Below are 57671 nucleotides of genomic sequence, written 5' to 3'. Positions count from 1 at the left end.
GACGCGGTCGAACGACGCCTGCGAGTCGAGCGCCTCGAACGGCTGGACCTCGAGCAGGCTCTCGGACGCGCGGTCTTCTTTGTTGGCCTCGGCCACCATCGCGTCTTCGGGGTTGTACATGCCGTCGTCGGCGTCCTTCGGACGGTCGAGGGCGTGGTCGCGTTCGAGCTCGAGCGTCGCCGCCAGTGCCATCAGTCCGGGCACGCTCGGCAGGAACACCGAGGCGGTCTCGCCACGGCGCCGAGCACGCACGAAGCGGCCGATCACCTGGGCGAAGAACAGCGGGGTGCTCGCGCTCGTGGCGTACACGCCGACGCAGAGCCGCGGGACGTCGACGCCCTCGGACACCATGCGCACGGCGACCATCCACCGCGAGGTGTCGTCGGCGAACGCGCTGATCCGGCTGGACCCGGCGGCTTCGTCGGACAGGACGACCGTCGGCCGCTCCCCCGTGATCTGCTGCAGGATCCGGGCGTAGGCGCGGGCCGTGGTGGTGTCCGTCGCGATGACCAGACCGCCGGCGTCGGGCACGCCACGGCGCACCTCGGTCAGGCGCTTGTCGGCGGCGGACAGCACGGCCGGCATCCACTCGCCCTCGGGCGACAGCGCGGTGCGCCAGGCCTGCGCGGTGATGTCCTTCGTGACCTGTTCGCCCAGGGAAGCCGACATCTCGTCGCCCATCCGGGTCTTCCAGCGCATCTGCCCGGCGTAGGCCATGAACAGCACCGGCCGGACGACGCCGTCCTTGAGCGCCCGGCCGTAGCCGTAGTTGTAGTCGGAGATCGAGGTCCGGATGCCCTGCTCGTCGGGCGCGTACTGGACGAACGGGATCGGCGCGGTGTCGGACCGGAACGGCGTGCCGGACAGCGAGAGCCGTCGGGTGGCACCGGAGAAGGCTTCCCTGATGCCGTCGCCCCAGGTGAGCGCGTCGCCGCCGTGGTGGACCTCGTCGAGGACGACCAGGGTGCGCCCGCCCTCGGTGATCTTCTTGTGCACCTCGGGGTTCATGCCGACCTGGGCGTACGTGATCGCGACGCCCTGGTAGTGCCGGCCGAACATGCCGTCGCCGTTCTTGAACATCGGGTCGATGCGGATGCCCACGCGGTCGGCGGAGTCCGCCCACTGCCGCTTCAGGTGCTCGGTGGGGGCGACGACCACGATGCGGTCGACCGTGCCGCGCGCCAGCAGCTCGGTGGCCAGTCGGAGCGCGAACGTCGTCTTGCCGGCGCCGGGTGTCGCGGCCGTCAGGAAGTCACGCGGCTCGGACTCGAAGTACTTCGTGAGGGCTTCGACCTGCCACGCGCGGAGCTTCGACGCGGTGCCCCACGCGGCTCGGTCCGGGAACGCCGGCGACAGGTGCTGGACGGCCGAGTTGCCGGCTGCCTCGGCCAGGGCGGCCGCGTCGGCTTCGTCCCGTGCCACGGCGTCGGCGTCCGCCGATGACTGCGCGGACACCGCCGACGAAGACGTCGACGACGTGTGGTCGTCCCCCGACTCGGCCCACAGCGTGGCGGGCTGCTGCTGTTCGTACTCCGCTGCGCTCACTGGACCTGATTCTACCGCCACCGTCAGTCCTGCCTGGCGTGCGGGACGTGGCCGTCGGGGGTCCGGCGGACCAGGGATGCCGGTCGCAGCACGCCTGCGCCGAAGCGCGCGGCGACCGCGTCGACCGTGGTCTCGGTCTCGCGCCACGGCGCGTCGTCGTCCCAGAGCGCGTTGCTCGCGGCGGCCGGCACGAGGTTCTCGCCGCGGACCCCGATGAGCCGGATCCGGTTGCCCGGTCGGTGCAGCACGTCGTACAGCTCGACGGCTTCGCGGTGCAGCCGCTTGGCGACGTCGGTGGGCTCGGCGAGGGTGCGCGACCGGGTGAGCGTGGTGAAGTCGGTGTAGCGGACCTTGAGCGCGACGGTGCGGGCCTGCACGTCGGCGTGGCGCAGGCGGACGGCGACCTTGTCGGCGAGGCGCAGGAGCTCGCGCGCGACGTCGTCCCGCTCGGTCAGGTCGTGGCCGAACGTGACCTCGTGCCCGATGGACTTCTCGCCCACGCCGGTGTCGACGACGCGTGGGTCGCGCCCCCAGGACAGGTCGTGCAGGCGCTGGCCACCGGCCGGCCCGAGCGCGGACACGAGTGACCCGAGGGGCGTGTTCGCCAGGTCGCCGACGGTGCGGATGCCGCGGCGCTCGAGGGTCTCCTGCGTCTTGCCGCCCACGCCCCACAGCGCCGAGACCGGCTGCGGGTGCAGGAACGCGATGGTGTCGGCCGCGGGCACGACGAGCAGCCCGTCCGGCTTGGACCGGCTCGACGCGAGCTTCGCCACGAACTTGGTCGACGCGGCGCCGACCGAGCAGTGCAGGCCCGTCTCGGCGTGGACCGTGCGCCGGATGGCCCGTCCGATCTCCCACGGCGTGCCGTACAGCCGGAGCGCGCCGGCGACGTCCAGGAACGCTTCGTCGATGCCGAGCCGTTCGACCCGCGGCGTGAACCGGTCGAAGACCGCCATCACCGCGGCGGACTGGTCGCGGTACTTCTCGAAGTGCGGCTCGACGATGATCGCGTTCGGGCAGCGGCGCTTCGCGATGGCCATCGGCATGGCGGAGTTCACGCCGTACCGACGGGCTTCGTAGGTGGCAGCGGTGACCACGGAGCGGTCGGAGTCGTGGCCGACGATGACCGGCAGACCCACCAGGTCGGGTCGGTCGAGCAGTTCGACGGAGGCGAAGAAGGCGTCCATGTCGACGTGCAGCACGGTCGCCGAGACGTCGTCCACCGGTGCGTCGGAGACGAGCCGGTTGCTTCCGTCCTGCTTGCTCACACCGAGATGATGCCAGGGACCACCGACATCGCCGGGCTCACCGTGCGCCGGTGGCCGCCGAACGCGTGGCGGTCTCGCCGAGCACGGTCGCCCGGTGCCGGTCGGCCAGCAGCGCGAGCGCCTCGTCGATGCGGCCCAGCGCGTGCGCCGCGACCTCGACGGTCTGCTGGTCCGGACCACCCGCCGCCGCGTCCACCGCCGTGTCGAGCTGGTCGCCGACCCGCGCCCAGACCGGCGCCGGCGCGGCGGACCGGGGCCCGGCCACGATGCCGTCGGCCATGTCCGCGATCGACGCGGCGAGGCGGTGGGCGGCACCGACCAGGGCGGCGGGCGGGTCCTGCGGGGGCGAGCCGAGCCTCCCGGCCGCCTCGCGCGCGAACGTCGCCGCCGCCTGCAGGGACGTCCGGTTCCTGGCGTCCGCGCGGGCGGGTCCGCCCGTCGGGAACCGCACCATCGGGCGCAGGACGGCGTCCAGTTGGTAGGTCGCTGCGTCGACGGCGCGCGATCGTGCGCGCAGGTCGGGTGCGGCGGCGTCGGTGGCCGTGTCGGCCGACCGGGAGGCGCGAATCGCGCCCGCACCGTCGGTCGCGTCCGCCTCGGCGTCCGCGTCGACCCCGACCAGCGCGAGCACGAACGCCCGGACCGCGGTCAGCTGCCGGCGCACGGCCCGTCGGATGACGGCCCGGGTGGCGATCGGGAAGACGACGGCGCTCACGAGCACGGCGACCGCGGCGCCGAGCAGGTTCTCGGCGAGGCGGATCGGGATGAGCGAGTCGGTGAAGCTGCCGGAGAACGCGTACACCTGGCACAGGACGACGACCAGGCACGCGACCCAGACCGAGTAGACGCCGCCGAAGCCGTACGTGCCGACCGCGAGCAGGAGGCAGACGAGCACGAGCGTGAACCAGGGGTGCGCCGTGCCGACGACGTGCACGAGGACGATGCCGACGGCGCCGCCGACGACCGTGCCGACGGCACGGTGCAGGCCCTTGCGGACCCGCTCGTGCGTGGTGTTCGTGCCGGCGAGGACGATCATCACGCCGATCACGCCCCAGTAGAACCGCGGGCCGTCGAGCAGCAGCGCGAGGGGCTCGACGATCGCGACGGCGATCGCGGCGTGCACCGCGGTGCGCAGCGAGACGGAGAGTCGCCAGCGGCGCCAGGGGCCGTCGGCGACGGTGTCGGCGAGCACCGGCACGGCTCCGGCCGGGCGGCCGCCGGCGAGGACGACGGGCGTGACGAAGGGCGCTGCCAACGCGACGCCGTCGCCGTGGTGCGGCAGTTCGTCGCGGAGCTCGCGCCACCGCAGCCCGGCGCCCTGCAGGTCGGTGAACTCGGCGGCCATCCGACGGACGACGGCCGTCGTGCGCGAGTCGGGGTCGCCGGCGGACGCCGTGATGCCGTAGCGGGCGAGCAGTGTCTGCGCGGCGTCCTCGCCGTGCCCGCCGCCGTGGCGCAGGACGATCGTGACGGCACGGAGCGCGGCGTGCCGGACGTCCGACGGCGCGCCGTGCTCGACGAGGGCACCAGCACCGCGCCCGAGCTCGTCGACGGCGAAGTGCGTGTCGAACACGAGCCGGTGGAGTTCCTCGGCCGTGGTGTCGGCGTCCACCCCGCTCGCGGCGAGCATCCCGTCGACCGTCAACGCGATCTCGTGGTAGCGGTCGCGGCTGCGACGGAGGCGGCGCACCGTGCGGCGTCGTGCGGCGGGGTCGTCCGCCGCGGCGAGGACGGCGGCAGCGGCCTCGAGCACGGCCGAGCCACGGGCGACGAAGCCGCGGCGGGTACGCAACAGGGCACGGTGCGCGTCCGGTCGGAGCACCAGGCGGACCAGGATCGTCGCGGCGAGCGAGGCGGCCACGACGAGGCCGAGCGGCACGACGCTCGTCTCGGGCAGCGGGAGGAGCAGCCCGCACAGGTACCCGGCGAACCCGACGATCGCGGCGTCGGCGGCCCACGCGCCCCACGCGGCCGCGGCGAACTGCAGGAACAGCAGCACGACGATGAGCACGAGCTCGAGGAGCCGGAACGGCTGCAGGGCGATGCTGCCGGCGAGGGCGACGACGAACGGCACGAGGACGGCTCCGGTGCGGGCAGCCGTCCGGCCGGTGCTCGGGTCGACGATGACCAGGCAGGTGATGAACGCGGGCATCGCGCCGATCATCACGCCCAGGATCGCGGGCAGGCCGAACGCGGTCGCGACGGCGTACCCCACGGCCATGCCGGCGGGCACCGCGACCAGGGTGCGGAGGGCACCGTCGGTCTTCACGAGCCCGGGGTCGAGCGCGAGGACCGCGTCGGCGAGCCGCCGGGAGCGGGTCCGTCGACGGGGAGGGGTCCGGTTCGTGGTGTCGGTCCTCGGCACGAGTCGGCCGCCTCCTCTGCGCTCGGGAGGCCAATCGTACCGGATGCTAACTATCCGGCTGTGCGGGCGGCAGCCGCACGGTGCGGCCTTCGGCGCTCGGTGCGAGGTTGATCGCTCGGTGCGGCGCTACAGGGCCGCACGAGGCGGGCAACCTCGCACCGGGGCACGCGGCCGGCCGCGCGCGACCGCGTCAGGCGGGCGGGCCGAGCACCGACGCCGCGAGCGCGCGCGCCGCCGAGTCCCGCGACGACGGGTGGTACTGGCCGGCCCGGACGTCGCGCGCCAGGCGGGCGAGTTCGCTCGAGGACCGGAACGCCGAGCCCCCGACCACCCGCATCGCCTCGTCCACCACGTGCTGCGCGGTGTCCACCGCCCGCGCCTTCGTGCCGACGAGCAGCGGGAACCACCGGGCACCGAGGTCGTCCTGTTCGTCCACCGACCGGGCGAGCGCGTCGACCTGCAGGGTGATCGCGTCGACGCCGCCGCGCATGTCCGCGATCGCACGCCGGACGTCCGGGTCCTGCGACCGGAGCGAGCCGTCGGCCGCGACGCGACGTCCGACGCCGGACACCGCCAGCGTGATCGCACGTTCGGCGATCCCGACGTACACCGAGGCGATGAGCAGCTCGAACGCCGCGAAGACCCCGAACACGAGCGGGTCCTGGTTCGGCCCGACCGGCAGCGACCGCACGATGCGGTCGGCGGGGACGTGCACGCCGTGCAGCTTCGTCGTGCGGCTCTGCGTGGCCCGCATGCCGAGGGTGTCCCAGTCGTCCAGGTGCTCGACGTCGCCGTCGGACCGGAGCACGAAGCCGTGCACCAGCCGCGGTTCCGGGCCGGAGGTGTCCTTGCCGAACACGCTCAGGACGTCCCACGCCGGTGCGAGCGAGGTGAAGACCTTGGTGCCGGTGAAGCGGTAGCCGCCGTCGCCGTCCGGCTCCGCCGTCGTCGACGAGTCGAACAGGACGGCGTCGTTGCCGGGTTCGCTCACCCCGAACGCCAGCAGGTGATCGTCCGACGCGTGGTCGGTGACGGCCTGGAGGAACGACGCACCTCGCGCAGTCACGGCGCGCGCCGCCTGCACCCACACCTGGTGCATCCCCAGGCCGAGCGCCGTCGCCGGTGCGGCCTGGGCGAGGGTCCGCTGGACACCGACCGTGGCGCGGAGGCCGAGACCAGAGCCACCCTGCGCCACCGGCACCCCGATGCGCAGGTAGCCCGCGGCGCGGAGTTCCTCGAGGTCCTCGGCGCAGAACGCGTTGGCGGCGTCGTACCCGGGGGCGCGTTCGGCGATGCGGGCGAGCAGGTCGTCCGGCACGGTCCAGGCGGCTGCGCCCGTGTTGGCCTTCGTCATGGCACGAGACTATGGTCCGGAGCGTGTCAGATCGTCATCCGTGGTCCAGGTACGTCGCGATCGGTGACTCGTTCACCGAGGGGATCGGCGACCCCGACCCCACCGTCCCCGGGGGCAACCGGGGCTGGGCGGACCGGGTCGCCGAGGTGCTCGCCCACGGGTCCGACGACTTCGCGTACGCCAACCTGGCGATCCGCGGGCGGCTGCTGCAGCAGATCATCGACGAGCAGGTGGAACCGGCGCTCGCGCTCCGTCCGGACCTGGTCACGGTGTCCGCCGGGGGCAACGACATCATCCGGCCGGGCTCCGATCCCGACGAACTCGCCGAGCGGGTGGACGCCATGGTGTCCAGGCTGCGGAGCGACGGCGCCACCGTGGTGCTGTTCACCGGGCCCGACGTCGGCATGACGCCGGTGCTCGGCATGGTGCGCGGCAAGACGGCGATCTACAACGAGAACCTGCACGCGATCGCCCTGAAGCACGGCGCACTGGTGGCGGACATGTGGGCCCTCCGGGTGCTCCGCGACCCGCGCATGTGGGCACCGGACCGGCTCCACCACTCCCCCACGGGGCACGCCACGATCGCCGCCGCGGTGCTCGACGCCCTCGGCGTGCCGCACGGTCTGGAACCGTTCAACCCAGAACCGCTCGAGGCGCGGCCGTGGCGTGAGGCCCGCGCCGAGGACCTGGGCTGGGCGAAGGAGTACCTGGTGCCGTGGGTCGTCCGGCGCATCAAGCACACCTCGTCGGGCGACGGTGTCTCCGCCAAGCGCCCCGAGCTGCAGGACGTCGTCGAGCACCGGTCCGACACCCCGTAGCGGAACGAGGGCCATCCGAGTCCGCACGCCTCCCCGACCGCGCCCCACCACGGTCATCGCGCCCCGACTCCCCAGGGCGCGATGACGGCACGGGGGCGCGAACCGGGTCGTGCACCGTGTGGTCGGCAGAGGTCAGTCGGCGGGCCGGTGCAGCGTCAGCGCGCCGTCGTGCAGCGGTTCGGTCTCCCACGTCGTCCCGACCGTGCCCGCGTCGAGGTCGACGCGCAGGTGCAGCAGGTGCGGTGTCTCCACGAAACGGAGCGCGACGAGCACGGCGCCGTCCGGCTGGGTCGCGGCGCTCGCTGCGAGGGCACCCTCGACGGCCCACTCCCCCTCGCCGACCGGCACCGACGCCGACGCTCCGTCGGCCGACACGGTCAGCCGGATCCCATGGGCCCCGCGGTCGAAGCCCACGGCGTCGAGCGCCGCACCGGGCAGCACCTGGAGTGCACGACCGGCCACGTGCTCGAGGACCGCGGCGCCACTCACCGCGGGCAGCCCCAGGGAGGCGAGCCGGGCCTCCAGGGCGGTGTCCGAACCCGTGTCGGACGGACGGTCGACGGCGGGCAGCAGGTGTTGCCAGGCCGCGTCGAGGACCGCCTGCATGTCGAGGCTCTGTCCGGTGATCGCGAGGACGACGTCGTGCTCCGGCAGGACGACGCAGAACTGGCCGTAGGCGCCGTCGCCGCGGAAGCCGTGGCGGGCCATCCAGAACTGGAAGCCGTAGCCCTGCGACCAGTCCGGGTTCTCCTCGTCGAGGTTGTCGATCTGCTTGCGCGTGGCGGCCGCGACCCAGTCCTCGTCGAGGATCCGCTCGCCCTCCCAGACGCCGCGCTGCAGGTACAGCTGCCCGAGCGCGGCGACCGCCGACGTCGTGGTGTAGCAGCCGCTGAAGCCGAGCTCGCCGCCGGACTCGTCGCGGCGCCAGGCGAGGTCGTCGATGCCGAGCGGGTCGAGCAGACGGGGACGCAGGTAGTCGACCAGCGAACCGCCGCTGACCCGCCGGACGATCGCGGCGAGCGTGTACGTGCACGGCTGGTTGTAGGTGAAGAGCGAGCCGGGTTCCTCGTCCGGCGGCAGGAGCAGGAAGCCACGCACGACGTCCATGCGGTCGGCCTCACGGGCCCGGTCGATGGCGTCCTCGCGGTGCCCGCTCGCCATCGCGAGCAGGTGCCGGACCCGGATGCGACGGCTGCGTTCGTCCGTGATCTCGTCGTCGAGTTCGGGGAAGTACGACAGCGCGGTCGCGTCGAGGTCGATCAGTCCCTCGCGCACGGCGATGCCGACCGCCGCTGCGGTGAAGCTCTTGCTGAGCGAGTAGAGCAGGTGCACCCGGTCGGCTGCGTACGGCTGCCACCACCCCTCGGCGACGACCTGGCCGTGGCGGAGCAGCATCAGGCTGTGCGGCTCGACACCGGCGGTCGACTCGAGGGCGTCGACGAACGCGAGCACACCGCGGGCGTCGATGTCGAGGGCGGAGGGGGTGGTCCGGGGGAACGTCTTCGTCGTCGTCACCCGTCCGACAGTACGGACTCCGGGTGGTGCGCGTCAGCGCACGAGCACCGTCAGCCCTGGAACGGGTTCGTCCAGCGCCACCAGACGCCGGGGTCGTCGATCGTCCGCTCGAGCACGAGCGGCACCGACACCGGGTCGTGGTTCGTGACCGTGAAGCGGACCTTCCCGACCCGCTCGCCCTTCGTCCCGAGGGTGACCTCGTCGAGGTGCGCCTTCGCCCGGACCTTCGTCTTGCCCCAGACCAGGACCTCGGCCGCCTTCGCGGTGACGGCGTCGGCCTCGTCCTGCCAGGGGGTGGAGAACGTGCCGAAGGTCTGGCCGGCGTGGGTCAGGGGCACGACCTGGAAGTTGTCCGCGACCGACCGGAGCAGCCGTTGCACGTCGACGTCGAGCGAGTCGTGGTCGACACCGCCGAGCATCACGCCGATGACGGTGACGTCGCGGCCGCCGCGCTCGTAGGTCGCCGCGAACAGCAGGCAGGCGCCGGCCTCGTCGAGGGTGCCGGTCTTGATGCCCTCGATGCCGTCCAGGCCGAGCAGCTTGTTCGAGTTCTCGATCTCGCCGACCGTCGGGATCGTGACGTCCTTGGTGCCGACGATCTCCTTGACCACCGGGTTCGCGAGCGCGAGCTGCCCGAGGTCGACCAGGTCGGTCGCGGTCGAGGTGTTCTGCGGGTCGAGACCGGTCGGCTCGTGGATCGTGGTGTCGTCGAGGTCGTGCTCCTCGAGCCACTTCGTCGCCGCCTGCTCGTACTCGGCGATCGACCCGAAGGCCCAGATGGCGAGGGCGCCGGCGTAGTTGTTCGCCGACTTCATGAGCATCACCTGGAACGCCTGGTGCTCGGTGAGCTTCAGGCCGGCGGGCATCGGCGCGACCTCGCCGTTCATCGCCGCGTACTTGGCGTAGAGCGACTCCATCTTCGGCGTGAAGGTGATCGCGGGCCCGGACTCCCCCGCCGCCATCGGCTTCTCGTCGAGGACCACGAGCGCCGTGACGATCTTGGTGATGCTCGCGATCGACCGGGGCTTCGTGTCACCGCTGGTGCGCAGGCTCTCCGGGAAGTCGGTGGCCTCGACCGCGGTGGCGCCGTAGCCCGGGAAGCTCAGCGCCGGCACGCTCGACGTCGGGGCCGAGTACGTGGTGGTCGCGGCGCTCGCCGGACCGAACGGCACGACGGCGGCGGCCACGAGGTACCCGGCGACGAGCACCAGGACTGCGACGACGGAGATCGTCACGGGCCTCCGGACGGCGGAGCGGGGGCGACGGACGACTCGTGACACGGGAACCGAGCGTACCGGTCGGTGCCTAGACCCTGGCTGCGACCGGCTGCTCGACGGCGGGGGTCGTCGTGGGCGTGTCCGTCGTCGCGCCGGGCTGGGTCGGCCGCGCGAACGTCAGCCGCCGGGACAGGTACGCGAACGCCGGACCGAGCGCGTTCATCACGACGACCGACGCCCATGCCGCCCACGCGTTGCCCGGATCGAACCCGAAGCCGCCGAAGCACGTGGCGAAGAAGGACGCGAACCCGAGGAACATGCCGGGCACGAGCCCGAACAGCCGCGTCCGACCCGTGTACATCAGCGCGCAGTTGACGACCAGGATGAGCAGCGCGAGCACGGTGTTCTGCGCGGCCTGCCCCTCGCCGAGCACCGTGCCGAACCGCTGGTCGAGCAGCACGATCACGAGGCCGAAGGCGGACCCGATCGGCATCGCCGCCCAGAGCCGGGTGGCGTTCCGGAGCGTGGGCTTCGCCCCGAGCAGGAACATCCCCGCCCAGCTGATGAAGATCGCCCAGGTGGGCAGGTGCAGCGCGTTGCCGCCGATGAACGCCGTCGTGCCGGCGAGGACCGAGGCGACGATCTCGTGCGGGATCCGTTCACGCATGGGTGAGCTCCTTCGATCGAGTGGTGGACCCGGTGGTGAGTCGGGTGGTCCTGGTGGTCTCCGCGACGACGCGGCCGCGCTTGACCACGAGGTTCCGGTCGGGGCGGTCGAGCAGGACGCCCGCGGGGTCGGTCGTCGACAGGACGACGAGGTCGGCGGCGGCTCCGGGCCGGATGCCGTGGGTGTCGGAGACCCCGACGACGCGGGCCGCGGACGACGTGGCCATCTCGAGCACGCGCCCGAGGTCGGCCGGGCCGGACAGGTGTCCCACCTGCGCGAGCAGCAACCCGATGTCGAGCAGGTCCGCGTTGCCGAACGGCGTGAACGCGTTGCGGACGTTGTTCGACGAGTAGGCGCTCGTGACGCCGGCGTCCCAGAGCTCGCGCACCGGGACGACCCCTCGGCGGACGTCTCGGTCGTCCGAGCGACCGCCGAGGTGCAGGTCCGTGGCGGGCAGCGGCACCACCGCGACACCCGCTGCGGCGAGTTTCGCGAGCACGGCGCTGCGCGAGACCGGGGGCAGACTGGCGAGCGAGGTCACGTGTCCGAGGGCGACCCGGTCCCGCAGCCCGCGAGCGGCGACACGGTCGGCGATGTGCCCGGCGAGGGCGAACCGCGGGTCGGACGTGTCGTCGGCGAAGTCGGCGTGCAGGTCGGCCGGCACGTCGAACTCCTCGGCGAGGTCGAGGACGGTCTCGACGTGCTCGTGGCATGCAGCCAGGGTCGCCTCGTTGTAGGTGCAGCCACCGATCACGTCGGCCCCGGCGGCGAGCGCCTGGCGGAGCAGGGCGAGCGTGCCCGGCGCCTTCGCGATCCCCTCCTGTGGGAACGCGACGATCTGCAGGTCCAGGGCGTCGCGGTACTCGTCGCGCAGGGCGAGGAGCACCTCGACGCCGGTCAGTCCGACGACGGGGTCGACGTCGGGGTGCGCCCGGACGAGTGTCGTGCCGTTGGCGATCGCCTGGTCGAGCAGGGTCCGGGCGCGGTCGCGGACGGAGTCGTGGGTGAAGCCGCGTTTGAGCTCCCCCGTCACCGCGATCGCGCCGGCGAGGGTGCCGTCGGGGTCCGGTCGTTCGCGGTCGAGCAGTGCCTTGTCGACGTGCAGGTGGGACTCGATGAGCCCCGGGATCACGACGCGACCGGCACAGTCCACGACGCGCGCCGCCTCGGTCGGCTCGACCTCCGTGCCCGCTTCGGCGACCTCCGTGCCCGCTTCGGCGACCTCTGTGCCCGCTTCGGCGACCCGGACGATCGTGCCGTCGGCGACGTGGACGTCGACCAGGCGGCCGTCGGTCAGGCGGGCCGTGCGCAGGATCAGGTCCATGGTGGGGTCTTCCTCGGATCGGATGGGTCGGACGTGACCCACCCTTCGCCCGCCGTGTTTCCGACTCGGACGCCACGTGTGACGAGCGTGTAGAAGTTGGTCGTACCAATGAACCAAGCGGACTAATGACCGTAGGCTCCTGTCCATGCAGAGAGGCCGCACCCTGAGCGCCGCGACCGCCGCGCACCTGGCCCGCCTGGTGCTCGAGGACCTGGCACCCGGCGACAAGCTCCCGCCGGAACGGACCCTGGCCGAGGACCTCGCCGTGTCCCGCACCACGGTGCGTGAGGCCATGCAGGAGCTCGAGCGCCGCAGACTCGTCTCCCGGACACCCGGCCGTGGCACCGTCGTGCTGCCGCGCTCCGAGGAGGCGACCGCCCTGCTCGAACAGCAGACGGGCGCAGCGCACGGCGACGACCTGGCACGGCGGGCCGAGCACGTCGCCGAGTTCCGCACGGTGGTCGAACCCCGGGTCGCCGGTCTCGCCGCCGTCCGTGCCGGCGAAGCGGACCTGCTCGCCCTCGAACGCATCCTCGCCGCCACGCACGCGGGACTCAGTCCCGAGGAGTCGCTGGCCCAGGACGTCGCCTTCCACGTGCAGGTCGCGCGCACCTCCGGCAACCCGCTGCTGGTGTCCCTGTGCGAGCTCAGCAGCGGGTGGGTGCAGGACGTCCGTGCCCGGTCGCACAGCACCAGCGAAGGTCGCCGCTCGTCGTTCGTCTGGCACGAACGGATCCTCGACTGCATCCGACGGCACGACGAGGACGGCGCCCGTGACGCGATGACCGCCCACCTCGCCGACGTCGCCCACCTCGTCGAACGGAAGGCCGACCGATGATGACCACACACACCCCCGCGATCCCGACCCTGCAGCCCGGCGCCGGCCCGATCCGGTCCGACCGCTACCTGCCCGTCGACCCGGACACGGTCCTGTGGGGTCGGCTGCCGAACGCCGACGACCGCCCGGTCATCACGATCGCGTCCGGTGAGGACGTCACGATCGACACCGTCAGCCACGAGGGGATCCTGCCCGACCAGGGCAGTGACCCCCGCGCGTACTTCGCGTCGCACGGCGTCGCCGGGGAGCACGTGCTGGACGACGCCGTCGCGATCGCCAGGAGCGGCCACCGGGACCCCGCCACCGACGGCCCGCACGTCGTCTCCGGTCCGATCGCCATCGCGGGCGCCGAGCCGGGCGACGTCCTGACCATGACGGTGCTCGAGACACTGCCACGGGTGCACTACGGCGTCGTGTCGAACCGGCACGGCCGCGGCGCCCTGCACGGCGAGTACCCGGTCGACGGCACCACGGTCAGCGTCTTCGCCGACGTGGTCGAGACGGCCGCGGGTCAGCGGGGCCGCATCCCCCTGACCGGCGCCCGCGACCGCTTCGCGCACTTCCCGCTCGCCCCCTTCCTCGGGATCATGGGCGTCGCCACCCCCGGCGAGCGCCTGCACTCGGTGCCGCCGGGCCGGCACGGCGGCAACGTCGACGTGAACCTGCTGCAGGTCGGCGCGCAGCTGCACCTGCCGGTCCTGGTCCCCGGCGCGCTCGCGTACGTCGGTGACCCGCACTTCGCGCAGGGGGACGGCGAGGTCGCGCTCACCGCGATGGAGGCGTCGCTCCGCGCGACCGTCCGGTTCGACGTGACACCCGCCGCCGAGGCCGCGCAGCAGTTCGGCGACCTGGTCTGGCCGCTCGTCGAGACCCACGAGTTCCTCGTGCCGACGGGCATGGACCCGGACCTCGACGAGGCCGTCCGCGCCTGTGTCCGGCACGCGGTCGCGATCCTCGGTGCCCGCTGGGGCATGGAGCCGCACCTGGCGTACGCCTACCTGTCGGCGGCGACGGACTTCAACATCTCGCAGGTGGTCGACCTGGTCACCGGCGCGCACGCCCGCATCCGCAAGGCCGACTTCGAGGAGCCCGCACGATGAGCCCGCACGAGACGAGCACGCACGAGACCAGCACCGCGGCACCGGAGGGCTTGCTCGACGCGCTCGACGCGTACGAGGCCGCCCTCGCCGCGAACGACCTCGACGCGCTCGACGCCGCATTCGTCGACGCCCCCGGCACGATGCGCGGTGACGACCGCGGCCTGCTCGTCGGGCACGACGCGATCAGCGCGTTCCGCGGGGCACGGGGTGGGGTCCAGACCCGGTCGCTGACGCGCGTCGAGGTCCGCCCCCTGGCCGAGGGACTCGCCCTCGTCGTGTCGGTGTCCGAGTTCGCGGCGGGCGGGCAGGGCCTCCAGACGCAGCTGTGGCGACGCGACAGCGACAGCGACCACGGCGACGCCGCGCCGCGCTGGCGCATCGAGGCAGCCCACGTCACCGGCCGCCCGAAGGCCTTCGACACCACCGTCTGGCGCGCCGTCGGCGACCCGCTCGTCGCCCCCACCGCGTCCGGACCGCTCGACGGGCTCACCGTCGCGGTGAAGGACCTGTACGCCGTCCCCGGCCAGCCCGTCGGCGGCGGCAACCCGACGTACCTGCGCGAGTCCCCCGTCCAGGCGACGCCGGCAGCGGCCGTCGCGGCGCTCCTCGACGCCGGCGCCGCGGTCCGCGGCATCGCGCGCACCGACGAGTTCGCCTACAACCTGACGGGACGCAACGAACACCACGGCACCCCACCCAACGGGGCGGTCCCGACCCGACTGCCGGGAGGCTCGTCCAGCGGATCCGCATCGGCCGTCCGTCTCGGCACGGCCGAGATCGGGATCGGCACGGACACCGCGGGATCGGTGCGGGTCCCCGCCTCGTACCAGGGACTCTGGGGCCTCCGGACGACCCACGGCACGGTCTCCCGCAAAGGGCTGCTCCCCCTCGCGCCGTCGTTCGACACGGTGGGGTGGCTCACCCGGAGCGCCGACGTCCTGCTCGCGGCGCTCGACGCCACGGTGCCGTCGGATCCGGACGCTCCTGCGGAGCCGGAGCTCCTCGTCCCCGCCGAGCTCCTGGACCTCGTCGAGCCGGCCGTCGCCGAGGCCTTCACCGCGTTCGTCGCAGGGCACGGCCGACCGATCGGCACCGTGCAGCTCGCCGACCTCGGGATCCCGCCCCTCGACGACCTGCGCGAACTGCTGCGCCTCGTGCAGGCCGCCGAGGCCGTCGCCGCCCACGGTGCCTGGATCGACGCCCACCCCGGCGCCCTGAGCACCGTCGTCGGCGACCGGTTCGCCACCGCCCGGGCGAACGACCCCGCAGCCACCGCCGACGCCGTCGCACGACTCGACGACGTCCGGGCCACGATCCGCACGGCCGTCGCCGACCGGACCCTGCTGTTCCCGACGGTCCCGGGGCCCGCACCGCTCCTCGCCGCCGACACCGCGGCACTCGAACGCACCCGGACCGCGACGACGGCGATCACGAGCCTCGCGAGCGTCGGCGGCCTGCCGGCGGTCAGCGCACCGGCGCTCACCGTCGACGGAGCCCCCGTCGGCGTCTGCCTGGTCGGCGAACCGGGCACCGACCGTGCCCTGGTGATCCGCGCCGGACGGATGCTGCAGCACTGACGCGAGCCGCGCCTCCCGGTCCGCTCGTGGCGTGCCTAGGAGGCGAGCCGCTGGGCCTGGGTGACCGCCCACAGACCCACGGCGCTCGCCGCAGCGATGTTGAGCGAGTCGACGCCGTGCGCCATCGGGATCCGCACCGTGGTGTCGGCCGACGCGATCGCGGCGGGCGTCAGTCCCTGCCCCTCGGTGCCCATCACGAGCGCGACCTTGCCGGGGACGTCGCGGACGAACTCGGCGAGGTCGACCGACTCGTCGGTCAGCGCCATCGCGGCGAGGTGGAAGCCCTGCGCACGGAGCTCCTCGCCCGCTGCCGGCCAGTCACCGATCCGGGTCCACGGGACCTGCAGGACCGTGCCCATGCTCACCCGGACGCTCCGGCGGTACAGCGGGTCCGCGCAGCGCGGGCTGACCAGCACGGCGTCGGCGCCGAGACCGGCGACGCTGCGGAAGACGGCGCCGACGTTGGTGTGGTCGACGATGTCCTCGAGCACGACGACGAGCTTCGCGTCCCGCACCACCTCGGCGACGGTCGGCAGCTCGGGGCGCTGCACGGCGGCGATCGCGCCACGGTGCATGCGGAAGCCGGTGAGCTCCTCGAGCAGGGCGTCCGGGCCCACGAAGACCGGGCCGTCGTGCTCCGCGACCAGGGGCAGCACGCTGTCGAGCCACTTCTCCTGCACCAGGATGCTCCGCGGGGTGTGCCCGGCCCGGACCGCGCGCTCGATGACCGTGTTCGACTCGGCGATGTACAGGCCGCCCTCCGGTTCGCTCACCCGGCGGAGTGCCACGTCGGTCAGACGGGCGAAGTCGTCGAGGCGGGGGTCGTCGAGGGAGTCGATGCGGACGGGGTGCACGGGGCTCGTTTCGGTGTGGTGCAGGTGGTGGGCCAGCCGGTGTCTCGCCGCGTCTCGCCGAAGGGGGAAGCGACCGGGACGGTCGGCTGTTGAGGGTACCGTGAACAGGGTGCTGGATGATGCTGCGTCGACGACCGGACCGCCCACCGGGGCGACGACCGGTCAGCCGACCGGTCTGCCGACCGCGGCGGACCTCGACCGCGTGCTCGAGGTGCTCGCCGGCAAGCGCGTCGCCGTGCTCTCCGGAGCCGGCCTGAGCACCGACTCCGGCATCCCCGACTACCGCGGCGCCGGGCGGGTCGTGCGCAAGCCGATGACCTTCCAGGAGTTCCGCGCCGACGCCGCCAAACGGCAGCGGTACTGGGCCGGCTCGCACCTCGGCTGGCGGAGCTTCGCCGCCGCCCGACCGAACGAGGGGCACCGTGCGCTCGCCGCCCTCGAGGACGCCGGTGTCGTCACGGGCGTCATCACGCAGAACGTCGACGGCCTGCACCTGCGTGCCGGGTCCCGCCGCGTGGTCGAGATCCACGGGTCGATGGACCGCGCCCTCTGCCTGACGTGCGGGCAGGTGTTCTCCCGCGCCGACCTCGCCACGACCATAGACCGCGCCAACCCGTGGATCGACGAGCCCGGCTCGGTGCAGCTGCAGCCCGACGGCGACGTCGAGATCACCGACGTCGAGCGCTTCGTGGTGCCGGACTGCTCGGTGTGCGGCGGGATGCTCAAGCCCGACGTCGTCTTCTTCGGCGAGTTCGTGCCCACCGAGAAGTTCCACGAGGCGGTGTCGATCGTCGCCGACGCCGAGGCGCTGCTCGTGGTGGGGTCGTCGCTGACGGTGAACTCCGGCGTGCGGCTCGTCGACCACGCTGCCCGCCGCAAGAACCCGGTGGTCATCGTGAACCGCGGTGCGACCCGCAGCGACCGCCGTGCCGCCGTGAAGCTCGACGGCGGGACGACCGAGACGCTGGTGCACCTGGCCGAGCGGCTCGGTCCAGCTCGGCGTCTGGGATGATCGACGGGTGACGACGCTCCTGTACCTGGTCCGGCACGGTGAGACCGACTGGAACGCGCAGCGCCGCATCCAGGGTTCCACCGACATCCCGCTCAACGACACCGGACGGCGACAGGCCACCGAGGCCGCCGAACTCCTCACCCGCCGGCAGTTCGACGCCGTCGTCGCCTCGCCGCTGTCCCGCGCCGCCGAGACCGGGACGATCATCGCCGACCGGCTCGGCCTCGCGGCACCCGTGACGTACGCCGGGCTGGCCGAACGCTCCTACGGCGAAGCCGAGGGGCTCACCGACACCGAGGTCACGGCGATGTACCCGCACGACGACATCCCGGGCCGCGAATCCCGGTCCGCGCTGCTCGCCCGCATCACCGAGACGCTCGGTGAGATCGCGGTGCGCTTCGACGGCGGGGTCGTGGTCGTCGCCACCCACGGCGCGGTGATCCGGAGCGTGGTCAACGAGGCGGCGCCCGGTACCGCCGACCGGCACGCCACTCCGATCCGCAACGGCTCGATCCACTCGTTCCGCTGGGACCCCGAACGCTTCCACGCGGAGCTCGTCCGGTTCGACGACCCGATCGACGACGTCTCGGACGGGCCCGGGCGGTACGCGTTCGACTACCAGAACCCGCTGGAACGCCGGCGCTGACGAGCGCCCTGCGCGGACGGGGCGGCCGTCCTGCGACTAGGCTCCGACGCACCCGAACCAGGGGGCGACATGGTGACCGACGGAACCGACCCGGGTGGCTGGCAAGCCACTGACCAGCAGGACGACGACCTCGACCGTGCCTTCGGCCCCGAGACCGCCAGCGTGCAGACCCGCACGATGGGGCAACGGGCACGTACCTGGCTCGTCATCGGCGGCAGCACCGTCGTGGTCGCCGGGGTCATCGCCCTCGTGCTCGGCACCATCATCGGCAGCGTGCAGACCGGCATCGGCGGCGTGTTCCCCCGGCCGGACCTGGCACTCGACCGCCTCGACGACCGGCTCGCCGATGTGCCGGGCGTCACCGAGGTCCGCCACCACCCGGCCGAGAAGACCGGCTTCGCGAGCTACGACGCCACCGCGACGATCACGGCCGACCCGTCGCTCGACCCTGCCGCGCGCACCGACCTGGTCGAGACGCTGAGCCGCGCGACCGACTCGGCCGGTGGCAACGGCGTCCGGGTCGTCGCGATCGCCGACCTCGGCACCCTCGAGGTGGGTGTTTCCGACTCGCGAACGGTGACCGCGAAGCGCCTGGTGCTGGCGGACACGCTCGACCACATCGGCGGGGTCACGGCCGTCCGCTGCTCGTGGGAACGCGGTGGCACCCCGTCGGACCGCGCCGCCGACCAGTCGATCGTCGTCGAGACCCCGGGGCGAGGGGCCGCCGTCCCGCCGATCGTGGCGCGGGTGACCGAGGAGACGCACAAGGTGTTCCCCGGGGCGAGCGTCGAGGTGGTCGCGGCGAAGTAGCACGACCCGCGCGCGTTCTGCGTCAATCCACGAGTCGATCGACGCGTGGTCTGTCGCAAACCGCGTGCGCGCGCCCCGCCCCCGCGCCCCACCCCGCTACCGCGCGCGCCGGTCGGCCACGGCCCGCTCGACCGCCCGCACGACCTGCTCCGCCGAGTCCTGCCACCGGAACCGCGCGGCCCGCTCGACCGACTGCGCCGAGGCCTCGTCCCACCGCTCCTCGACCCGCCGTACCGCAGCCGCCACCGCCGACGGCGACGCCGGGTCGAAGTACTCGGCCGCATCGCCCCCGATCTCGCGGAAGATCGGGATGTCGCTCACGACGACCGGGGTCCCGACGCCCATCGCCTCGACCAGCGGGATGCCGAAGCCCTCGTCGTACGACGCCGTCGCCAGGGCCGTGGCGGATCGGAGCACCGACAGGTACTCCTCGTCGGTCGCACCGTCGTGGAACACGATCGAGCCGGCCGGCGCGAGCCCCTCGATCCGTGCGCGGTCGGCGTCGGACACCCGCGACATGCAGTGCAGGGTCCAGTCCGCTCCGAGGAGGGGTAGCGCGGCCGCCAGCGTCTCCACGTTCTTGTACGGCATGAACGACCCCATGTAGACGAGCGAGCGCTCGCGCGCCGCACCCGCCGCACGCGGAGTCGCCGGGTCGGCAGCGTTGTACGCCACCGTCACCGGACGCTTCGTCAGCCGGTGCTCGGCGATGAGCCCCGCGGTGGTCTCGGACACCGTGACCACCCCGTCGGCGCCGTTCAGCAGGACGCGCTGCGGCACCCACGACAGGTGGAACGCGCGCCACCCGAGCCGGAGCGGCCACGAGAACTCGCGCGGAGGTGTCCGGTTCCGGTAGTAGATCAGGTCGTGCAGGGTGAGCACGAGTGCGTAGTCGCGCCCCCGCGAGCCCATCGTCTGCATCGGCGAGAACACGGCGTCGAGGCCGAGCCGGTTCACCCGCCGTGCGACGAGCGGCTCCCCCGCGTCGGTGGGTGCCGGCAGCAGCTCCCACGGCAGGTCGCGCGGCAGGGACTCGAGCTGGCGCTCGTCGTGGACGAGCAGCACGGCGTCGTGCCGGTCGGGCAGGTTCCAGGCGACCCCGGCGGTGAACCGGCTGATGCCGTCGTGGCGGCCGATCCGGACGTAGCGGCAGTCGATGCCGATGCGCAGGCGCGTCACGCGTCGGTCTCCTTCGCGTCGCTCGCCGTCGTCTTCGTCACGGTCGTCCGGGAGGCCCGTCCCGCGCCCGACGATCGGCCCGCCTTGGTGCCGCGGCCCCGTCCAGGGCGCGCGGCCGTGTCCGCCATCCGGCGCAGCACCGCCGCAGCGGCCGGTGCCGGTGTCTCGTAGTGCACCAGGTGCCCGACCCCGGGGATGACCACGAGTTCGGCATCGCGGAGGCGGGCGGCCAGGGCGCGCTGCTCGGGGACGGCCGTGATGTCGTCGTGCTCGGCGGCGATCATCAGCACCGGCACGTCGATGCGGTCCGCGTACTCGGACACGTCGTGGGTGACCGAGGTGCGGAACGCCTCGAGCACGCTCGTGCGGTTCGCGAAGGCCGAGAAGTAGCGGTCGTGCTGGTCGTGCACCCAGCGGCGCATCCCCCGGTCGTGCGACTTGAGCATCGCGATGCTCATCACCCGCACGATGGCGGCGTTCCGCAGGATCCCGAGCCCGATCGGCTTCGGCAGCACCGCGCCGGCCTTGTAGTAGCCGATCGCGATCCCGGTACCCACCGCGCGGGGCCCCTGCAGCGCCGGCGCGGCGATCGGGTTCACGAGGACGAGCAGCCGGGTGTCGAGCCCGTCGGCCACGGTGGCGGACACCACGATCGACCCGAACGAGTGGCCGAGGACGACGGCGTCGCGGCCGAGCCCGAGGGCCTCGTGGAACGCGCGCAGCCAGCCGACGTACGACTCGATGTCCGACACCGGCAACGGGTCGGACACGCCGAAGCCGGGCAGGTCGGGCACGATCACGCGGACGTCCTGCAGGTGCGCGGCGATCGTCTCGAGGCCGTGGTGGTCGCCGCGGAACCCGTGCACCGCCAGGACGGTCTGCATCGCGTCGGACGGCCCGTACTCCCAGTAGTGCGTGGTTCGGCCGTCGACCTGCACGGACCGGTGGACCACCGGGGTGGCGGCCATGAGCGACTGGTACGGGGAGAGCACGGGCGGTTGCATCGGCGCCAGTCTACGAAGACAACCGCACGAAACCCCGGACACCCGCAGCATCGCGCGCCTATCGTGTCCGGGGCGGGCCGTCGACGGGCCCGTCGATGACGACGAGGAGCACGGTGACCTTCACAGCCCCGATCCAGCTGCCCGGCCTGACGCTCGACCCGCAGTGGTACAAGCGCTCGGTCTTCTACGAGTGCATGATCCGCTCGTTCGTCGATTCGAACGGCGACGGGATCGGCGACCTGCAGGGCGTGATCGGCAAGCTCGACTACCTGCAGTGGCTCGGCGTCGACGCCCTGTGGCTGCCGCCGTTCTTCCAGTCGCCGATGCGCGACGGCGGGTACGACATCGCCGACTACAAGGCGATCCTGCCGGAGTTCGGCACGCTCGACGACTTCCGCGAGCTCGTCACGAAGTCGCACGAGCGCAACATGCGCATCGTCATCGACATGGTGATCAACCACACCAGCGACCAGCACGAGTGGTTCCAGCAGTCCCGCGAGGACCCCGACGGTCCCTTCGGCGACTTCTACGTCTGGCGGGACACCGACGAGGAGTACCCGAACATCCGGGTCATCTTCGTCGACACCGAGGAGTCGAACTGGACGTTCGACCCGGTCCGCCGGCAGTTCTTCTTCCACCGGTTCTTCTCGCACCAGCCCGACCTGAACTTCGAGAACCCCGCCGTGGTCGAGGCCGTGTACGACGTCGTGCGGCACTGGCTCGACCTCGGTGTCGACGGTCTGCGGCTCGACGCGATCCCGTACCTGTTCGAGTCGGAAGCGGGCAACGGCGAGGGCGAACCGGAGACCCACGAGTTCATCAAGAAGATGCGCGCGATGGTGGACGACGAGTACCCCGGCCGTGTCCTGCTCGCCGAGGCGAACCAGTGGCCGCGCGAGACCGCCGCCTTCTTCGGCACCGACGAGGAGCCCGAGTGCCACATGGCGTTCGACTTCCCGGTGATGCCCCGTATCTTCTACTCGCTCCGTGCCCAGCACGCCAAGGAGCTGTCGGCGATCCTGTCGGAGACGCTCGACGTACCGTCCGCGGCAGCCTGGGGCGTGTTCCTCCGCAACCACGACGAGCTCACGCTCGAGATGGTCAGCGAGGAGTACCGGCAGGCCATGTACGGCTGGTACGGCTACGACCCCCGGATGCGCTCGAACATCGGCATCCGGCGCCGGCTCGCTCCCCTGCTCGACAACTCGCGAGCCGAACTCGAACTCATCCACGCGCTGCTGTTCTCGCTGCCGGGCTCGCCGTTCCTGTACTACGGCGACGAGATCGGGATGGGCGACAACATCTGGCTGCCCGACCGCGACTCGTCCCGCACGCCGATGCAGTGGACCCCCGACCGCAACGCCGGGTTCTCCACGGCAGACCCGGGCAAGCTCTACCTGCCCGTGGTGCAGTCGCTCGTGTACAACTACGCGCAGGTCAACGTCGAGGCGCAGCTCGCCCAGTCCCGCTCCCTGCTGCACTGGGTGCGCAACGTCATCCACGTGCGGAAGGCCCACCCGGTGTTCGGGCTCGGGACCCTGCACGTGCAGGAGACGTCGAACGAGTCGGTGCTCGCGTTCGTGCGCTCGTGGGAGGGCTCCGGCCAGCAGTTCGGGCCGTCGGCGGAGGACGTGCTGTGCGTGTTCTCGTTCGCCACGAACCCGACGTCGGTCACCGTGTCGGCTCCCGAGTTCGCCGGTCGGCCGCTCTACGACCTGTTCGGCGGCGGTTCGTTCCCCGCGTTCGACGAGGACGGCACCGTCACGCTGACCCTCGGGACGCAGTCGTTCTACTGGCTGCACGTCGGCGCGCCGGTCGGGTAGCACCGGTCGTGTCGGTGCATCCCGTTAGCCTGACCGCGTGACGTTCCCCACAGCACAGCTGGATCCGACAGCACAGCTCGACACGCCCGTCCCGGCGCAGGACCTCTCCGGACGCCCCTGGTGGCACGCCCTCGGCGTCTTCGACCTCGAGACCACCGGTGTCGACGTCGAGACGGCGCGGATCGTCACGGCGCACGTCGGCCTCATCGACATGACGGGTGCCTCCATCGCCGAGGGCGCGTGGATCGCCGACCCGGGCATCGCGATCCCCGAGGGCGCCGCGGCCGTGCACGGCTACACCACCGAGCGCGCCCAGGCCGAGGGGCGTCCCGCGGCCGAGGTCGTCGCCGAGATCATCGCCGCGATCGAGGCGGTGTTCGCCCGCGGCATCCCGCTGGTGATCTACAACGCCCCGTACGACCTGACGGTCCTCGACCGCGAGGCAAAGCGGCACGGGTTCGCCTCCCCCGTCATCGGCAACGTCGTCGACCCGCTCGTGATCGACAAGGCACTCGACACCTTCCGCAAGGGCAAGCGCACGCTCGAGGCGGCGTCCGAGCTGTACGGCGTCACCCTCGACGACGCGCACGACGCCGGTGCCGACGCCATCGCGGCCGGTCGCGTCGCCCAGGCCATCGCCGGCAAGTACCAGGACGAGCTCGGCATCTCGGCAGAAGAGCTCCACCGCAAGCAGGTCGGGTGGTGCGCCGAGCAGGCGACCTCGTTCCAGGAGTACATGCGCAAGAAGCGCGACCCGTCCTTCACCGCCGACGGTCGCTGGCCGCACCGCAACGGCGCCTGACCCGCGCACCGGCCGCACGACGCAGAACGGGCGGTCCTCCCGAAGGAGGACCGCCCGTTCCGACGTGCTGTGGGGCTGCTTACTTGGAGAAGCCCTTGAAGCGCTGGTTGAACTTCTCGACGCGACCGGCCGAGTCGAGGATGCGCTGCTTGCCCGTGTAGAACGGGTGCGAAGCGGACGAGATCTCGACGTCGATCACCGGGTAGGTGGCACCGTCGAGCTCGATCGTCTTGTCGCTGTTCGCGGTCGAACGCGTCAGGAAGGTCTCACCGGAGGCCAGGTCACGGAAGACGATGGCGCGGTACTCGGGGTGGGTGTCGGTCTTCATGGAGTTTCCTCGATAGCGGTAGCGGTGGTGGGATTGCGCGAGATGCGCGGGAAGTCATCGGCTTGCGCCAGCCGTCAACGTTACCAGACGGACGGCGCGATCGCAGCGCTAGGACGCGCGCGCCGTGTACCGGCCGGCGTCCTTCGTGACGGACAGCGCGATGCCGAACGCCTCGGTCAGGGTCTGGTCGGTCAGGACCTCGTCGATGGGCCCGGCGGCCTGCACGTGGCCGTCGGCGAGCACCAGCGCGTGGGTGAACCCGGCGGGGATCTCCTCGACGTGGTGGGTGACGATCACGATGGCCGGCGAGTCGGCACTCTGGGCGTAGCCGCCGAGGGTGCGGACGAGGCTCTCACGGGCGCCGAGGTCGAGCGAGGCGGCCGGTTCGTCCAGGAACAGGATCTCCGGGTCGGTCATGACCGCACGGGCGATCTGGACGCGCTTCTGCTCGCCGTCGCTCAGCTCGCCGAAGGTGCGGTCGGTGAACGACCCCAGGCCCCACTCCTCGAGCACGCGCTGGGCACGGCGGACGTCGAGCTCCTCGTACTCCTCGTTCCAGCGACCCGTGACCGAGTACGCGGCCGTCAGCACGACGTCGATGACCTTCTCGGTCACCGGGATGCGACGGGCCAGGGCGGTCGACGCGAAGCCGATGCGCGGGCGGAGCTCGAACAGGTCGGCGCCGCCCAGCTCGGTGCCGAGCACCTCGACGTCACCCGAGGTCGGGAACGTCTGGGCACCGGCGACCTGCAGCAGCGTGGTCTTGCCGGCGCCGTTCGCGCCGAGCACGACCCAGCGTTCGTCGTCCTGCACCCCCCACGAGATCGAGTCGAGGATGGTGGCCCCGTTGCGGACCACGGAGACGTCTGACAAGCGCACGACCGAGGGCATGCGACCAGCCTACGGGGTCCGGCCGAGCACCTCGTCGTAGACCTGCCGTGTCCTCGTGGCGATCGCGTCCCAGGTGAACTCGGACTCGACGCGCAGGCGTCCGGCGCGGCCCATGAGCTTCGCGAGCCCCTCGTCGGCGAGCACCTCGTTGAGGGTCGCGGCCAGGTCCGCCACGTACTTGTCGGGGTCGGTCGGGGTTCCCGTGCCGTCCTGCGCCTGGTCGATCGGCACGATGCGACCCGTGAAACCGTCCGCGACGACCTCGGGGATGCCCCCGGTGCCGGTGCCGACGACGGGGATGCCGCACGCCATGGCCTCGAGGTTCACGATGCCGAGCGGTTCGTAGATCGACGGGCACACGAACACCGTGCCCGAGGACAGCACGTTCACGATCTCCTCGTGCGCGAGCATCCGGTCGATCCAGACGACGCCCTCGCGCTGCTCACGCAGGCCCTCGACCAGCCCGGTGACCTCGGCGAGGATCTCCGGGGTGTCCGGGGCACCGGCGCACAGCACGATCTGGACGTCCTCGGGGAGCGACGCCACGGCGCGGAGCAGGTAGGGCAGGCCCTTCTGCCGGGTGATGCGACCGACGAAGACGACGCTGGGGCGCGACGGGTCGATGCCGAGGGCGCGGACGGCGTCCTCGTCGACCTGCGGCTTCCAGGCGTCGATGTCGATGCCGTTGTAGACGACGTGCACCTTCGACGGGTCGATCGACGGGTACGAGCGCAGGATGTCGGCGCGCATGGCCTTCGACACCGCGATGACGCCGTCGGCGTTCTCGAACGCCTCGCGCTCCATCCAGCTCGACAGGCGGTAGCCGCCGCCGAGCTGCTCGGCCTTCCACGGGCGGAGCGGCTCGAGGCTGTGCGCCGTGACGACGTGGGGGATCCCGTAGGTCAACTGCGCGATCCGGCCCGCCGAGTTCGCGTACCAGGTGTGCGAGTGCACGAGGTCGGCACCCTCGACGTCGGCGGCGATGGCCACGTCGGTGCCGAGCGCCTGCAGCGCGCCGTTCGCCTGCTCGAGGCCGGCCGGCGTGCGGTACCCCCAGACGTCGGCTTCGTCGCGGAAGGCCCCGAAGGCCCGGACCCGGACGTCGGTGTCGGTCCCCGACCGCAACGCAGCAGTCAGTTCGGCCACGTGGACACCCGCTCCGCCGTAGACCTCCGGCGGATACTCCCTGGTCAGTAGATCGACTCGCACGGGTTCAAGGTAACCGGTTCCCAGTGCTGACGCCTACTGTGAGCGGCATGGCACCAAAGAAGGTCTTCGGCATCGTGCTCGCTGGCGGCGAGGGGAAACGGCTCATGCCACTCACGGCCGACCGGGCGAAGCCCGCAGTCCCGTTCGGCGGGAACTTCCGTCTCATCGACTTCGCGCTGTCGAACCTGGTGAACTCCGGTCTGCAGAAGATCGTCGTCCTCACCCAGTACAAGTCGCACAGTCTCGACCGGCACGTCGCCGAGACCTGGCGCATGGAGGGCCTGCTCGGGTCCTACGTGGCGTCGGTCCCTGCGCAGCAGCGACTCGGCAAGCGCTGGTTCGCCGGTTCGGCCGACGCGATCCTGCAGTCGCTCAACCTGCTCCGCGACGAGCGTCCCGACATCGTCGTCGTGGTCGGCGCCGACCACGTGTACCGGATGGACTTCCACCAGATGGTCGAGGCGCACATCGCCTCGGGTCGCAGCGCCACCGTCGCGGCGATCCGTCAGCCCATCGAGCTCGCCGACCAGTTCGGCGTCATCCAGGTGGACGCCGACGACCCGACGAAGATCGACGCCTTCCTCGAGAAGCCGAAGAACCCGGTCGGGCTCGCCGACTCCCCCGGCGAGGTCCTCGCCTCGATGGGCAACTACGTGTTCAACGCGGATGCCCTCGTCGACGCGGTGCTCCGCGACGGCCAGGTCGAGTCGTCCGCGCACGACATGGGCGGCGACATCGTCCCCGACTTCGTGGACCGCGGCGACGCCGGGGTCTACGACCTGCAGCGCAACGAGGTCCCCGGGTCCACCGACCGTGACAAGTACTACTGGCGCGACGTGGGGACGATCGACTCGTTCTTCGACGCGCACATGGACCTCATCGCCCCGGTGCCGGTCTTCAACCTGTACAACCAGGACTGGCCGATCTTCAACCAGCAGACGAACCTGCCGCCGGCGAAGTTCGTGCGGGACGCCAACGGCAACACCGGCTCGACGGTCGACTCGCTCGTGTCGCTCGGCTGCCTGGTGTCGGGCGCACAGGTCGAACGCAGCATGATCGGCCCGTGGTGCGGGATCGACTCCGGCGCGAAGGTCCTCGACTCGATCGTGTTCGAGCGGGCGACGATCGGCGCCGGTTCGGTCGTGAACCGGGCGATCCTGGACAAGGACGTCGTCATCGCGCCGGGTGCGCAGGTCGGCATCGACCGTGAGGCCGACGAGGCCCGCGGCTTCACCGTGACCGAGTCGGGCATCACCGTGGTCGGCAAGGGCGTCCGCGTCGACGCGTAGCGTCGGCCGGTCGCGTCGACACCGACGAACGGACGGACAGGAGGCACGGCTCGCGTCACGGACGCGGCCCGTGCCTCCGTCTGTCGGTACCGTTGGTCCGTGCCCCGCTTCCTCGTCGTCCTCGATGCCGATTCCACCCTCCTCGAGGACGAGGTGATCGAACTCCTCGCTGACACCGCCGGGACCCGGCCACAGGTCGCGGCGATCACGGAGCGCGCCATGCGCGGGGAGATCGACTTCGCCGAGAGCCTCCGGGAGCGTGTCGCGACCCTTGCGGGCCTCCCGGTCGACGTCTTCCGACGCGCACAGCAGGCGGTCCGCGTGACGCGGGGTGCCGACCAACTCGTCCGCGGCGTGCACGCCGCCGGTGGGACCGTCGGTGTCGTGTCCGGCGGGTTCCACGAGGTCCTCGACCCGTTCGCCGAGCAGCTCGGTCTCGACCACTGCCGGGCGAACCGACTCGAGGTGTCCGACGGCGTGCTGACCGGACGTGTGCTCGGCGACGTCGTGGACGCGCACGCCAAGGCCGTCGCCCTGCGCGAGTGGGCCGAGGCCGACGGCGTGGACGCGGTCCGCACCGTCGCGATCGGCGACGGGGCGAACGACCTCGAGATGATGCGCGTCGCCGCCCTGTCGGTGGCGTTCGACGCGAAGCCGCGCGTGCGGGAGCAGGCAGACGTCGCCGTCGTGGACCGCGACCTGTCCGCCGTGCTCGCGACGCTCGGCCTGCGCGGCTGAGCGGACCGTCCGGTTCTTCGCGCTCAGCGACACCTCACGTGCGCGAGCACCCGTGAACTGTCGCTGAGCACGAAACGACGCGCAGGCGCGGGCTAGTGGCCCATGCCGAGGCCGCCGTCGACCGGGATGATCGCGCCGGAGACGTAGCCGGCCCCGTCGCTCGCCAGGAACAGCGTGGCGTCGGCGACGTCGTCGACCGTGCCGTACCGGGCCGCCGGGATCGCCTTCTTGAACTCGGCCTGCAGCTCGTCGGACAGCGCGGCCGTCATGTCGGTCTGGATGAACCCGGGCGCGACGACGTTGGCGGTGATGCCGCGCGAGCCGAGCTCACGGGTGATCGACCGGGCCATGCCGACCAGGGCGGCCTTCGACGACGCGTAGTTGACCTGGCCGATCTGGCCGTAGGCGCCGACGACGCTCGACATGAGCACGATGCGGCCGAACTTGGCCTTCATCATGCCCTTGGTGGCGCGCTTCACGACCCGGAACGTGCCGGTCAGGTTGGTGTCGACGACGCTCGTGAAGTCGTCCTCGGACATGCGGAGCAGCAGCTGGTCGTTCGTGATGCCGGCGTTGGCCACGAGCACCTCGATCGGTCCGAGTTCGGCTTCGACCTGCGTGAAGGCGGCGTCCACCGAGGCCGTGTCGGTGATGTCGGCCTGCACGGTGAGGGCCCCTTCGGGTCCGCCCTGTCCGCTGCGCGACGTGACTGCGACGCGGTGCCCGGCGGCGACGAAACGCTCGGCGAGGGCGTGGCCGATGCCGCGGTTGCCGCCGGTGATCAGGACGGTACGGGGGGTGCTCATTGTCGCTCCGTTCGGTGGTGGTGTGCGGTCGTGTCGTGCCGACGGGTCGGCGGACACGCCCGGACGAGCGTAGCGGAGCCAGCACCGCAGCCCGTTCGCGCGCGGCGCACCCACGATCGGCCCCGGAGGCTTAGGCTGGACCACGGGTAGACGGAGACCATCTGTATGAAGAGCACGCACACCAGCATCACCACGCTCCCGGATTCGCCGGAGCTGGACCGGGCGCACCGCCTGTCCCGCTACGTGTGGCAGATGGCCATCCGCGTCGTCCTCTTCGTCGTGGCCGTGCTCGTCTACTCCATCTGGCACTCCTGGATCGCCGTCGTGCCGATCGTCCTCGCCGCCGTGATCCCCTGGGTCGCCGTGATCGTCGCGAACGCCGGCAGCCGGACCGAGAGCGACATGATCTCGCCCGCCGGTGCGATGCAGCTCTACGACGCGGTCGACCCCGGCCTCCGCGAGCAGCAGGAAGAGGACCGGGCCCAGGCCTACCGCGACGAGCAGGACCGCCTCCGGCAGCAGGCGCAGCACGCGCAGGACGAGTGGCAGCGCAACGGCGACCGCTCGAAGATGTGGGGACCCCGCTGATGGGCGCGACCTTCGACCTGCACACCGAGCCGGGCTCGACCCCCGTCTGCTCCCGTGCCGGCTGCTCCAACACGGCAGCGTGGCGGGTGAACTGGCGCAACCCCCGGATCCACTCCGCCGACCGCGTGAAGATCTGGGCCGCGTGCGAGGAGCACCGCGACTTCCTCGCCGACTACCTGCGGTCCCGCACCTTCCCGGTGCGCGTCACCGGCATGCACGAGGACGTCGACCGGCTCGACGACGAACGCGATCCGGCCTCGTCACCGAAGAACGACGTCGGGGTGCGCTCCACCGGCACCGGTCGATGACCGACGACTTCGACCCGCACTCCCGGTACGGCCGGAAGCACGCTGCCAAGCTGCAGCGCGCCGCCGACCACGCCCGTCGCTCCGTGCCGGACGACGAACGCCCCACCCAGGACCCGGACGAGCCCTTCGTCGGCTGGCACTTCGTCCGCAGTCGCCGCTGGCTCGGGTACTTCGCGATCGCCGTGGCCTTCGCGATCGTGTGCGCGCTGTTCGGCATGTGGCAGTGGGACCGCCGCAACGAAGCGGTGCGCCAGAACGAGCAGGTCGCCCAGAACTACGACCACACCCCGGTCCCCCTCGACCAGGCGCTGCCGACGGCGTCGAGCTGGCAGGACGAGCAGGAGTGGCTCCGCGTCTCCGTGACCGGCCGCTACGACATCGACGCGCAGCTGCTCGTCCGCAACCGCGTGCACAACGGCCAGCCCGGCTTCGAGGTCCTCACCCCCCTGGTCACCGACGACGGCCGGGCGTTCATCGTCGACCGCGGCTGGGTCCCCACCGGCAACGCGCAGGACGCCCCCGACCACGTACCCGCTCCCCCGTCGGGCGAGGTCACGGCGATCGTCCGGCTGCAGCAGAGCGAGCCCCGGATCCCCGGCCGTACCGACCCCGCGCACACGGACCAGGTGCAGTCGGTGACCCTGGCCGACGTCGCGAAGAAGGTCGACACCCCGATCTGGACGGGTGCGTACGGCGAGCTCGCCTCCGAGTCCCCCGCCCCGACCGAGGCGCGCCCGCTCGGCTGGGAGCGTCCCACTGCCGACACCGGCCTGCACCTGAGCTACTTCATCCAGTGGTTCCTGTTCGCGGCCGGCGGCTTCGGGTTCCTGGCGTACGTGATGGTGCAGGAGTACCGGAACCTCAACCAGGACGACCCGGAGGAACGCGAGCGCGCCCAGGAGCGGCAGCGCCGCAAGGACGCCAAGCCGAAGACCGACGCCGAGATCGAGGACGACCTGATCGCGTCCCGCCGCTGACGCGCTGCGCCGGGCCGCTCGCCGCGGGCGCGCCGCCGAGCGGTCACGAACCGTCGCCCGTCGACGCCGGTGACGCCACGTGGTGACCACTCGGCGGACGTGAGCGGGTTGCCTTGACCGACGGGACAGCGGACGGGAGGCCCGTGGCGGCGTCGCCACGGGCCTCCCGTCCGTCCTACGGTCACGTCGACCACCGCACGCCGCCCGGCCGCTGGTCACGACGCGCTCGCACGCGTGCCGCCGAGCGGTCACGAACCGTCGCTCGCCGGCGACGGCGACGACACATGGTGACCACTCGGCGAACCTGAGCGGGGTGTCGTGACCGCCCGCTAGGCGAGCTCGATGAGCTCCGCGTAGTCCTTGTTCCAGTGGTCCTCGGTACCGTCCGGCAGGAGCAGCACGCGCTCGGGGTTGAGCGCCTCGACGGCACCGGCGTCGTGCGACACCAGGACGACGGCGCCCTCGAACCCGGCGAGGGCGTTGAGGATCTCCTCGCGCGACGCCGGGTCCAGGTTGTTCGTCGGTTCGTCGAGCAGCAGCACGTTCGCGCCCGAGACGACGATCATCGCGAGCGACAGACGCGTCTTCTCACCGCCGGACAGGACCCCGGCCTTCTTGTAGCCGTCGTCCCCGGTGAACAGGAACGAACCGAGCACGCGACGGGCCTCGGTCTCGTTGAGGTCGGTCGACGCCGACACCATGTTCTCGATCACGGTGCGGTTGATGTCGATGTTCTCGTGCTCCTGCGCGTAGTACCCGATGCGCAGACCGTGGCCGGGCTGGATCTCACCGGTGTCGGGCAGGTCGGCACCCGCGAGGATCCGGAGCAGCGTCGTCTTGCCGGCACCGTTGAACCCGAGGATGACGACGCGCGAACCGCGGTCGATCGCCAGGTCGACGCCCGCGAAGATCTCGAGCGACCCGTAGGACTTCGACAGCCCCTCGGCCATGAGCGGCGTGCGGCCGCACGGGGCCGGCGTGGGGAAGCGGATCTTGGCGACCCGGTCGGCGACGCGCTCGTCCTCGAGACCAGCGAGCAGCTTGTCGGCACGCGCGACCATCTGGTGCGCAGCGGCGGCCTTCGAGGCCTTCGCCCCGAACCGGGCGGCCTGGTCCTTGAGCGTGGCGGCCTTCTTCTCGGCGCCGGCGCGCTCCTTGCGACGACGCTCCTCGTCGGCGACGCGCTGCCGCTGGTAGAGCTTCCAGCCCATGTTGTAGATGTCGATGGTCTGGCGGTTGGCGTCGAGGTAGAACACGCGGTTGACGACCTCTTCCACGAGTTCGACGTCGTGGGAGATGATGATGACGCCACCGGGGTAGGTCTTCAGGTGCTCGCGCAGCCACACGACCGAGTCGGCGTCGAGGTGGTTCGTGGGCTCGTCGAGGATCATCGTCTCGGCATCCGAGAACAAGATCCGCGCGAGCTCGATGCGACGACGCTGACCACCGGACAGGGTCTTGAGCTGCTGGTCGAGGATGCGGTCCGGCAGCTTGAGGTTCGACGCGATCGACGCCGCCTCGGCCTCGGCCGCGTAGCCGCCGAGCGCGTTGAACTGGTCGTCGAGTCGGCTGTACCGGCGCATCGCCTTCTCGGCGACGGCGGTGTCCTCGCTCGCCATGTCGAGCGTGGCGAGGCGGATGCCCTCCACGAGCTCACCGAGCCCGCGGGCGTCGAGGATGCGCTTGCGTGCGGTCTCCTCCGGGTCGCCGGAGCGCGGGTCCTGCGGCAGGTAGCCGATCTCACCACCGCGGTCGATCGTGCCGCCGTTCGGCTGCGTCTCGCCCGCGAGGGCCTTGGTCATCGTCGTCTTCCCCGCGCCGTTGCGGCCGACGAGTCCGATCTTCTCGCCCTTCTCGACACGGAAGGACACGTCTTCCATGAGGAGACGAGCTCCGACGCGGATCTCGAGTTCGTGCACGGCAAGCACAGTGGACGTCCAATCAGTTGGTGGGTTTGCACAACGACGTGTGCGTGAGGTGCACCGCTACGCTGACGGGACCGATGGTTCCGAACGGGACCAGCAGTCCATTCTAGGAGAATCCATGACGAACGCCACCGGGTTCGCTCCCCGCGCAGTCCTCGCCGACCGTCTGCGGACGCACGGGCTGGCCACGAACGCCGCCCTCGTCGCCGGCGGAGCCCTGTTCACCGCTGCGATGGCACAGCTCGAGGTCCCGATGTGGCCGGTCCCGATCACCGGGCAGACGCTCGCCGTCGTCCTCGTCGGCGCGACCCTGGGTGCCCGCCGCGGCATGCTCTCGCTGCTCGTCTACGCCGTCGCCGGCCTGGCGGGTGCGCCGTTCTTCGCCGACATGACCGGCGGCCTGCAGGCCCTGGCCGTGCCGAGCTTCGGCTACGTCATCGGGTTCATCCCCGCCGCGGGCGTCGTCGGTTGGCTGGCCCGCCGCAACTGGGACCGGCACTTCGGGCGCGCAGCCGTCGCGATGCTGCTCGCGAGCGCCATCCCGTTCGTGACCGGACTGCCGTACCTGGCGGTCGTGCTCGGGCAGCTCGGCGCACCGAACGACCTGCAGTCGGTGCTCGCCGCCGGCCTGTACCCGTTCATCGTCGGTGGGATCGCGAAGGCGCTCATCGCTGCGGGCATCGTGCCGCTCGCGTGGAAGGCGCTCGGCCGCCGCTGACGCTGCGCACGACAACGGCCCCGCACCGATCGGTGCGGGGCCGTTCTGCGTCCGCTGCGTGCGGGGCGGCGGGCCGAGGGTCGGTCACGACTCCCCGCCAGCCGGACGCCGAGTGGTCACCTTCCGTCGCCCGGAGCGCGGTCGGCCGACAGAACGTGACCGCTCGGCGAACGTGAGCGGCGTGTCGCGCTCCGCGCGTGGCGCGACCACGGACAGACGGGAGGCCCGGTGCCAGCTGGCACCGGGCCTCCCGTCTGCGGTGTGGTCGCGACTAGATCGCGAACCCGAGCGCACGCATCATCTCGCGCCCGTCGTCGGTGATCCGCTCCGGACCCCACGGCGGCATCCAGACCCAGTTGATGCGGAAGGCGTCCACGATGCCGTCGAGGGCGTTCGCGGTGTCGCCTTCGATGACGTCGGTCAGCGGGCAGCCGGCACTCGTCAGCGTCATGCTGATCACGAGCGCCGAGGCCTCGTCGTCCCAGGCCAGGTCGTAGATCAGGCCGAGGTCGACGATGTTGACGCCGAGCTCCGGGTCCTGGACCTCCTTCAGGCCCTCGACGACCTCGTCGAACTTCTCCGGGGCGAGTGCCGCGATCATCAGGCCTGCGCCTCTGCGGCGGACGCCGCCGCGGCCTGCACGTAGCGGTCGTAGCCCTCGTTCTCGAGGCGGTCGGCGAGCTCCGGGCCACCCTGCTCGGCGACCTTGCCCGCGACGAACACGTGCACGAAGTCCGGCTTGATGTAGCGGAGGATGCGCGTGTAGTGCGTGATGAGCAGCACGCCCAGGCCGGTCGCGGCCTTGGCGCGGTTCACGCCCTCGGACACGATCTTCAGCGCGTCGACGTCGAGGCCGGAGTCGGTCTCGTCGAGCACGGCGAAGCGGGGCTTGAGGAGCTCGAGCTGCATGATCTCGTGGCGCTTCTTCTCGCCACCGGAGAAGCCCTCGTTGACGTTGCGCTCGGCGAACGACGAGTCCATCTTGAGGTCGGCCATCGACTGGCGGAGCTCCTTGATCCAGCCGCGCAGGGCCGGGGCCTCGCCGTCGATCGCCGTCTTGGCGGTGCGGAGGAAGTTCGACACCGTCACGCCGGGGATCTCGACCGGGTACTGCATCGCCAGGAACATGCCGGCGCGGGCGCGCTCGTCGACGCTCATCGCGAGGACGTCCTCGCCGTCGAGGGTGATCGAGCCACCGACGACGTTGTACCGGGGGTGACCGGCGATCGTGTACGCCAGCGTGGACTTGCCGGAGCCGTTCGGCCCCATGATCGCGTGGATCTCGCCCTCGTTGATCGTGAGGTCGACACCCTTGAGGATCTCCTTGGTGCCCTGATCGGTGTCGATCGAGACCTGGAGGTCGCGGATTTCCAGAGTGGACATTGCGTGGGTTCCTTCGGTTTTCTGTCGTGTCGCGGACGGGCCGCGGAAAGTGTGGGGGCCGGGAGGCGGTGTCAGTCGACGGGCACGGGGTCGTGCACGTCGACGTAGACGTCGCCCTCACGCACCTCGACCCGGAACACCGGGACGGGCTCGTACGCCGGGAAGTTCTGCGGCTTCCCCGTGGCGAGCGAGAAGCGGGAGCCGTGGGCCCAGCACTCGAGCGTGTCGCCCTCGATGAAGCCCTCGGCCAGCGAGATGTCCCCGTGGGTGCAGGTGTCGCCGATGGCGTGCACGGTGCCGGACGAGTCCTTCACGATGGCCACCGCGGTGCCGTCGACGACGGCGCGCATGGGGCTGTCCACCGCGATCTCGGACTCCGCGCAGACCTTCGTGGGCATCAGGCGTCGGCCTCCGCCGGCGCGACGATCACCGAGCGGCCCTCGGCGAGCTCCTGCTCGACCGCGGCGATGAGTCGTTCCTCGAGCTCGGGCGCACCGATCTTCTGGATGACGTCGACCAGGAAGCCGAGCACGACGAGACGACGCGCTTCTTCCTCGGGGATGCCGCGGGCCTGCAGGTAGAACAGCTGCTCGTCGTCGAAGCGACCGGTCGCACTCGCGTGGCCGGCGCCCTCGATGTTGCCCGTCTCGATCTCGAGGTTCGGGATGCTGTCGGCACGGGTGCCGTCGGTCAGCACGAGGTTGCGGTTCTGCTCGTACGAGTCGGTGCCGTCACCGGCGCGACCGATGAGCACGTCACCGATCCACACGGTGTGCGCGCCCTTGCCCTGCAGCGCGCCCTTGTAGTTGACCCGACCGCGCGTGTTCGGCGCGTCGTGGTTCACGTAGACCTGCTGCTCGATGTACTGACCGGCGTCGGCGAAGTACACGCCGTACATCTCGGTGTCGGCGCCCTGCGCACCGAGGTGCGTCGAGGGGTTGACCCGGATGACGTCGCCGCCGAGCGAGACCACGACGTGCTTCAGGAAGGCGTCGCGGCCGACCTCGGCGAAGTGCGTCGAGACGTGCACCGCGTCGTCGTCCCAGTCCTGCAGGCTGACGACGGTCAGGCGTGCGCCGTCCTGCACGACGATCTCGATGTTCTCGCTGAGCAGTGCGCTGCCGCGGTTGTCGAGCACGACGATGCCCTGGGCGTGCGGCTCGGCCGTGATGACCGTGTGCGCCGCTCGGGGCTGCGTGCCGAAGTCGGAACGCGTGATGGTGATGAACTCGTGCGCCTCGGTTGCCTTGACGGTGACGGCGAGGACGGCGTCGCGCGCGGTCCACGCAGCGGCCGCTGCACGGTCCTCGGGCAGACCGGCGGTCCCGACGCGGGGGTCGTCGCTGCGACCCCACTCGACGTCGGCACCGTCGGACTGGCGGGCGAGGAACCGGTAGGCGGATCCGTCGAGACCACCGTCGAGGAGCGGCTGGAGCTTCGCCAGGGGCGCGAACTTCCAGTTCACCTCGCGGCCGGTGACGGTCGGGAACGCGTCGAGGTCGCCGGACTGGAACCGCTCGGAGCGGGTCTGGACCGGGATCTTCTTGTCCGGGGCGTCCCAGCCGCCGTCGGAGTGGGCTCCGGCGCCGTGCTGTTCGGCACCCTGGGCGGGTGCCGCGGGCTCGATCGGCTGGTCGATGTGGGGAGGGGTGGTGCTGGACATCTAGCCGACGGATCCTTCCATGCTCATCTCGATGAGCTTGTTGAGTTCGAGCGCGTACTCCATCGGGAGCTCGCGGGCGATCGGCTCGATGAAGCCACGGACGATCATCGCCATCGCTTCGTCCTCGGCCATGCCGCGGGACATCAGGTAGAAGAGCTGCTCCTCGCTCACGCGCGAGACCGTGGCCTCGTGCCCGAGCTGGACGTCGTCGACGCGGATGTCGATCGCCGGGTACGTGTCGCTCCGGCTGATCGTGTCGACGAGCAGCGCGTCACACCGCACGGTGTTCGCCGCGTGGTGCGCCGCCGGGTCCACCCGGACCTCGCCGCGGTACCCTGCGCGACCGCCGCCACGGGCGATCGACTTCGAGACGATCGACGACGTCGTGTACGGCGCCATGTGGATCATCTTCGCGCCGGCGTCCTGGTGCTGGCCGGGGCCGGCGAACGCGACGGACAGGGTCTCGCCCTTGGCGTGCTCACCGGCGAGGTAGATCGACGGGTACTTCATCGTCACCTTGGAGCCGATGTTGCCGTCGATCCACTCCATCGTGGCGCCCTCGTGCGCGATCGCACGCTTGGTCACGAGGTTGTAGACGTTGTTCGACCAGTTCTGGATCGTCGTGTACCGAACGCGGGCGTTCTTCTTCACGATGATCTCGACGACGGCCGAGTGCAGCGAGTCCGACTTGTAGATCGGGGCGGTGCAGCCCTCGATGTAGTGGACGTAGGAGTCCTCGTCCGCGATGATCAGCGTCCGCTCGAACTGGCCCATGTTCTCGGTGTTGATCCGGAAGTAGGCCTGGAGCGGGATCTCGACGTGGACGCCCTTGGGGACGTAGACGAACGAGCCGCCGGACCACACGGCCGTGTTCAGCGCGGCGAACTTGTTGTCGCCGGCCGGGATCACGGTGCCGAAGTACTCCTGGAAGAGCTCGGGGTGCTCGCGGAGCGCGGTGTCGGTGTCCATGAAGATGACACCCTGCTGCTCCAGGTCCTCGCGGATCTGGTGGTACACGACCTCGGACTCGTACTGCGCGGCGACACCGGCGACGAGGCGCTGGCGCTCGGCCTCGGGGATGCCGAGCTTCTCGTAGGTCGCGCGGATGTCCTCGGGGAGGTCCTCCCACGACTGCGCCTGCTTCTCGGTGGAGCGCACGAAGTACTTGATGTTGTCGAAGTCGATGCCCGTCAGGTCGGCACCCCACGTCGGCATCGGCTTGCGGCCGAAGAGCTGCAGGCCCTTGAGCCGGTTCTTGAGCATCCACTCGGGCTCGTGCTTGAGGTTCGAGATGTCGGTGACGACCTCGTCCGAGACCCCACGGCGGGCCGAGGCCCCGGCCGAGTCGGAGTCGGACCAGCCGAACTCGTATTGCCCGAGCCCTTCGAGCTCGGGACGGTCGATGAGCACGTCGGACATGGTCTCCTCGTTTCCTTCTCGCGGGGCAGCGTCTTCAGGTGTCAACCCGTGGCGTCTGGACGCCATTCCACCGCAGACCGCCGACAGGCGGACACGGTGCTGCTCCCTCGCAACGACAATGGTTCCACGCAGTCCCTGGATCGATCGGCGATCTCGGCCCATTCGGAGCCGGCGCCTGCCTAGACTTGACTGCTGCTGAACCCTCGAATCCTACAGGTTCACTGCACGGAACAACAGGAAGGCACCACCCTCGTGACTCGCGTCGGACCCCCCGTCGACCAGGATCTCCGGACCGCACGGTGGTGGTCGCTCCCCCGGGTCGTCGACCGCCGGGTCATCGCGCTGGCGTGGGCCTCGTTCGTGGTCGAGGTCGTGTTGATCGGCACCGGCGGCCTCGTCCGCCTGACCGCGTCGGGCCTCGGATGCCCCACCTGGCCCAAGTGCACGGCCGATTCGCTCGTCTCCACGCCCGAGATGGGCATCCACGGGATCATCGAGTTCGGCAACCGACTGCTCACCTTCGTGCTCGTCATCGTGGCGATCGCGATGTTCCTGGCCGTGGTCCGGATGCTCCGCACGCGCCCCGAACTGTTCTGGCTCGCGTTCGCTCAGGGCGTCGCGATCCCGGTCCAGGCCGTCATCGGCGGGCTCAGCGTGCTCACGAACCTCAACCCGTTCGTCGTCGGGCTGCACTTCGTCGTGTCCGCCGCCCTGACCTCGGTCACCGCGGCCCTGGTCTACCGGACGATGCACGGCCCCCGCACCAGCCACCGCCTCGTTCCCGGTTGGTACACCGGCGTCGTCCGCGGCACGGTCGCCGCCGTCGTGGTCACCGTGCTCGTCGGCATCCTGACGACCGGCAGCGGCCCGCACGCCGGTGCCGACGAGGCCGTCGACGGCGGCATGCTGCACCGCACGGGCTTCGACCCCGCGGTGATGGAGCACGTGCACGCCTGGCCCGCGTACGCCCTGTTCGCGCTCACCCTCGTGCTCGTCGTCGGCGCCGTCCGGCTCCGGATCTCGAGCAAGTGGGCGCTGTTGCTGCTCGTCGTCGAGTTCCTGCAGATCGCCGTCGGTCTGACCCAGGCCCGCACCGGCCTGCCCGTCGGGCTGGTGGGCACGCACATGGTGCTCGCCGGGCTGCTCGTCGGGGCCACCACGGCGGTCGTGCTCGCCACGCGCGCCAGCGCCGGTCGCGAAGCCGTGCGCGAACCACTCGACGCCGCCTGACGCCCGGGCGCGTCGCACGCGCAACACCCGTTCTGCGACACCCCACGAGTCGATCGACTCGCGGGGTGTCGTGTTCGCGGTGCGCAGGGTCACGCGGGGCGCAACCACACGCGTGCGCCCCGCGCCCACGTACGCCCCCGGCGGCCAGGAGGCCCGTGGCGGCGCCGCCCCGCGCCTCCCGTCTGCCCCGTGCGCACGTCCACAGCCGCGCCAGATCGCGCGCTGACCCGGAACGACGTCCTCGACGTCGCACGACGTCGAGGACGTCGCATCCCCGCGCGCGCAACCGTCGCGCACGCGCACCGACGACGAAGGACGTCGTACGACATCGAGTTCGTCGTACGACGTCGCCCAGTGGCGGCCCGCAGTGCCTAGAAGGTGAAGACCTGCGGCAGCAGCGGGTCGATGCCCACGGCGATGAAGAGCAGCGTCAGGTACGTGATCGAGCTGTGGAACACACGCATCGGCTGCACGTGCTCGACGTGCTGGATCGCCCGCGAGTACAGCCGGTGCGACTCGACGACGAACCAGATGCCACCGGCCAGTGCGACCACGGTGTACAGCGGCCCCATGTGCGCAACGGGGATGAGCAGGAGCGAGCAGACGAGCGTCGCCCAGGCGTACAGCACGACCTGCAGGCCGACGACGGTGCGACCGCGGACCACGGCGAGCATCGGGACGTCGGCGGCGTCGTAGTCGTCGCGGTACTTCATCGACAGCGGCCAGTAGTGCGGCGGCGTCCAGAGGAAGATGACCATGAAGAGGATGACCGGGGCCCAGGTGAGGGAGCCGGTGACGCCCGCCCAGCCGATGAGCACGGGCATGCAGCCGGCCGAGCCGCCCCACACGATGTTCTGCGGGGTGCGGCGCTTGAGCCACAGCGTGTAGACGAACACGTAGATGAGGATCGCGATGACGCTCAGGGCCGCGGCGAGCCAGTTCACCAGGAACCCGAGCACCGCCGTCGACAGGACGCCGAGGATCCACGAGAACACGAGGGCTTCGCGGTCCGAGAGCTCACCGGTCACCAGCGGGCGGGTGCTCGTCCGCTTCATCAGGCGGTCGATGTCACGGTCGATGTAGCAGTTGAAGGCCGACGCCGAGCCGGCGGACATCGCCCCGCCCAGCATCGTCCAGAACACGAGCCAGAGGTCCGGCACGCCACGCTCGGCCAGGAACATGGTCGGCGCGGTGGTCACGAGCAGCAGCTCCATGACCCGCGGCTTGGTCAACGAGACGTACGCACGGACCTTGCGGGACAGCGTCGATCGGGGTCGATCGGTGTCGGGCCTGGTCACGGTGGCAGTCGGCAAGGGAACCTCAGTCTGTTCGCATCAGCTCGCACACTCGGTGGACGACTGCGGCGGCGTCCGGGCATGCGCTGACCCGGAATGTCCACGGGTCGTCGACAGTTTACGTGATGGAAGCGCCGCGATGACGCCCCGCTCCCCCATCCCGTGCAGACATCCCGTGCAGAACGACGGGCCGCGGAGCACGACACGCCCGGCGGACGAGGGCCCGGGTGACCCGACTCGTGAACATCGGGCGTCACCTGAACCCCTTCTGAGTGGCTGGTCACTATGCTGGACCTGCCCTCCCGCAGTGCGCGCCCCGATGACGTCGGCCGCGATGAGCCGGTCGGCCGCCGCTAGACGGCGACACGACTCGGCCCCGGGATGGCCACATGTCCGTGCGATGGCACGAGCCCTCGCACATGTCGCATCAAGAAGGGTCAACATCCAAGTGGCTGAATTCACCTGGGACGCCATCGACCGGAAGGCCGTCGACACGGCCCGCGTTCTCGCCGCCGACTCGGTCGAGGCCGCCGGCAACGGTCACCCCGGCACCGCGATGAGCCTCGCGCCGCTCGCACACCTGCTCTTCCAGAAGGTGATGCGTCGCGACCCGAGCGACTCCACCTGGATCGGCCGCGACCGCTTCATCCTCTCCGCCGGTCACGCCTCGATCCTGCAGTACGTGCAGTTCTACCTGCACGGCTACGGCCTCGAGCTCGACGACCTGCAGCACCTGCGCAAGTGGGGCTCGAAGACCCCGGGTCACCCGGAGTACGGCCACACCGACGGTGTCGAGATCACCACCGGCCCGCTCGGCCAGGGCCTCGCGTCCTCGGTCGGCTTCGCCTACGCCCAGCGCTTCGAGCGCGGCCTGTTCGACCCGGAGACCCCGGCCGGCCAGTCGCCGTTCGACCACTTCACCTACGTGATCGCCGGTGACGGCGACATGCAGGAGGGCGTGACGAACGAGGCGGGCTCGCTCGCCGGCCGTCAGCAGCTCGGCAACCTGATCGCGTTCTACGACTCGAACCAGATCTCGATCGAGGACAACACCGACATCGCGTTCTCGGAGAGCGTCCCCGAGCGCTACGAGGCGCTCGGCTGGCACGTCCAGATCGTCGACTGGAAGAAGACCGGCGAGTACTCCGAGGACGCCGTGGAGCTCCACGCCGCGATCGAGGCCGCCCAGCAGGTCACCGACAAGCCGTCGCTCATCGTCCTCAAGACGATCATCGGCTGGCCGTCGCCGACCAAGCAGAACTCCGGCAAGATCCACGGTTCGGCGCTCGGCGCCGACGAGATCAAGGGCCTCAAGGAGGTCCTCGGCTTCGACACCGCGAAGACCTTCGAGGTCGCCCCCGAGGTCCTCGAGTACACCCGCGGCGCCGTCGCCAAGGGCCAGGCGCAGCACGCCGAGTGGCAGAAGACCTTCGACGCGTGGGCTGCTGCCAACGCCGACAAGAAGGCGCTGTTCGACCGCGTCAACGCCAAGGAGCTCCCCGCGGACCTCGAGGCAGCACTGCCGGTCTTCCCGACCGACAAGGCCGTCTCGACCCGTGCCGCCTCCGGCAAGGTCATCAACGCCATCGCGCCGCTGATGCCCGAGTTCTGGGGTGGCTCGGCCGACCTCGCCGAGTCGAACCTCACCACGATCGAGGGCGCCAAGTCCTTCGGTCCGGCCGAGGCCTCGACGTCGACGTGGAGCACCGACCCGTACGGCCGCGTGCTGCACTTCGGCATCCGCGAGCACGCCATGGGCTCGATCCTCAACGGCATCGTCCTGCACGGGAACACCCGCCCCTTCGGCGGCACGTTCCTGATCTTCAGCGACTACATGCGTCCGGCGGTCCGTCTCGCCGCGCTCATGGGCGCCCCGGCGATCTACGTCTGGACCCACGACTCCGTCGCCCTCGGCGAGGACGGCCCGACGCACCAGCCGATCGAGCAGGTCTCGTCGCTCCGTGCGATCCCGGGTCTCGACGTGGTCCGCCCCGCCGACGCCAACGAGGTCGCGTACGCCTGGCTCGAGATGCTCAAGCACACCGACCGCCCGGCCGGCATCGCGCTGAGCCGTCAGAACCTGCCGGTGTTCGAGCGTGGCGAAGGCGACGCCTCCGGTGAGGTCTTCGCTTCGGCGAAGAACGTCGCCAAGGGTGCGTACATCCTGGCCGAGGCGCCGAACGGCACCCCGGACGTGATCCTCATCGCGACCGGTTCCGAGGTCCAGATCGCCGTCGAGGCCCGTGAGCAGCTCAAGGGCGAGGGCATCAACGCCCGCGTCGTGAGCGCACCGTCCATCGAGTGGTTCCGCGCCCAGTCCGAGAACTACCAGGACCAGGTGCTCCCGAAGGACGTCACCGCTCGCGTGTCGGTCGAGGCCGGCATCGCCATGAGCTGGCGCGACATCGTCGGCGACAAGGGCCGCAGCGTCTCGATCGAGCACTTCGGTGCCTCGGCCGACTACCAGACGCTCTTCAAGGAGTTCGGCTTCACGACGGAACACGTCGTGGCCGCCGCGAAGGAATCCATCGCGGCTTCCTGACCCGCAGGGGCCGGGTCCGGTTCGCCGGATCCGGCCCTTCTGCCGGGAGGCGCGGTTCGGCTCCGCCACGCGCCCCCGGTCCCCCAGACCCCGGCCATCAGGCCGATGAAGGAAAGAAGAGAAACACATGGCTGAGAACACCCCCACTGCCGCCCTCTCCGCGGTCGGCGTGAGCATCTGGCTCGACGACCTGTCCCGCGAGCTCCTCGAGACCGGCAAGCTCACCGACCTCATCGCGCAGAAGAACGTCGTCGGCGTGACCACCAACCCGACGATCTTCGCGTCGGCCCTCGCCAAGGGCGAGCGCTACGACGCCCAGGTCAAGGAGCTGGCCGCCGCCGGCACCGACGTGACCGAGGCGATCTTCGAGATCACCACGCAGGACGTCGCCAACGCGTCCGACGTCTTCAAGCCGATCTACGACGAGACCAAGGGCTTCGACGGCCGCGTCTCGATCGAGGTCGAGCCGGGCCTCGCCCACGAGACCGCCAAGACCATCGAGCAGGCCAAGTTCCTGTTCGAGAAGGTCGGCCGCGAGAACGTCCTCATCAAGATCCCCGCAACGGTCGAGGGTCTCGAGGCCATCACCGAGGTCATCGGCGCCGGCATCTCCGTCAACGTCACCCTGATCTTCTCGCTCGAGCGCTACCGCGCCGTCATCGACGCCTACCTCGGTGGGCTCGAGAAGGCCAAGGCCGCCGGTCACGACCTGTCGAAGATCCACTCGGTCGCCTCGTTCTTCGTGTCGCGCGTCGACTCCGAGATCGACAAGCGCCTGGACGCCGTCGGCACCGACGAGGCCAATGCCCTGAAGTCGAAGGCCGGCATCGCCAACGCGCAGCTCGCCTACCAGGTCTGGACCGAGGCGTTCGCCTCCGAGCGCGCCCTCGGCCTGCTCGAGGCCGGTGCGAACACGCAGCGTCCGCTTTGGGCCTCGACCGGCGTCAAGGACCCGTCGCTGCCCGACACGCTCTACGTGACCGAGCTCGCCGCCCCGAACACCGTGAACACGATGCCGGGCAAGACGCTCGACGCCACGTTCGACCACGGTGAGATCCACGGCGACGCCATCGCCGGCACCTTCGACGCCGCGCAGCAGGTCCTCGACCAGCTCGCCGCGCAGGGCATCGACTACGACGACGTCGTGGCGCTGCTCGAGAAGGAGGGCGTGGACAAGTTCAACGTCTCGTGGGGCGAGCTCGTCGACACCGTGAAGACCGCGCTCGAGGGCGCCAAGTAGTGACGGTTTCCATCGCTGCCAGCGGCGATGCCGCGCGGGCCATCGACTCGGTGGTCCCGCGGCTCGTCGCTGACCTGGTGGCCTCGGGCATCACCGCCCAGGACCCCGAGCTGTGGGGACCGGACGCCGAGGCCGAGGCGTCCAAGCGCCTCGGCTGGGTGGAGGCCGTCTCGGTCTCCCGCCCGCTCGTCGCCCAGATCACCGCGCTGCGCGAGTCGCTCCGTGCCGAAGGGGTCGACCACGTCGTCCTCGCCGGCATGGGCGGCTCGTCGCTCGCGCCGGAGGTCATCACGCGCACCGCCGGCGTCCCGCTGACGGTGCTCGACTCGACCGACCCCGCGCAGGTCCGCGCCGCCGTCACGACGGACCTCGAGCGCACCGTGCTCGTCGTCTCGTCGAAGTCCGGCTCCACGCTCGAGACCGACTCCCAGCGCCGCGTCTACGAGCAGGCGTTCCGCGACGCGGGCATCGACCCCACCGGCCGCATCGTCGTCGTCACCGACCCGGGCTCCGCGCTCGAGGCCGCCGCGATCGACGCCGGCTACCGGGTCTTCACCGCCGACCCGACCGTCGGCGGCCGCTACTCGGCCCTCACCGCGTTCGGACTGGTGCCCTCCGGTCTCGCCGGAGCGGACATCGCCGAGCTGCTGGACGAGGCCGACGCCATCTCCGCGCTGCTGTCGGTCGACCTCGACGAGAACCCCGGGCTCGTGCTCGGTGCGGTCCTCGCCGGCACCGACCCGCTGCGCGACAAGATCGCCATCGTGCCGGACGGCACCCACATCGTCGGGTTCGGCGACTGGGTGGAGCAGCTGATCGCGGAGTCGACCGGCAAGAGCGGACGTGGCCTGCTGCCCGTCGTCCTGCACGCCGACTCCCCCGAGGTCTCCGCAGCCCTGCCGGACGTCCAGGTCATCCGCCTGGTCGGTTCGCGCGAGGACGAGCGCCACGTCGCCGAGGGCGAGGTCGAGATCACCGGGACCCTCGGTGGTCAGATCCTCGTCTGGGAGTACGCCGTCGCCGCCGCCGGGCGGCTGCTCGGCATCGACCCGTTCGACCAGCCCGACGTCGAGGCTGCCAAGGTCGCGACCCGTGCGCTGCTCGACGACCGTCCCGCGCCTGCGGACCCCGCGTTCACCGAGGACGGCATCGCCGTCTCCGCGACGCCCGGACTGCCGGTCGGGACGACGCTCGCAGAAGCCGTGACGGGCCTCCTGTCCGAACTGGACGCCACCGGCTACGTGGCGGTGCAGGCGTACGTCGACCGCACCACGAACCGTGACCTCGAGACGCTCCGCGACGCCCTGGCGGCGCGCACGCGTCGGCCGGTCACCTTCGGGTACGGCCCGCGGTTCCTGCACTCGACCGGGCAGTACCACAAGGGCGGACCCGCCACGGGAGTGTTCCTGCAGATCGTGGCGGACGAACCGGACGACCTGGCGATCCCGGGTCGGCCGTTCACGTTCGGCCAGCTCCTCCAGGCCCAGGCAGCGGGTGACGCGAGTGTCCTCGCGCAGCACGGCCGCCCGGTCCTCACCCTCACGACGTCGGACGTGCGCGCCGCCACCGCGGCCATCGCCTCCGCCGTCTCCCACTGACTCGTAAGGAGTTCACCGACTCATGTCACCGGTGGCAATCACCCCGGAGCACAACCCGCTCCGGCTGCCGACGGATCGTCGACTGAACCGGATCGCGGGACCGAGCACGCTCATCATCTTCGGCGTGACGGGCGACCTGTCACGCAAGAAGCTGATGCCGGCGGTCTACGACCTGGCCAACCGGGGGCTCCTGCCCCCGGGGTTCGCGCTCGTCGGCTTCGCCCGTCGCGACTGGGAGGACCAAGACTTCTCCCAGCTCGTGCACGACGCCGTCAAGGAGCACTCCCGCACCCCGTTCGACGAGGACGTCTGGCGTCAGCTCGAACAGGGCATCCGCTTCGTCCAGGGCTCGTTCGACGACCCCGAGGCGTTCCTGCAGCTCAAGCAGACCGTCGACGACCTGGACGCCGAGCGCGGGACGCTGGGCAACCACGCGTTCTACCTGTCCATCCCGCCGAAGATGTTCCCGGTGGTGACCGAGCAGCTGAAGTTGTCCGGCCTCACCGCGAAGCGCGAGGGCTCGTGGAGCCGCGTGGTCGTCGAGAAGCCGTTCGGCTCCGACCTCCGCACCGCGCGCGAGCTGAACGCGATCGTCGAGAGCGTCTTCGCGCCCGACGACGTGTTCCGCATCGACCACTACCTCGGCAAGGAGACCGTCCAGAACCTGCTGACGCTCCGGTTCGCGAACCAGATGTACGAACCCATCTGGAACTCGAACTACGTCGACCACGTGCAGATCACGATGGCCGAGGACATCGGCGTCGCGGGACGTGCCGCGTACTACGACGGCATCGGCGCTGCGCGCGACGTCATCCAGAACCACCTGCTGCAGCTCCTCGCGCTCACCGCGATGGAGGAGCCCGTCTCGTTCAAGGCCGCCGACCTGCGTGCCGAGAAGGAGAAGGTGCTGTCCGCCGTGCGGCTGCCCGAGGACCTGTCGACCGCCACGGCGCGTGGACAGTACGCCGGCGGCTGGCAGGGCGGCGAGAAGGTGCTCGGCTTCCTCGACGAGGCCGGGATGAACCCCGAGTCCGGCACCGAGACGTACGCCGCGATCAAGCTCGACATCGCGACCCGTCGCTGGCAGGGCGTCCCGTTCTACCTGCGCGCCGGCAAGCGGCTCGGGCGCCGTGTGACCGAGATCGCGATCGTCTTCAAGCGCGTCCCCGAGGACGTCTACGGCAACTCGCAGTCCCCCCTCGGTCAGAACGCGCTCGTGATCCGCGTCCAGCCGGACGAGGGCGTCACGCTCCGGTTCGGCTCGAAGGTCCCCGGCGTCGGCACCCAGGTGCGCGACGTGACGATGGACTTCGGCTACGGCCACGCCTTCACCGAGGCATCCCCTGAGGCGTACGAACGACTCATCCTCGACGTGCTCCTCGGCGATCCGCCGCTGTTCCCGCGGCACCAGGAGGTCGAGCTGTCCTGGAAGATCCTCGACCCGATCGAGGAGTTCTGGGCCACGCAGGGCCAGCCCGAGCAGTACCGTCCCGGCACGTGGGGTCCGGCGTCCGCCGATGCCCTGCTCGCCCGCGACGGCCGGACCTGGAGGCGTCCATGAAGATCGACCTGCCGAACACCACGGTCTCGAAGATCCAGAAGAAGCTCGTCCACATCCGCGAAGAGGGCGGCGCCGTCGCCCTCGGTCGTGTCCTCACGCTGATCATCTCGACGGCCCTCGGCCACGAGGAAGAAGCGATCGAGGCCGCGAACGAGGCGTCCCGCGAGCACCCGATGCGCGTGATCATCGTGTCGAAGAACGACGGCGACACGAAGTCGCCCGGCCGTCTCGACGCGCAGATCCGCGTGGGCAGCGACGCGGGCGCCAGTGAGGTCATCGTCCTCCGCGCCTACGGCGAGACCGCGACCGACGAGGAGAGCCTGGTCACGGGCCTGCTCCTGCCGGACGCCCCGGTCGTGGCCTGGTGGCCGCAGACCGCGCCGTCGCAGCCGTCGGCCTCGGCACTGGGCCGCATCGCCCAGCGCCGGATCACCGACGCCGCCGCGCAGAAGGACCCGAACGGCGCGATCGAGGCCCTCGGTGCCTCGTACGTTCCGGGCGACACCGACTTCGCGTGGACCCGGCTGACCCTGTGGCGGAACCAGCTCGCCGCGGCGCTCGACCAGCCGCCGTACGAGCCCATCACGGGCGTCGAGGTGACGGGCGCGTCGGACAGCCCGTCGACGATCCTGCTCGCCGCGTGGCTGCAGCTCCAGCTCGAGGTGCCGGTGACGGTCACCACGTCGCCGCGTGCGACCGGCTCGAGCGGCATCCACGGCGTCAAGCTCGTGCGCGAGTCGGGCACCATCGACCTCGAGCGTTCCCTGGTGGACGTCGCGACGCTCTCGATGCCCGGTCAGCCCACGCACGACCTGTCGCTGCCACGCCGCAACCTGCGTGACTGCCTGGCCGAGGAACTCCGTAGACTCGACCCGGACGTCCTCTTCGGAGACGTCGTCAAGCACGGGGTTCCCCAGCTGCGCGAGACCATCGCCCGCTGAGCACCCCACAACGGTCGGGTCGTCTGTCTGGTGCAGGCGGCCCGACCGGACCGAAGGCGGTCGTACGACCGGTCGGCCGCCACGAACACGGGAGTCACGTGACCAACGAACGGCGGGTGCTCGTGCACCCGGACAAGCAGGCCCTCGGCGCTTCGGTCGCCGCACGCTTCATCACCAAGATCATCGACGTGCTCGACGAGCAGGAGCGTGCCGACATCGCGATCAGCGGTGGCTCGGTGTCGTCCCTCGTCCTCGCCGCGATCGGCCAGTCGCCGGCGCGCGAGAGCGTCGACTGGTCGAAGGTCCACGTCTGGTGGGTCGACGAGCGCTGGGTGCCGGCCGGTGACGCCGACCGCAACACCACGGGGACGCAGACCGACTTCTTCGACCACGTCGACATCCCGGAGTCGAACATCCACCCGATGCCCGCGTCCGACGCCGGCATCGACATCGAAGCGGCCGCGCTGCAGTACGAGCGTGAACTGCAGGACGCCGCGTACGAGGGCGCCGTCGCTCCGCGCTTCGACATCACGCTGCTCGGTGTCGGCCCCGACGGGCACACCGCGTCGCTCTTCCCCGAGTTCCCGCAGCTCACGGTCACCGACCGCGCCGTCGTGTCGGTCGACGACTCCCCCAAGCCGCCGCCGCAGCGTCTGACGGTCACCTACCCGGTGATCAACGCCTCGCAGCGCGTGTGGGTCATCCTGTCCGGTGCCGAGAAGGCGTCGGTCCTCGGGCTCGCCCTGGCGGGCGCCTCGGTCGAGGACGTCCCCGTGGGCGGCGTCCAGGGTCGCAAGCGCACCGTGTTCTTCGTGGACCAGGACGCCGCGCGCGACGTCCCCGAGAACCTCATCGCGTCGACGTACTAGACGCGCGTCCTGCCTGACGGGAGGCCCGGTGCCAGCTGGCACCGGGCCTCCCGTCCGTCTGTGGTCGCGCCCACCGCTCCCACCGCCGCCCCACACCCGCTCGCCGGCGCCGAGCGGTCAAGAAGTGTCGCCTGAACGCGCCCCGGGCGACAGAAACCGCCGCCGCAGCGAACCGCACGCGGCATGTCGTGACCACTCGGCGAGCCGGCTCTCCGCGCGGCACCCGGCAACCGAACGATTGCGACACCCCGCCGACACGACGCCGAGCGGTCAAGAACTGTCGGCTGCGGGCGCCGCAAGCGACAGAACGTGCCACCACCGCGAGCCGCACACGGCGCGTCGTGACCACTCCGGGAGTAAGCTCCCGCGAGGTGAGCACTGCCACCCGCGCCCACGACGCACGAAGGCCCCCACACCATCACGGTGCGGGGGCCTTCGTCAGTGTGTGTGGGCGCTACGCCTTCTTGGCAGCGGTACCGCGACGCTCGCGGAGCTGCTGGAGCGCGTCCTCGAGGAGCTGCGCTGCCTCTTCCTCAGTCCGACGCTCCTTCACGTACGCGAGGTGCGTCTTGTAGGGCTCCGTCTTGGAGACCACGGGAGGGTTCTCCTTGTCGCGCCCGGCGGGGAGCCCGCTCGACGGCGAATCGACCGTCTCGGGGATCTCTTCGTCCGGGAGGTTCGCGGCGAAGTACCGCACGACCTCGTTGCCGAGGGCGTCCCAGTAGGAGATCGCCACACGCTCGGCCTGGACACCACGGTCCTGTTCGCCCATCGGTCCGGCGCCGACGCGGGACCCTCGGATTGCACTGCCTCCGCTAGCCATGGATCAGACCCCCGCCGTGAACTTGTTGATGAGACCGAGCACGATGATGGAGACGATCCAGACCAGACCGAGGATCACCGTGATGCGGTTGAGGTTGCGCTCGGCGACGCCGGACGCCCCGAGGTTGCTCGTCACGCCGCCACCGAACATGTCGGAGAGGCCGCCACCGCGGCCCTTGTGCAGGAGGATGAGGAGCGTGAGCAGGAGGCTCGTGATTGCGAGCAGGACCTGCAGCACGACGGAGAGTATCGCCACGACGTACCTTTCGTGTCAGTCAGCCGTACCAGTGTACCGGCCGCGCGGGGCACGGCCGGTACACGGACGGGAGTGGTGCGGACTACAGCCCGACGCCAGCCGGTGTGGCTACAGCCCGACGTGCTGGCGGAACCGGGCGATCGCCGCGAACTCCTGCACGTCGAGGGATGCCCCGCCGACGAGGGCGCCGTCGATGTCGGGCTCACGGAGGAACCCGGCGATGTTGCCGGACTTTACCGAACCGCCGTACAGGACGCGCGTGTCGGCAGCGGCCTGGTCGCCCCAGGCAGCAGCGATGCCGCGACGGATCGCGGCGCACTCGTCCTGCGCCTGCTCGGCGGTGGCCGCCTGGCCGGAACCGATCGCCCAGACGGGCTCGTAGGCGACGACGATGTCGGACGGCTGCACGGCGTCGAGCACGACGCGGAGCTGCTCGACCGGCACGACGCCGGCGCCGCGCTGTTCGCGCTGCTCACCGGTCTCGCCGACGCAGACGACCGGCACGAGGCCGTGCTTAACGGCCGCGGCGGTCTTGGCCGCGACGACCTCGTCGGTCTCACCGTGCAGCGTGCGCCGCTCGGAGTGTCCGACGATGACGTACTGCGCGTCGAGCGCCGACAGGAACGCGCCGGAGACGTCGCCGGTGTAGGCACCGGAGTCGTACTGCGACAGGTCCTGCGCACCGAAGTGGATCGGCAGCTTGTCGGCCGAGATGAGCGTCTGCACGCTCCGCAAGTCGGTGAAGGGCGGGAACACCGCGACCTCGACGTCGTCGAAGTCGTGGCGGGCGTCCTTCAGGGTCCACGCGAGCTTCTGGACCGTGGCGATGGCCTGGAGGTGGTCCAGGTTCATCTTCCAGTTGCCGGCGATCAACGGCGTGCGGGTCATGCGGACCACCCCAGTGCTTCGAGACCGGGAAGCGACTTGCCCTCGAGGAACTCGAGGCTCGCACCGCCACCGGTCGAGATGTGCCCGAACTGGTCGTCCGAGAAGCCGAGCGAGCGGACCGCAGCGGCGGAGTCGCCACCGCCAACGACACCGAGGCCGTCGACCTCGGTCAGGGCCTTGGCGACGGTCTTCGTGCCGGCGGCGAAGGCCGGGAACTCGAACACGCCCATCGGACCGTTCCAGAACACCGTCTTCGAACCGGACACCGCCGACGCGAACCGCGCCGCCGTCTCCGGGCCGATGTCGAGGCCGATGCCGTCAGTGCCGAACGACGACGACTCGATCGCGTCGGCCGCCACCGTCTCGTGCGCCGCGTCGGCGGAGAACCCGGAGGCCACCACGACGTCGGTCGGCAGGTCGATCGTCACGCCGAGCTCCTTCGCCCGCGAGAGGTACTCGCGGACGACGTCGAGCTGTTCGGCTTCGAGCAGCGACTTCGCCACTCCGTGGCCCTGGGCCGCGAGGAAGGTGAAGAGCATGCCGCCGCCGATGCACAGCGTGTCGACCTTGGGCAGGATGTGGTCGATGACGCCGAGCTTGTCGCTGACCTTCGAGCCACCGAGCACGACCGTGTACGGCCGTTCCGGCGAGGAGGTCAGGCGCTCGAGCACCCGCAGTTCGGTCTCGATGAGCGAACCGGCTGCGCTGGGCAGCGCGGACGCGAGTTCGTAGACCGAGGCCTGCTTGCGGTGCACGACACCGAAGCCGTCGGAGACGAAGGCGTCACCGAGTGCCGCGATGCGGTCCGCGAACGCGGAGCGCGCGGCAGCGTCCTTCGAGGTCTCCTCCGGGTTGAACCGGAGGTTCTCGAGCAGCAGGACGTCGCCGTCCTCGAGGGCCCCGGCGGCTGCGGTCGCCTCGTCGCCGACGGTCTCGCCGACGAACGTGACCTCTTTGCCGAGCAGCTCGGAGAGCCGCTGGCCGACCGGCGCGAGCGAGAACTCCGGCTTGGGTTCCCCGTCGGGGCGGCCCAGGTGGGAGATCACGATGACGCGCGCGCCGGCGGTGATGAGGGTGTTGAGGGTCGTCAGGGACGCCCGCACGCGGCCGTCGTCCGTGATGGTGCCGTCCTTGAGCGGGACGTTCAGGTCACAACGGACGACGACGCGCTTGCCGGCAAGGTCGCCGAGGTCCTCGAGGGTGCGGAGGGCCATGTGTTACAGACGCTCGCCGACGTACTCGGTCAGGTCGACGAGACGGTTCGAGTAGCCCCACTCGTTGTCGTACCACGAGGTGATCTTCACGAGACCGCCGATGACCTTGGTCAGGCCGGAGTCGTAGATCGAGGAGTGCGGGTCCGTCGTGATGTCGGTCGACACCAGCGGGTCCTCGCTGTAGAGCAGGATGCCCTTGAGCGGGCCCTCTGCGGCCTCCTTGTACGCGGCGTTGATCTCGTCGACGGTGACCTCGGACTTGGTCTCGAGGGTGAGGTCGGTGATCGAGCCGGTCGGGACCGGGACGCGGAGCGCGAAGCCGTCGAGCTTGCCAGCGAGCTCCGGCATGACCTGGCCGATGGCCTTGGCGGCACCGGTCGAGGTCGGGACGATGTTCAGCGCGGCCGCACGGGCACGACGGGGGTCCTTGTGCGGGCCGTCCTGCAGGTTCTGGTCGGCGGTGTAGGCGTGGATCGTGGTCATGAGGCCACGCTCGATCCCGAACTTGTCGTTGAACACCTTGGCGAGCGGCGCGAGGCTGTTCGTGGTGCAGGACGCGTTCGAGATGATGTTGTGGTTCGCCGGGTCGTACTGGTCCTCGTTCACGCCGAGGACGATGGTGACGTCGTCACCGGTGGCCGGGGCGGAGATGATGACCTTCTTGGCGCCCGCGTCGATGTGCTTCTGCGCATCGGCGGCCTTGGTGAAGAAGCCGGTCGACTCGATGACGATGTCGACGCCCAGCTCGCCCCAGGGGAGGTTGGCGGGGTCGCGCTCCGCGAGGACCTTGATGGCCTTGCCGTCGACGACGATGTTGTCGCCGTCGAGCTCGACGGAGACGCCGAGACGACCCGTGATGGAGTCGAACTTCAGCAGGTTCGCCAGCGCGGCGTTGTCGGTGAGGTCGTTCACCGCCACGATCTCGAGGTCGGAGCCCTTCGCGAGGGCGGCCCGGAAGAAGTTGCGGCCGATACGGCCGAAGCCGTTGATACCGATCTTGACGGTCAATGGATCTCCTGGTGGGTGTGGAGCGCCCGAGGGGCGCTGCTTTCGGAGGGCGCTGGCCCTGTCGGGCCCGCGTGTGGTGGACGATACGCCCCGTAACGTCGCCGTAACGACCCTAGCAGTCGGACCCTGCCAGGCAGTGCGGTGTGACGGTCCGTCCGGACGGTCGTCCGCAACGTCCGGAACGACGTCGGTGCGGCCCGTGGGCGCCCCCACAGAACGGACGGGAGGCGCGGTGCCAGCTGGCACCGCGCCTCCCGTCACGCAGGTCGGACGACCCGTCTCAGACGCCCTCGAGCTCCTCGGGGACGCTCGCTTCCGTCCCGGGGATGCCGAGGTCGGACGCGCGCTTGTCGGCCATGGCGAGGAGTCGGCGGATGCGACCGGCGATGGCGTCCTTCGTCATGGGCGGGTCGGCGTGCTGGCCGAGCTCGTCGAGCGACGCGTCGCGGTGCTGCAGGCGCAGCGCGCCGGCGTACTGCAGGTGGTCGGGGACCTCGTCGCCGAGGATCTCGAGCGCGCGCTCGACGCGGGCGCAGGCGGCGACGGCGGCCTGCGCCGAACGGCGGAGGTTGGCGTCGTCGAAGTTGACGAGGCGGTTCGCGGTCGCACGGACCTCGCGACGCTGCCGCATCTCCTCCCAGTCGGCGGTGGTGCGGGCGGCGCCCATCACCGTGAGCATCTGGCCGATGGCCTCGCCGTCGCGGATGACGACGCGGTGGACGCCACGGACCTCGCGGCCCTTCGCGGCGACGCCGAGACGCGACGCGGCGCCGACGAGGGCCATGGCGGCCTCGTTGCCGGGGCACGTGACCTCGAGCGCTGCGGCCCGGCCCGGGTCGGTCAGGGTGCCGGAGGCGAGGAACGCACCGCGCCAGATCGCGGCGAGGTCCTCGCGGTTGCCCGTGGTGAGCCGGTTCGGCAGCCCGCGGACGGGGCGACGACGGGCGTCCATCAGACCGGTCTGGCGTGCGAGGGTCTCCCCCGCCTCGAGCACGCGGACCAGGTAGCGGGTGCCACGACGGGACGATGCGGACGAGCCCACCGACGCCTCGCTGCGGACGCCGTACAGCTCGGCGAGGTCCTTGCGGACCCGGTGCACGATGATCCGGGTGTCGAGCTCCACCTCGACCGCGATGCGGCCCGAGATGACGTGCAGGCCACCCGCGAACCGGAGGATCGTGGCCAGTTCGGCGGCGCGGACCGTGTTGCGGTTCACGGCGACCCTGGCCAGTTCGTCCTTGACCTCGGCAGTCAACGGCACAGCATCATTCCTAACGTTCATCTGGTGGTCCCGCGATTCCGGCGGCACGTACGTGGGGAGCGGCCGGAGGGACGGTCACTCCCGGCCGAGATCTCGGTTCTTCACACGCACGGCGACGCCAGGCATCCCGCGGAGGAGGTTCGCCAACTCGGCGACGATGGCGACCGAGCGGTGCTTCCCGCCGGTACAGCCGATGGCGATCGTAGCGTGTCTTTTGTTCTCGCGCTGGTACCCCTCGAGCACCGGCTCGAGCACGGAGACGTACCGATCGACGAACGGACGGGCTCCGGCCTGGGCCAGGACGTAGTCCGAGACGGGCTGGTCGAGGCCCGTGTGGGCCCGGAGTTCCGGGACCCAGTAGGGGTTCGGCAGGAACCGGACGTCGGCCACCATGTCGGCATCGGCGGGCAGTCCGTACTTGAACCCGAAGCTCATGAGCGTCACCTGAACACCCACGAAGTGATCGTCGGCGAACTGCTCGGTGACGGTGTTCGCGAGCTGGTGGATGTTCAGGTCCGAGGTGTCGATCACCATGTCGGATGCCTCGCGCAGACCAGCCAACCGTGTCCGCTCGCGCGCGATGCCGTCGAGCAGGGTGTCCTCGCCCTGGAGCGGGTGGGGTCGTCGGACCTGCTCGAAGCGCCGCACCAGGACGGCGTCGGTGGCTTCCAGGAACAGCACCCGGACCCGTGCGGACGTGGTCGACCGCACCTGTTCGACCGCGTGCTCCGGGTCCGTGAAGAACCGTCCGCCGCGGACGTCGACGACCGTGGCGATCTTCGGGATCTTCTCGCCGGCGCGGTCGGCCAGCTCGGTGAGCGGTGCCAGCATCTGCGTCGGCAGGTTGTCGACGACGTACCAGCCGAGGTCTTCGAGGGCCTTGCCGACCGTCGAACGCCCGGCCCCGGACATGCCGGTGACGATGAGGATGTCGTGCTGCGACGCGTGCGCGGTCGCTGTGGCGCTGTCGGTCATCTGGGAGTGGGCTCCGTCGTGGCGGCCCGGGCGCGTCGCCCGGGGAGGTCTCGGCTGCGGGACCAGGGTATCGCCCGACAGGTGTCGGGAGGCACGGGATGCGTCACGTGGGCAGCTGCGGACCGTCGTGGGTCACGTCGGGGACCCGCACCGGGCCTCCTGGGAGCGGCGCAGCGTCCGCAGGATCCGTGGGGTCCGCGGGGTCCGTCTCGGCGTCCGGCGCGCTCGTCGGGCTCGCCGTACTGGTGGCCGGCGCGCTCGTCGGGGTCTGCTGCAGCTTCGTGACGACCGCCGCGGCGGTCGCCGGACCGACACCGTTGACCTCGCTGATCTCGTCGGCCGTGGCCTCGCGCAGCCGTGCCACGGATCCGAAGTGCTTGAGCAGCGCGTTCACCCGCGACGGCCCGAGCCCGGGGATCTCGGACAGCCGGGACCGCACGTCGCGCTTGCGGCGGGTGCGTTGGTGCGTGATCGCGAACCGGTGCGCCTCGTCGCGGATGCGCTGGATGAGGAAGAGCGCCTCGGAGTTGCGCGGCATGATCACCGGGAAGTCGTCGTCGGGCAGCCAGAGCTCCTCGAGACGCTTCGCGATGCCGACCAACGCGATGTCGTGCACCCCGGCCTCGTCCAGGGCGCGCTTGGCGGCCTGCACCTGGGGTTGTCCACCGTCGACGATGAGCAGTTGCGGGCGGTAGGCGAACCGCTTCGAGGGCTTGGAGCCCTCGACCACCTCGGCGCTCGTCACGTCGGGGACGTCCGGCAGGTCGGCGTCCTCGTCGAGGCGCGCCAGCCGCCGGGTGAGCACCTGGTACATGCTGTCGGTGTCGTCGGTGGTCTCGGCGATCGTGTAGCGGCGGTACTGGTCCTTGCGGGGCAGGCCGTCCTCGAACACCACCATCGACGCCACGACGTTCGTGCCCTGCAGGTGCGAGATGTCGTAGCACTCCATGCGGAGCGGGGCCTCGGTCATGCCGAGGGCGTCCTGGATGTCGGCGAGGGCCGCGGAGCGCGTCGTGTAGTCGGCCGACCGCTTCGTCTTGTAGAGCATCAGCGCCTGGGCGGCGTTCTGCGCGGCCGTGCGGGCCAGGCCGGCACGGTCACCGCGCTGCGCGGTGCTGAGCTTCGTGCCGCGGCCACCCCGCCGTTCGCTGAGCCACTGCTGCAGCGCGTCGGCGTCCTCGGGCAGGGTCGGCACCACGACCTCGCGCGGGGGTTCCTCGGCGACGGCCGCTGGCGTGAGCTCGTTGTCGGCGTAGACGCCCTGCACGATCTGCTCGACCAGGTCACCGGTCGAGATGTCGAGCTCCTTGTCGACGACCCACCCGCGGACACCGCGGATGCGCCCGCCACGAACCGAGAACAGCTGGACGGCGGCGGCGAGTTCGTCCTCGGCGATGCCGAACAGGTCGAGGTCCACCGAGTCGCGGAGCACCACGGCGGACTTCTCGAGCACCGCCTCGAGCGCCTCGACCTGGTCGCGGAACTTCGCGGCCTGTTCGTACTGCATCGCATCGGCCGATGCGCCCATGCGCTGGCGCAGCTCGGTGATCACCCGGCGGTCGTAGCTGTTCATGAACCGCACGAACTCCTCGACGAGCGCACGGTGCTCCTCGATGGTGACGCGCTGCGAGCAGGGACCGCCGCACTTGCCGATCTGCCCGGGGAAGCAGGGCTTGCCCGTCTGCATCGCGCGCTTGTACGACGAGTCCGAGCAGGTGCGGATCGGGAACACCTTGATCATCAGGTCGATGGTGTCGTGCACCGCCCAGATCTTCGGGTACGGCCCGAAGTACTTCGCACCCTTGATCTTCCGGTTCCGCGTGACCATCACACGTGGGGCCTCGTCCGCCATGGTGATCGCCATGTACGGGTACGACTTGTCGTCGCGGAACTTGACGTTGAAGGGCGGGTCGAACTCCTTGATCCAGGTGTACTCGAGCTGCAGTGCCTCGATCTCGGAGCCGACCGTCGTCCACTCGACGCTGCGGGCCGTCAGCACCATCCGCCGGGT

At 71.0% G+C, this 57671-nt stretch carries 51 protein-coding genes and 1 pseudogene (2 of these 52 cut by a window edge); 22 read left to right on the top strand and 30 right to left on the bottom strand.

Annotated elements, in window-relative coordinates:
• The 4 genes from EDF23_RS01785 to EDF23_RS01770 form a co-directional block, all read right to left on the bottom strand.
• Positions 1–1392, bottom strand: the 5' portion of a protein-coding gene (locus EDF23_RS01785) for a DEAD/DEAH box helicase (protein WP_123294459.1). The gene continues 402 nt to the left of window position 1, outside the view; the window shows 1392 of its 1794 coding nt (coding positions 1–1392); the start codon lies at positions 1390–1392; its stop codon lies beyond the left edge, outside the window.
• Between the two features lie 176 nt (positions 1393–1568).
• Positions 1569–2813 (bottom strand): DNA polymerase IV, encoded by a 1245-nt coding sequence (gene dinB, locus EDF23_RS01780; protein WP_111083991.1) that lies wholly within the window; start codon positions 2811–2813, stop codon positions 1569–1571.
• Positions 2814–2850: 37 nt separating this feature from the next.
• Positions 2851–5178 (bottom strand): FUSC family protein, encoded by a 2328-nt coding sequence (locus tag EDF23_RS01775; protein WP_131920147.1) that lies wholly within the window; start codon positions 5176–5178, stop codon positions 2851–2853.
• Positions 5179–5368: 190 nt separating this feature from the next.
• Entirely contained in the window at positions 5369–6532 is a 1164-nt protein-coding gene (locus EDF23_RS01770; protein ID WP_131920145.1) for an acyl-CoA dehydrogenase family protein, read from the bottom strand.
• Between the two features lie 23 nt (positions 6533–6555).
• Between EDF23_RS01770 and EDF23_RS01765 the strand changes: the two genes are divergently transcribed.
• Complete coding sequence (locus EDF23_RS01765; protein ID WP_123294457.1) at positions 6556–7350, top strand: SGNH/GDSL hydrolase family protein; 795 nt, start codon at positions 6556–6558, stop codon at positions 7348–7350.
• Between the two features lie 132 nt (positions 7351–7482).
• On the opposite strand, the gene EDF23_RS01760 is transcribed toward EDF23_RS01765, so the two are convergent.
• From EDF23_RS01760 to EDF23_RS01745, 4 genes are read right to left on the bottom strand one after another with little or no spacing between them, the layout of a single operon-like run.
• Positions 7483–8865, bottom strand: a complete 1383-nt coding sequence (locus tag EDF23_RS01760) for a serine hydrolase (RefSeq protein ID WP_131920143.1) — start codon at positions 8863–8865, stop codon at positions 7483–7485.
• A gap of 50 nt (positions 8866–8915) precedes the next feature.
• Positions 8916–10145 carry a D-alanyl-D-alanine carboxypeptidase gene (locus EDF23_RS01755; protein ID WP_123294391.1) on the bottom strand — a complete coding sequence of 410 codons (1230 nt, stop codon included), beginning with the start codon at positions 10143–10145 and terminating at the stop codon, positions 8916–8918.
• A 25-nt stretch (positions 10146–10170) separates the two neighbouring features.
• Positions 10171–10749 carry a DUF1097 domain-containing protein gene (locus EDF23_RS01750; RefSeq protein WP_243648776.1) on the bottom strand — a complete coding sequence of 193 codons (579 nt, stop codon included), beginning with the start codon at positions 10747–10749 and terminating at the stop codon, positions 10171–10173.
• The gene (locus tag EDF23_RS01745; protein WP_131920142.1) at positions 10742–12073 is read right to left on the bottom strand and encodes an amidohydrolase family protein; all 1332 of its coding nucleotides are present in this window, start codon (positions 12071–12073) and stop codon (positions 10742–10744) included. Before EDF23_RS01745 ends, EDF23_RS01750 begins: the two co-directional genes overlap by 8 nt.
• Before the next feature lie 145 nt (positions 12074–12218).
• Here EDF23_RS01745 and EDF23_RS01740 point away from each other — a divergent pair, with 145 nt between their 5' ends.
• Genes EDF23_RS01740 through EDF23_RS01730 form a run of 3 tightly spaced genes read left to right on the top strand, consistent with a single transcriptional unit; the run spans position 12219 to position 15588 of the window.
• Positions 12219–12911, top strand: coding sequence for a FadR/GntR family transcriptional regulator (locus tag EDF23_RS01740; protein ID WP_123294389.1), 693 nt, complete (start codon positions 12219–12221; stop codon positions 12909–12911).
• Entirely contained in the window at positions 12911–14011 is a 1101-nt protein-coding gene (locus EDF23_RS01735) for an acetamidase/formamidase family protein (protein ID WP_131920140.1), read from the top strand. The genes EDF23_RS01740 and EDF23_RS01735 overlap by 1 nt, the downstream gene beginning before the upstream one ends.
• Positions 14008–15588, top strand: a complete 1581-nt coding sequence (locus EDF23_RS01730; RefSeq protein ID WP_131920138.1) for an AtzH-like domain-containing protein — start codon at positions 14008–14010, stop codon at positions 15586–15588. Before EDF23_RS01735 ends, EDF23_RS01730 begins: the two co-directional genes overlap by 4 nt.
• A gap of 35 nt (positions 15589–15623) precedes the next feature.
• Here the strand turns inward: EDF23_RS01730 and EDF23_RS01725 are convergent, their stop codons facing one another.
• Positions 15624–16442 carry an RNA methyltransferase gene (locus EDF23_RS01725; protein ID WP_131920136.1) on the bottom strand — a complete coding sequence of 273 codons (819 nt, stop codon included), beginning with the start codon at positions 16440–16442 and terminating at the stop codon, positions 15624–15626.
• 175 nt (positions 16443–16617) lie between these two features.
• On the opposite strand from EDF23_RS01725, the gene EDF23_RS01720 reads away from it, so the two are divergent.
• From EDF23_RS01720 to EDF23_RS01710, 3 genes are all read left to right on the top strand, one after another.
• Positions 16618–17454 (top strand): Sir2 family NAD-dependent protein deacetylase, encoded by an 837-nt coding sequence (locus EDF23_RS01720; protein WP_131920658.1) that lies wholly within the window; start codon positions 16618–16620, stop codon positions 17452–17454.
• Positions 17455–17461: 7 nt separating this feature from the next.
• A complete protein-coding gene (locus EDF23_RS01715; protein ID WP_131920134.1) occupies positions 17462–18100 on the top strand; it encodes a histidine phosphatase family protein in 639 nt (212 codons plus the stop codon).
• A 69-nt stretch (positions 18101–18169) separates the two neighbouring features.
• A complete protein-coding gene (locus EDF23_RS01710; RefSeq protein WP_131920132.1) occupies positions 18170–18910 on the top strand; it encodes a hypothetical protein in 741 nt (246 codons plus the stop codon).
• Positions 18911–19006: 96 nt separating this feature from the next.
• On the opposite strand, the gene EDF23_RS01705 is transcribed toward EDF23_RS01710, so the two are convergent.
• Together EDF23_RS01705 and EDF23_RS01700 are read right to left on the bottom strand one after the other, a co-directional pair.
• The gene (locus EDF23_RS01705) at positions 19007–20080 is read right to left on the bottom strand and encodes a glycosyltransferase family 1 protein (RefSeq protein WP_131920656.1); all 1074 of its coding nucleotides are present in this window, start codon (positions 20078–20080) and stop codon (positions 19007–19009) included.
• Positions 20081–20085: 5 nt separating this feature from the next.
• A complete protein-coding gene (locus tag EDF23_RS01700; RefSeq protein ID WP_131920130.1) occupies positions 20086–21093 on the bottom strand; it encodes an alpha/beta hydrolase in 1008 nt (335 codons plus the stop codon).
• Positions 21094–21206: 113 nt separating this feature from the next.
• On the opposite strand from EDF23_RS01700, the gene treS reads away from it, so the two are divergent.
• Together treS and EDF23_RS01690 are read left to right on the top strand one after the other, a co-directional pair.
• The gene (gene treS, locus EDF23_RS01695; RefSeq protein ID WP_131920129.1) at positions 21207–22916 is read left to right on the top strand and encodes a maltose alpha-D-glucosyltransferase; all 1710 of its coding nucleotides are present in this window, start codon (positions 21207–21209) and stop codon (positions 22914–22916) included.
• 37 nt (positions 22917–22953) lie between these two features.
• Positions 22954–23718: a 3'-5' exonuclease gene (locus EDF23_RS01690; protein ID WP_243648775.1), complete on the top strand. Its 765-nt coding sequence runs from the start codon at positions 22954–22956 to the stop codon at positions 23716–23718.
• A 79-nt stretch (positions 23719–23797) separates the two neighbouring features.
• On the opposite strand, the gene EDF23_RS01685 is transcribed toward EDF23_RS01690, so the two are convergent.
• The 3 genes from EDF23_RS01685 to glgA form a co-directional block, all read right to left on the bottom strand.
• Entirely contained in the window at positions 23798–24046 is a 249-nt protein-coding gene (locus EDF23_RS01685; RefSeq protein WP_017887280.1) for a type B 50S ribosomal protein L31, read from the bottom strand.
• Positions 24047–24154: 108 nt separating this feature from the next.
• Positions 24155–24937 carry an ABC transporter ATP-binding protein gene (locus tag EDF23_RS01680; RefSeq protein WP_111083979.1) on the bottom strand — a complete coding sequence of 261 codons (783 nt, stop codon included), beginning with the start codon at positions 24935–24937 and terminating at the stop codon, positions 24155–24157.
• A 9-nt stretch (positions 24938–24946) separates the two neighbouring features.
• Positions 24947–26146 carry a glycogen synthase gene (gene glgA / locus EDF23_RS01675; protein WP_131880186.1) on the bottom strand — a complete coding sequence of 400 codons (1200 nt, stop codon included), beginning with the start codon at positions 26144–26146 and terminating at the stop codon, positions 24947–24949.
• 47 nt (positions 26147–26193) lie between these two features.
• Here glgA and glgC point away from each other — a divergent pair, with 47 nt between their 5' ends.
• Both glgC and serB read left to right on the top strand, forming a co-directional pair.
• Complete coding sequence (gene glgC, locus EDF23_RS01670; protein WP_123294454.1) at positions 26194–27435, top strand: glucose-1-phosphate adenylyltransferase; 1242 nt, start codon at positions 26194–26196, stop codon at positions 27433–27435.
• A gap of 99 nt (positions 27436–27534) precedes the next feature.
• Positions 27535–28173: a phosphoserine phosphatase SerB gene (serB, locus tag EDF23_RS01665; protein WP_131920127.1), complete on the top strand. Its 639-nt coding sequence runs from the start codon at positions 27535–27537 to the stop codon at positions 28171–28173.
• Between the two features lie 92 nt (positions 28174–28265).
• Here the strand turns inward: serB and fabG are convergent, their stop codons facing one another.
• Entirely contained in the window at positions 28266–28979 is a 714-nt protein-coding gene (fabG, locus tag EDF23_RS01660; protein ID WP_027465673.1) for a 3-oxoacyl-ACP reductase FabG, read from the bottom strand.
• 165 nt (positions 28980–29144) lie between these two features.
• Here fabG and EDF23_RS01655 point away from each other — a divergent pair, with 165 nt between their 5' ends.
• The 3 genes and pseudogenes from EDF23_RS01655 to EDF23_RS01645 all read left to right on the top strand — a co-directional run bounded on the left by EDF23_RS01655 (position 29145) and on the right by EDF23_RS01645 (position 30852).
• Positions 29145–29567: a DUF3099 domain-containing protein gene (locus EDF23_RS01655; RefSeq protein WP_123294380.1), complete on the top strand. Its 423-nt coding sequence runs from the start codon at positions 29145–29147 to the stop codon at positions 29565–29567.
• Positions 29567–29773 (top strand): annotated as a pseudogene (locus EDF23_RS01650) (hypothetical protein); the annotation flags it as partial. The gene EDF23_RS01655 and the pseudogene EDF23_RS01650, both read left to right, overlap by 1 nt.
• A 98-nt stretch (positions 29774–29871) precedes the next feature.
• On the top strand, positions 29872–30852 hold the full coding sequence (locus EDF23_RS01645; RefSeq protein WP_131880192.1) for an SURF1 family protein: 981 nt from the start codon (positions 29872–29874) through the stop codon (positions 30850–30852).
• A gap of 329 nt (positions 30853–31181) precedes the next feature.
• Here EDF23_RS01645 and EDF23_RS01640 read toward each other — a convergent pair whose 3' ends face one another.
• The gene (locus EDF23_RS01640) at positions 31182–32780 is read right to left on the bottom strand and encodes an ABC-F family ATP-binding cassette domain-containing protein (RefSeq protein WP_123294378.1); all 1599 of its coding nucleotides are present in this window, start codon (positions 32778–32780) and stop codon (positions 31182–31184) included.
• A 115-nt stretch (positions 32781–32895) separates the two neighbouring features.
• On the opposite strand from EDF23_RS01640, the gene EDF23_RS01635 reads away from it, so the two are divergent.
• Positions 32896–33495 carry a biotin transporter BioY gene (locus tag EDF23_RS01635; RefSeq protein ID WP_123294377.1) on the top strand — a complete coding sequence of 200 codons (600 nt, stop codon included), beginning with the start codon at positions 32896–32898 and terminating at the stop codon, positions 33493–33495.
• A 271-nt stretch (positions 33496–33766) separates the two neighbouring features.
• Here the strand turns inward: EDF23_RS01635 and EDF23_RS01630 are convergent, their stop codons facing one another.
• The 5 genes from EDF23_RS01630 to sufB form a co-directional block, all read right to left on the bottom strand.
• Entirely contained in the window at positions 33767–34096 is a 330-nt protein-coding gene (locus EDF23_RS01630; RefSeq protein WP_111083972.1) for a metal-sulfur cluster assembly factor, read from the bottom strand.
• Complete coding sequence (gene sufC, locus EDF23_RS01625) at positions 34096–34878, bottom strand: Fe-S cluster assembly ATPase SufC (protein WP_111083971.1); 783 nt, start codon at positions 34876–34878, stop codon at positions 34096–34098. The genes EDF23_RS01630 and sufC overlap by 1 nt, the downstream gene beginning before the upstream one ends.
• Before the next feature lie 71 nt (positions 34879–34949).
• Positions 34950–35276, bottom strand: coding sequence for a non-heme iron oxygenase ferredoxin subunit (locus EDF23_RS01620; RefSeq protein WP_111083970.1), 327 nt, complete (start codon positions 35274–35276; stop codon positions 34950–34952).
• The gene (sufD, locus tag EDF23_RS01615) at positions 35276–36541 is read right to left on the bottom strand and encodes a Fe-S cluster assembly protein SufD (protein WP_131920125.1); all 1266 of its coding nucleotides are present in this window, start codon (positions 36539–36541) and stop codon (positions 35276–35278) included. The genes EDF23_RS01620 and sufD overlap by 1 nt, the downstream gene beginning before the upstream one ends.
• Complete coding sequence (gene sufB, locus EDF23_RS01610; protein ID WP_111083968.1) at positions 36542–37960, bottom strand: Fe-S cluster assembly protein SufB; 1419 nt, start codon at positions 37958–37960, stop codon at positions 36542–36544. It lies immediately after the preceding gene.
• Positions 37961–38212: 252 nt separating this feature from the next.
• On the opposite strand from sufB, the gene EDF23_RS01605 reads away from it, so the two are divergent.
• Positions 38213–39190, top strand: coding sequence for a COX15/CtaA family protein (locus tag EDF23_RS01605; protein ID WP_111083967.1), 978 nt, complete (start codon positions 38213–38215; stop codon positions 39188–39190).
• A 371-nt stretch (positions 39191–39561) separates the two neighbouring features.
• Here the strand turns inward: EDF23_RS01605 and EDF23_RS01600 are convergent, their stop codons facing one another.
• Positions 39562–40488, bottom strand: coding sequence for a heme o synthase (locus EDF23_RS01600; protein ID WP_111083966.1), 927 nt, complete (start codon positions 40486–40488; stop codon positions 39562–39564).
• A gap of 445 nt (positions 40489–40933) precedes the next feature.
• Between EDF23_RS01600 and tkt the strand changes: the two genes are divergently transcribed.
• The 6 genes from tkt to pgl all read left to right on the top strand — a co-directional run bounded on the left by tkt (position 40934) and on the right by pgl (position 49236).
• A complete protein-coding gene (tkt, locus tag EDF23_RS01595) occupies positions 40934–43027 on the top strand; it encodes a transketolase (RefSeq protein ID WP_123671736.1) in 2094 nt (697 codons plus the stop codon).
• 127 nt (positions 43028–43154) lie between these two features.
• Positions 43155–44267, top strand: coding sequence for a transaldolase (tal, locus tag EDF23_RS01590; protein WP_131920123.1), 1113 nt, complete (start codon positions 43155–43157; stop codon positions 44265–44267).
• Positions 44267–45865 carry a glucose-6-phosphate isomerase gene (locus tag EDF23_RS01585; RefSeq protein WP_131920121.1) on the top strand — a complete coding sequence of 533 codons (1599 nt, stop codon included), beginning with the start codon at positions 44267–44269 and terminating at the stop codon, positions 45863–45865. Before tal ends, EDF23_RS01585 begins: the two co-directional genes overlap by 1 nt.
• Positions 45866–45887: 22 nt before the next feature.
• Positions 45888–47426 carry a glucose-6-phosphate dehydrogenase gene (gene zwf / locus EDF23_RS01580; protein WP_111083962.1) on the top strand — a complete coding sequence of 513 codons (1539 nt, stop codon included), beginning with the start codon at positions 45888–45890 and terminating at the stop codon, positions 47424–47426.
• A complete protein-coding gene (locus EDF23_RS01575) occupies positions 47423–48367 on the top strand; it encodes a glucose-6-phosphate dehydrogenase assembly protein OpcA (RefSeq protein WP_111083961.1) in 945 nt (314 codons plus the stop codon). Before zwf ends, EDF23_RS01575 begins: the two co-directional genes overlap by 4 nt.
• A gap of 98 nt (positions 48368–48465) precedes the next feature.
• Positions 48466–49236, top strand: coding sequence for a 6-phosphogluconolactonase (gene pgl / locus EDF23_RS01570; RefSeq protein ID WP_111083960.1), 771 nt, complete (start codon positions 48466–48468; stop codon positions 49234–49236).
• Positions 49237–49690: 454 nt separating this feature from the next.
• Here pgl and EDF23_RS01565 read toward each other — a convergent pair whose 3' ends face one another.
• From EDF23_RS01565 to uvrC, 8 genes are all read right to left on the bottom strand, one after another.
• Positions 49691–50059: an RNA polymerase-binding protein RbpA gene (locus tag EDF23_RS01565; RefSeq protein ID WP_027465686.1), complete on the bottom strand. Its 369-nt coding sequence runs from the start codon at positions 50057–50059 to the stop codon at positions 49691–49693.
• A 3-nt stretch (positions 50060–50062) separates the two neighbouring features.
• The gene (secG, locus tag EDF23_RS01560) at positions 50063–50314 is read right to left on the bottom strand and encodes a preprotein translocase subunit SecG (protein ID WP_017887256.1); all 252 of its coding nucleotides are present in this window, start codon (positions 50312–50314) and stop codon (positions 50063–50065) included.
• A 108-nt stretch (positions 50315–50422) separates the two neighbouring features.
• Positions 50423–51202 carry a triose-phosphate isomerase gene (tpiA, locus tag EDF23_RS01555; RefSeq protein WP_111084168.1) on the bottom strand — a complete coding sequence of 260 codons (780 nt, stop codon included), beginning with the start codon at positions 51200–51202 and terminating at the stop codon, positions 50423–50425.
• Positions 51199–52416, bottom strand: a complete 1218-nt coding sequence (locus tag EDF23_RS01550; protein ID WP_131920119.1) for a phosphoglycerate kinase — start codon at positions 52414–52416, stop codon at positions 51199–51201. The genes tpiA and EDF23_RS01550 overlap by 4 nt, the downstream gene beginning before the upstream one ends.
• 3 nt (positions 52417–52419) lie before the next feature.
• On the bottom strand, positions 52420–53424 hold the full coding sequence (gene gap, locus EDF23_RS01545; protein ID WP_111083958.1) for a type I glyceraldehyde-3-phosphate dehydrogenase: 1005 nt from the start codon (positions 53422–53424) through the stop codon (positions 52420–52422).
• Positions 53425–53704: 280 nt separating this feature from the next.
• Complete coding sequence (gene whiA, locus EDF23_RS01540; protein WP_111083957.1) at positions 53705–54685, bottom strand: DNA-binding protein WhiA; 981 nt, start codon at positions 54683–54685, stop codon at positions 53705–53707.
• A 75-nt stretch (positions 54686–54760) separates the two neighbouring features.
• Positions 54761–55660: an RNase adapter RapZ gene (rapZ, locus tag EDF23_RS01535; RefSeq protein ID WP_111083956.1), complete on the bottom strand. Its 900-nt coding sequence runs from the start codon at positions 55658–55660 to the stop codon at positions 54761–54763.
• A gap of 103 nt (positions 55661–55763) precedes the next feature.
• On the bottom strand, positions 55764–57671 hold the 3' portion of the coding sequence (gene uvrC / locus EDF23_RS01530; protein WP_131920117.1) for an excinuclease ABC subunit UvrC. It continues 168 nt past the right edge of the window; only the last 1908 of its 2076 coding nucleotides appear in the window; its start codon lies beyond the right edge, outside the window — the gene reads right to left on this strand; it ends in the stop codon at positions 55764–55766.

It is taken from the genome of Curtobacterium sp. PhB128 (assembly GCF_004340725.1).
Lineage (GTDB): Bacteria > Actinomycetota > Actinomycetes > Actinomycetales > Microbacteriaceae > Curtobacterium.
Note: the sequence above shows the minus strand (reverse complement) of the source record. Positions and strands in the feature narration are given on the sequence as shown.

What these genes read in the sequence shown, in the direction of transcription:
- EDF23_RS01770 (WP_131920145.1), bottom strand. Translation starts at nt 6,532, where the DNA reads ATGACGAAGGCCAACACGGGCGCAGCCGCCTGGACCGTGCCGGACGAC.
- EDF23_RS01750 (WP_243648776.1), bottom strand. Translation starts at nt 10,749, where the DNA reads ATGCGTGAACGGATCCCGCACGAGATCGTCGCCTCGGTCCTCGCCGGC.
- EDF23_RS01745 (WP_131920142.1), bottom strand. Translation starts at nt 12,073, where the DNA reads ATGGACCTGATCCTGCGCACGGCCCGCCTGACCGACGGCCGCCTGGTC.
- EDF23_RS01740 (WP_123294389.1), top strand. Translation starts at nt 12,219, where the DNA reads ATGCAGAGAGGCCGCACCCTGAGCGCCGCGACCGCCGCGCACCTGGCC.
- EDF23_RS01735 (WP_131920140.1), top strand. Translation starts at nt 12,911, where the DNA reads ATGACCACACACACCCCCGCGATCCCGACCCTGCAGCCCGGCGCCGGC.
- EDF23_RS01730 (WP_131920138.1), top strand. Translation starts at nt 14,008, where the DNA reads ATGAGCCCGCACGAGACGAGCACGCACGAGACCAGCACCGCGGCACCG.
- EDF23_RS01710 (WP_131920132.1), top strand. Translation starts at nt 18,170, where the DNA reads ATGGTGACCGACGGAACCGACCCGGGTGGCTGGCAAGCCACTGACCAG.
- EDF23_RS01700 (WP_131920130.1), bottom strand. Translation starts at nt 21,093, where the DNA reads ATGCAACCGCCCGTGCTCTCCCCGTACCAGTCGCTCATGGCCGCCACC.
- EDF23_RS01685 (WP_017887280.1), bottom strand. Translation starts at nt 24,046, where the DNA reads ATGAAGACCGACACCCACCCCGAGTACCGCGCCATCGTCTTCCGTGAC.
- EDF23_RS01680 (WP_111083979.1), bottom strand. Translation starts at nt 24,937, where the DNA reads ATGCCCTCGGTCGTGCGCTTGTCAGACGTCTCCGTGGTCCGCAACGGG.
- glgC (WP_123294454.1), top strand. Translation starts at nt 26,194, where the DNA reads ATGGCACCAAAGAAGGTCTTCGGCATCGTGCTCGCTGGCGGCGAGGGG.
- fabG (WP_027465673.1), bottom strand. Translation starts at nt 28,979, where the DNA reads ATGAGCACCCCCCGTACCGTCCTGATCACCGGCGGCAACCGCGGCATC.
- EDF23_RS01655 (WP_123294380.1), top strand. Translation starts at nt 29,145, where the DNA reads ATGAAGAGCACGCACACCAGCATCACCACGCTCCCGGATTCGCCGGAG.
- EDF23_RS01645 (WP_131880192.1), top strand. Translation starts at nt 29,872, where the DNA reads ATGACCGACGACTTCGACCCGCACTCCCGGTACGGCCGGAAGCACGCT.
- EDF23_RS01635 (WP_123294377.1), top strand. Translation starts at nt 32,896, where the DNA reads ATGACGAACGCCACCGGGTTCGCTCCCCGCGCAGTCCTCGCCGACCGT.
- EDF23_RS01630 (WP_111083972.1), bottom strand. Translation starts at nt 34,096, where the DNA reads ATGATCGCGGCACTCGCCCCGGAGAAGTTCGACGAGGTCGTCGAGGGC.
- sufC (WP_111083971.1), bottom strand. Translation starts at nt 34,878, where the DNA reads ATGTCCACTCTGGAAATCCGCGACCTCCAGGTCTCGATCGACACCGAT.
- EDF23_RS01620 (WP_111083970.1), bottom strand. Translation starts at nt 35,276, where the DNA reads ATGCCCACGAAGGTCTGCGCGGAGTCCGAGATCGCGGTGGACAGCCCC.
- sufD (WP_131920125.1), bottom strand. Translation starts at nt 36,541, where the DNA reads ATGTCCAGCACCACCCCTCCCCACATCGACCAGCCGATCGAGCCCGCG.
- sufB (WP_111083968.1), bottom strand. Translation starts at nt 37,960, where the DNA reads ATGTCCGACGTGCTCATCGACCGTCCCGAGCTCGAAGGGCTCGGGCAA.
- tal (WP_131920123.1), top strand. Translation starts at nt 43,155, where the DNA reads ATGGCTGAGAACACCCCCACTGCCGCCCTCTCCGCGGTCGGCGTGAGC.
- zwf (WP_111083962.1), top strand. Translation starts at nt 45,888, where the DNA reads ATGTCACCGGTGGCAATCACCCCGGAGCACAACCCGCTCCGGCTGCCG.
- EDF23_RS01575 (WP_111083961.1), top strand. Translation starts at nt 47,423, where the DNA reads ATGAAGATCGACCTGCCGAACACCACGGTCTCGAAGATCCAGAAGAAG.
- EDF23_RS01565 (WP_027465686.1), bottom strand. Translation starts at nt 50,059, where the DNA reads ATGGCTAGCGGAGGCAGTGCAATCCGAGGGTCCCGCGTCGGCGCCGGA.
- tpiA (WP_111084168.1), bottom strand. Translation starts at nt 51,202, where the DNA reads ATGACCCGCACGCCGTTGATCGCCGGCAACTGGAAGATGAACCTGGAC.
- EDF23_RS01550 (WP_131920119.1), bottom strand. Translation starts at nt 52,416, where the DNA reads ATGGCCCTCCGCACCCTCGAGGACCTCGGCGACCTTGCCGGCAAGCGC.
- rapZ (WP_111083956.1), bottom strand. Translation starts at nt 55,660, where the DNA reads ATGACCGACAGCGCCACAGCGACCGCGCACGCGTCGCAGCACGACATC.